Annotated in this window: 51 protein-coding genes and 1 pseudogene (1 of these 52 running past the window's edge); 35 read left to right on the top strand and 17 right to left on the bottom strand. The window is 64.1% G+C overall.

From position 1 onward, the window contains the following. Window positions 1-823, top strand: partial view of a TonB-dependent receptor gene (locus ACODSN_RS11670; RefSeq protein WP_489055570.1) — the 3' end only. Its footprint begins 1,592 nt before the window's first position; only the last 823 of its 2,415 coding nucleotides appear in the window; its start codon lies off the left edge, out of view; it ends in the stop codon at window positions 821-823. Between the two features lie 269 nt (window positions 824-1,092). Here the strand turns inward: ACODSN_RS11670 and ACODSN_RS11665 are convergent, their stop codons facing one another. Then, window positions 1,093-2,430 (bottom strand): MFS transporter, encoded by a 1,338-nt coding sequence (locus tag ACODSN_RS11665; protein WP_489055568.1) that lies wholly within the window; start codon window positions 2,428-2,430, stop codon window positions 1,093-1,095. 187 nt (window positions 2,431-2,617) lie between these two features. On the opposite strand from ACODSN_RS11665, the gene ACODSN_RS11660 reads away from it, so the two are divergent. Beyond that, a complete protein-coding gene (locus ACODSN_RS11660; protein WP_489055566.1) occupies window positions 2,618-3,232 on the top strand; it encodes a nuclear transport factor 2 family protein in 615 nt (204 codons plus the stop codon). A gap of 145 nt (window positions 3,233-3,377) precedes the next feature. Here the strand turns inward: ACODSN_RS11660 and ACODSN_RS11655 are convergent, their stop codons facing one another. The 9 genes from ACODSN_RS11655 to ACODSN_RS11615 form a co-directional block, all read right to left on the bottom strand. After that, a complete protein-coding gene (locus ACODSN_RS11655) occupies window positions 3,378-3,557 on the bottom strand; it encodes a hypothetical protein (RefSeq protein WP_489055564.1) in 180 nt (59 codons plus the stop codon). Next, window positions 3,554-4,723 (bottom strand): glycosyltransferase, encoded by a 1,170-nt coding sequence (locus ACODSN_RS11650; RefSeq protein WP_489055562.1) that lies wholly within the window; start codon window positions 4,721-4,723, stop codon window positions 3,554-3,556. Before ACODSN_RS11650 ends, ACODSN_RS11655 begins: the two co-directional genes overlap by 4 nt. Before the next feature lie 3 nt (window positions 4,724-4,726). Further along, window positions 4,727-5,230, bottom strand: coding sequence for a DUF2141 domain-containing protein (locus ACODSN_RS11645; protein ID WP_489055560.1), 504 nt, complete (start codon window positions 5,228-5,230; stop codon window positions 4,727-4,729). Next, window positions 5,227-6,186 (bottom strand): hypothetical protein, encoded by a 960-nt coding sequence (locus ACODSN_RS11640; protein WP_489055559.1) that lies wholly within the window; start codon window positions 6,184-6,186, stop codon window positions 5,227-5,229. The genes ACODSN_RS11645 and ACODSN_RS11640 overlap by 4 nt, the downstream gene beginning before the upstream one ends. A 47-nt stretch (window positions 6,187-6,233) precedes the next feature. Beyond that, window positions 6,234-7,385: a glycosyltransferase gene (locus ACODSN_RS11635; protein ID WP_489055557.1), complete on the bottom strand. Its 1,152-nt coding sequence runs from the start codon at window positions 7,383-7,385 to the stop codon at window positions 6,234-6,236. Further along, window positions 7,354-8,133, bottom strand: a complete 780-nt coding sequence (locus tag ACODSN_RS11630; RefSeq protein ID WP_489055703.1) for a DUF2334 domain-containing protein — start codon at window positions 8,131-8,133, stop codon at window positions 7,354-7,356. Before ACODSN_RS11630 ends, ACODSN_RS11635 begins: the two co-directional genes overlap by 32 nt. Before the next feature lie 176 nt (window positions 8,134-8,309). Further along, complete coding sequence (locus tag ACODSN_RS11625) at window positions 8,310-10,649, bottom strand: TonB-dependent receptor (protein WP_489055555.1); 2,340 nt, start codon at window positions 10,647-10,649, stop codon at window positions 8,310-8,312. Further along, window positions 10,606-11,559 (bottom strand): FecR family protein, encoded by a 954-nt coding sequence (locus ACODSN_RS11620; RefSeq protein ID WP_489055553.1) that lies wholly within the window; start codon window positions 11,557-11,559, stop codon window positions 10,606-10,608. Before ACODSN_RS11620 ends, ACODSN_RS11625 begins: the two co-directional genes overlap by 44 nt. Window positions 11,560-11,617: 58 nt before the next feature. Further along, entirely contained in the window at window positions 11,618-12,145 is a 528-nt protein-coding gene (locus tag ACODSN_RS11615) for an RNA polymerase sigma factor (protein ID WP_489055552.1), read from the bottom strand. Between the two features lie 133 nt (window positions 12,146-12,278). Here ACODSN_RS11615 and ACODSN_RS11610 point away from each other — a divergent pair, with 133 nt between their 5' ends. The 11 genes from ACODSN_RS11610 to epsC all read left to right on the top strand — a co-directional run bounded on the left by ACODSN_RS11610 (window position 12,279) and on the right by epsC (window position 24,041). Next, window positions 12,279-12,689 (top strand): hypothetical protein, encoded by a 411-nt coding sequence (locus ACODSN_RS11610; RefSeq protein ID WP_489055550.1) that lies wholly within the window; start codon window positions 12,279-12,281, stop codon window positions 12,687-12,689. A 113-nt stretch (window positions 12,690-12,802) separates the two neighbouring features. Further along, on the top strand, window positions 12,803-15,067 hold the full coding sequence (locus tag ACODSN_RS11605) for a TonB-dependent receptor (RefSeq protein WP_489055548.1): 2,265 nt from the start codon (window positions 12,803-12,805) through the stop codon (window positions 15,065-15,067). Window positions 15,068-15,330: 263 nt separating this feature from the next. Continuing rightward, the gene (locus ACODSN_RS11600; RefSeq protein ID WP_489055547.1) at window positions 15,331-15,873 is read left to right on the top strand and encodes a hypothetical protein; all 543 of its coding nucleotides are present in this window, start codon (window positions 15,331-15,333) and stop codon (window positions 15,871-15,873) included. Between the two features lie 287 nt (window positions 15,874-16,160). Beyond that, on the top strand, window positions 16,161-16,601 hold the full coding sequence (locus tag ACODSN_RS11595) for a hypothetical protein (RefSeq protein WP_489055545.1): 441 nt from the start codon (window positions 16,161-16,163) through the stop codon (window positions 16,599-16,601). Further along, window positions 16,598-17,308, top strand: a complete 711-nt coding sequence (locus ACODSN_RS11590) for a response regulator (RefSeq protein WP_489055543.1) — start codon at window positions 16,598-16,600, stop codon at window positions 17,306-17,308. The genes ACODSN_RS11595 and ACODSN_RS11590 overlap by 4 nt, the downstream gene beginning before the upstream one ends. A 112-nt stretch (window positions 17,309-17,420) precedes the next feature. Further along, complete coding sequence (locus tag ACODSN_RS11585; protein ID WP_489055542.1) at window positions 17,421-18,119, top strand: carbonic anhydrase; 699 nt, start codon at window positions 17,421-17,423, stop codon at window positions 18,117-18,119. Between the two features lie 4 nt (window positions 18,120-18,123). Next, window positions 18,124-19,623, top strand: coding sequence for a SulP family inorganic anion transporter (locus tag ACODSN_RS11580; RefSeq protein ID WP_489055540.1), 1,500 nt, complete (start codon window positions 18,124-18,126; stop codon window positions 19,621-19,623). 228 nt (window positions 19,624-19,851) lie between these two features. Then, complete coding sequence (locus ACODSN_RS11575; RefSeq protein WP_489055538.1) at window positions 19,852-20,697, top strand: TorF family putative porin; 846 nt, start codon at window positions 19,852-19,854, stop codon at window positions 20,695-20,697. Between the two features lie 194 nt (window positions 20,698-20,891). Next, window positions 20,892-21,602 (top strand): response regulator transcription factor, encoded by a 711-nt coding sequence (locus tag ACODSN_RS11570; protein WP_489055701.1) that lies wholly within the window; start codon window positions 20,892-20,894, stop codon window positions 21,600-21,602. Then, window positions 21,599-22,930 (top strand): ATP-binding protein, encoded by a 1,332-nt coding sequence (locus tag ACODSN_RS11565; protein WP_489055536.1) that lies wholly within the window; start codon window positions 21,599-21,601, stop codon window positions 22,928-22,930. Before ACODSN_RS11570 ends, ACODSN_RS11565 begins: the two co-directional genes overlap by 4 nt. A 100-nt stretch (window positions 22,931-23,030) precedes the next feature. Beyond that, window positions 23,031-24,041, top strand: a complete 1,011-nt coding sequence (gene epsC, locus ACODSN_RS11560) for a serine O-acetyltransferase EpsC (protein ID WP_489055534.1) — start codon at window positions 23,031-23,033, stop codon at window positions 24,039-24,041. A gap of 4 nt (window positions 24,042-24,045) precedes the next feature. Here the strand turns inward: epsC and ACODSN_RS11555 are convergent, their stop codons facing one another. Next, the gene (locus ACODSN_RS11555; protein ID WP_489055699.1) at window positions 24,046-25,707 is read right to left on the bottom strand and encodes an alkaline phosphatase family protein; all 1,662 of its coding nucleotides are present in this window, start codon (window positions 25,705-25,707) and stop codon (window positions 24,046-24,048) included. 78 nt (window positions 25,708-25,785) lie between these two features. On the opposite strand from ACODSN_RS11555, the gene ACODSN_RS11550 reads away from it, so the two are divergent. The 9 genes from ACODSN_RS11550 to ACODSN_RS11510 all read left to right on the top strand — a co-directional run bounded on the left by ACODSN_RS11550 (window position 25,786) and on the right by ACODSN_RS11510 (window position 35,721). Continuing rightward, window positions 25,786-27,813, top strand: coding sequence for a protein-disulfide reductase DsbD family protein (locus ACODSN_RS11550; RefSeq protein WP_489055532.1), 2,028 nt, complete (start codon window positions 25,786-25,788; stop codon window positions 27,811-27,813). Continuing rightward, on the top strand, window positions 27,813-28,553 hold the full coding sequence (locus ACODSN_RS11545; protein WP_489055530.1) for a TlyA family RNA methyltransferase: 741 nt from the start codon (window positions 27,813-27,815) through the stop codon (window positions 28,551-28,553). The genes ACODSN_RS11550 and ACODSN_RS11545 overlap by 1 nt, the downstream gene beginning before the upstream one ends. Before the next feature lie 85 nt (window positions 28,554-28,638). Continuing rightward, entirely contained in the window at window positions 28,639-29,703 is a 1,065-nt protein-coding gene (locus ACODSN_RS11540; protein ID WP_489055528.1) for an efflux RND transporter periplasmic adaptor subunit, read from the top strand. An 11-nt stretch (window positions 29,704-29,714) separates the two neighbouring features. Then, window positions 29,715-32,819 carry an efflux RND transporter permease subunit gene (locus ACODSN_RS11535; protein WP_489055527.1) on the top strand — a complete coding sequence of 1,035 codons (3,105 nt, stop codon included), beginning with the start codon at window positions 29,715-29,717 and terminating at the stop codon, window positions 32,817-32,819. Between the two features lie 80 nt (window positions 32,820-32,899). Continuing rightward, window positions 32,900-33,448: a TspO/MBR family protein gene (locus ACODSN_RS11530; RefSeq protein WP_489055525.1), complete on the top strand. Its 549-nt coding sequence runs from the start codon at window positions 32,900-32,902 to the stop codon at window positions 33,446-33,448. Window positions 33,449-33,487: 39 nt separating this feature from the next. Continuing rightward, window positions 33,488-33,784: an accessory factor UbiK family protein gene (locus ACODSN_RS11525; protein WP_489055524.1), complete on the top strand. Its 297-nt coding sequence runs from the start codon at window positions 33,488-33,490 to the stop codon at window positions 33,782-33,784. Window positions 33,785-33,847: 63 nt separating this feature from the next. Then, the gene (locus tag ACODSN_RS11520; protein ID WP_489055522.1) at window positions 33,848-34,354 is read left to right on the top strand and encodes a type III secretion system chaperone family protein; all 507 of its coding nucleotides are present in this window, start codon (window positions 33,848-33,850) and stop codon (window positions 34,352-34,354) included. A gap of 10 nt (window positions 34,355-34,364) precedes the next feature. Continuing rightward, entirely contained in the window at window positions 34,365-35,177 is an 813-nt protein-coding gene (proC, locus tag ACODSN_RS11515; protein ID WP_489055520.1) for a pyrroline-5-carboxylate reductase, read from the top strand. 40 nt (window positions 35,178-35,217) lie between these two features. Continuing rightward, the gene (locus ACODSN_RS11510) at window positions 35,218-35,721 is read left to right on the top strand and encodes an asparaginase domain-containing protein (protein ID WP_489055519.1); all 504 of its coding nucleotides are present in this window, start codon (window positions 35,218-35,220) and stop codon (window positions 35,719-35,721) included. Window position 35,722: 1 nt separating this feature from the next. On the opposite strand, the gene ACODSN_RS11505 is transcribed toward ACODSN_RS11510, so the two are convergent. Beyond that, window positions 35,723-37,078 carry a lipopolysaccharide biosynthesis protein gene (locus tag ACODSN_RS11505; protein WP_489055697.1) on the bottom strand — a complete coding sequence of 452 codons (1,356 nt, stop codon included), beginning with the start codon at window positions 37,076-37,078 and terminating at the stop codon, window positions 35,723-35,725. 142 nt (window positions 37,079-37,220) lie between these two features. Here ACODSN_RS11505 and ACODSN_RS11500 point away from each other — a divergent pair, with 142 nt between their 5' ends. Continuing rightward, on the top strand, window positions 37,221-37,988 hold the full coding sequence (locus tag ACODSN_RS11500) for a phosphocholine cytidylyltransferase family protein (RefSeq protein ID WP_489055517.1): 768 nt from the start codon (window positions 37,221-37,223) through the stop codon (window positions 37,986-37,988). Here the strand turns inward: ACODSN_RS11500 and ACODSN_RS11495 are convergent. The 3 genes from ACODSN_RS11495 to ACODSN_RS11485 all read right to left on the bottom strand — a co-directional run bounded on the left by ACODSN_RS11495 (window position 37,976) and on the right by ACODSN_RS11485 (window position 40,708). Further along, window positions 37,976-38,404, bottom strand: coding sequence for an HIT family protein (locus tag ACODSN_RS11495; protein ID WP_489055695.1), 429 nt, complete (start codon window positions 38,402-38,404; stop codon window positions 37,976-37,978). The two genes, ACODSN_RS11500 and ACODSN_RS11495, sit on opposite strands and share 13 nt — an antisense overlap. Beyond that, window positions 38,404-39,504 (bottom strand): CDP-alcohol phosphatidyltransferase family protein, encoded by a 1,101-nt coding sequence (locus ACODSN_RS11490; protein ID WP_489055515.1) that lies wholly within the window; start codon window positions 39,502-39,504, stop codon window positions 38,404-38,406. The genes ACODSN_RS11495 and ACODSN_RS11490 overlap by 1 nt, the downstream gene beginning before the upstream one ends. 85 nt (window positions 39,505-39,589) lie before the next feature. After that, window positions 39,590-40,708, bottom strand: a complete 1,119-nt coding sequence (locus ACODSN_RS11485; RefSeq protein WP_489055513.1) for a glycosyltransferase — start codon at window positions 40,706-40,708, stop codon at window positions 39,590-39,592. A 189-nt stretch (window positions 40,709-40,897) separates the two neighbouring features. Between ACODSN_RS11485 and ACODSN_RS11480 the strand changes: the two genes are divergently transcribed. The 8 genes from ACODSN_RS11480 to lpdA all read left to right on the top strand — a co-directional run bounded on the left by ACODSN_RS11480 (window position 40,898) and on the right by lpdA (window position 51,164). Then, complete coding sequence (locus tag ACODSN_RS11480) at window positions 40,898-41,686, top strand: succinate dehydrogenase iron-sulfur subunit (RefSeq protein ID WP_489055511.1); 789 nt, start codon at window positions 40,898-40,900, stop codon at window positions 41,684-41,686. A gap of 5 nt (window positions 41,687-41,691) precedes the next feature. Next, window positions 41,692-42,150 carry a PaaI family thioesterase gene (locus tag ACODSN_RS11475; RefSeq protein ID WP_489055509.1) on the top strand — a complete coding sequence of 153 codons (459 nt, stop codon included), beginning with the start codon at window positions 41,692-41,694 and terminating at the stop codon, window positions 42,148-42,150. Next, window positions 42,147-43,259 (top strand): cell division protein ZapE, encoded by a 1,113-nt coding sequence (gene zapE, locus ACODSN_RS11470; protein WP_489055507.1) that lies wholly within the window; start codon window positions 42,147-42,149, stop codon window positions 43,257-43,259. Before ACODSN_RS11475 ends, zapE begins: the two co-directional genes overlap by 4 nt. 292 nt (window positions 43,260-43,551) lie before the next feature. Further along, a complete protein-coding gene (mdh, locus tag ACODSN_RS11465) occupies window positions 43,552-44,514 on the top strand; it encodes a malate dehydrogenase (RefSeq protein ID WP_489055505.1) in 963 nt (320 codons plus the stop codon). A 92-nt stretch (window positions 44,515-44,606) separates the two neighbouring features. Then, window positions 44,607-45,491 (top strand): succinate--CoA ligase subunit alpha, encoded by an 885-nt coding sequence (sucD, locus tag ACODSN_RS11460; RefSeq protein ID WP_489055503.1) that lies wholly within the window; start codon window positions 44,607-44,609, stop codon window positions 45,489-45,491. 89 nt (window positions 45,492-45,580) lie between these two features. Beyond that, complete coding sequence (locus tag ACODSN_RS11455; RefSeq protein ID WP_489055502.1) at window positions 45,581-48,391, top strand: 2-oxoglutarate dehydrogenase E1 component; 2,811 nt, start codon at window positions 45,581-45,583, stop codon at window positions 48,389-48,391. 8 nt (window positions 48,392-48,399) lie between these two features. Continuing rightward, window positions 48,400-49,641, top strand: a complete 1,242-nt coding sequence (gene odhB / locus ACODSN_RS11450) for a 2-oxoglutarate dehydrogenase complex dihydrolipoyllysine-residue succinyltransferase (protein WP_489055500.1) — start codon at window positions 48,400-48,402, stop codon at window positions 49,639-49,641. A 116-nt stretch (window positions 49,642-49,757) separates the two neighbouring features. Next, window positions 49,758-51,164, top strand: coding sequence for a dihydrolipoyl dehydrogenase (lpdA, locus tag ACODSN_RS11445; RefSeq protein ID WP_489055498.1), 1,407 nt, complete (start codon window positions 49,758-49,760; stop codon window positions 51,162-51,164). A gap of 26 nt (window positions 51,165-51,190) precedes the next feature. Here lpdA and ACODSN_RS11440 read toward each other — a convergent pair whose 3' ends face one another. Further along, the gene (locus ACODSN_RS11440) at window positions 51,191-51,862 is read right to left on the bottom strand and encodes an HAD family hydrolase (protein ID WP_489055496.1); all 672 of its coding nucleotides are present in this window, start codon (window positions 51,860-51,862) and stop codon (window positions 51,191-51,193) included. Window positions 51,863-52,022: 160 nt separating this feature from the next. Here ACODSN_RS11440 and glmU point away from each other — a divergent pair, with 160 nt between their 5' ends. From glmU to ACODSN_RS11420, 4 genes are all read left to right on the top strand, one after another. Further along, complete coding sequence (glmU, locus tag ACODSN_RS11435; protein WP_489055693.1) at window positions 52,023-53,315, top strand: bifunctional UDP-N-acetylglucosamine diphosphorylase/glucosamine-1-phosphate N-acetyltransferase GlmU; 1,293 nt, start codon at window positions 52,023-52,025, stop codon at window positions 53,313-53,315. Beyond that, the gene (locus ACODSN_RS11430; RefSeq protein WP_489055495.1) at window positions 53,312-54,175 is read left to right on the top strand and encodes a metallophosphoesterase; all 864 of its coding nucleotides are present in this window, start codon (window positions 53,312-53,314) and stop codon (window positions 54,173-54,175) included. Before glmU ends, ACODSN_RS11430 begins: the two co-directional genes overlap by 4 nt. A gap of 131 nt (window positions 54,176-54,306) precedes the next feature. Continuing rightward, window positions 54,307-56,130 (top strand): glutamine--fructose-6-phosphate transaminase (isomerizing), encoded by a 1,824-nt coding sequence (glmS, locus tag ACODSN_RS11425; protein ID WP_489055691.1) that lies wholly within the window; start codon window positions 54,307-54,309, stop codon window positions 56,128-56,130. Window positions 56,131-56,549: 419 nt separating this feature from the next. Then, entirely contained in the window at window positions 56,550-57,107 is a 558-nt protein-coding gene (locus ACODSN_RS11420) for a hypothetical protein (protein ID WP_489055493.1), read from the top strand. 34 nt (window positions 57,108-57,141) lie between these two features. Here ACODSN_RS11420 and ACODSN_RS11415 read toward each other — a convergent pair. Then, window positions 57,142-57,618: pseudogene (locus tag ACODSN_RS11415) on the bottom strand (nitrilase-related carbon-nitrogen hydrolase); the annotation flags it as partial. Window positions 57,619-57,671: the final 53 nt, after the last annotated feature.

The following is a 57,671-nucleotide window of genomic DNA, read 5'->3' as shown; positions in this document are numbered from 1 at the left end:
GTCGGGCGGCTTCAATGGCAGCACGTCAACGCCCGGCGTCGCGCTTGATTATGCCCCGCAGAAGATCAAGGGTTTCGAAGGCGGCGTGAAAGCATCATTGCTCGACGGTGCGCTGCGCACCAATCTGTCGGTCTTCAACTATAAGGTGACCGGCCTGCAAATTACCGCGTTCGAGAATGCAATCGGCACGATCCGCAACGCAGGCGGTGTGCGGACCAAGGGCATCGAGTTCGACATGAACTATCGCACCCCGGTCGAAGGACTGACTCTCAGGGGCGCTCTGAGCTATAATAAGGCCAATTATCTCAGCTATTTCGGGCCGTGCTGGCGGGGGCAGTCGCAGGCGCAGGGCTGCGACTTCCGGGCGATCGGCGGCGGCAATTCCCGCCCGATCCTGCCGGGCGAGACGGGTAACAATCAGAATCTGGCCGGGCGGCAACTCATCAACGCGCCCGAATGGTCGGGGAATGCAGGCGCAAGCTACGAGACCCCGCTTGGCGCGGCGCTCAAGCTTGGCCTTTCCGCCGATGTCACCTTTGCCGGCCGCGCTCCCACTGACGCCGCCCTGACCCCTGGGCTGATCTCGCCCAAACGCGCCCTGCTGGACGCCACAGCGCGCATTGCCGAGTCCAAGGATGCCTGGGAGGTCGCGCTCATCGGTCGCAATCTGAACAATAAATTCTACTGGGCGGGCGGGCAGCAACTGGCCTTTACGGGAGGCGCCTCCGGCACCGTGGCAGGCGGGACGCCGGCTGACACCTACGCTGTCATCAACCGGGGACGGGAAATCATGCTCCGTGTGACGGTCGCTTTCGGACAATAACCCCCCCCACCACCGCACGACAATATGCGTCAGGATCCAGCTACCCCCGGCCGGGGTGGCTGGATTTGGCGTTTGTGCAGCAGGCCCGCTACGCCCTCCCGAGAACTTCCCTCGATGTGCCCGGCCTTAAATAACGATATGATGGCGATGACCAAGGCGCTGCGCTTCCGGCGCGCGCCCTGCGCCAGCGGTACATTCTATAAATCGCGAGCGGCGGATCATCCCACGCTTGGGGGGGGATTCCTGCCGCCGCTCGAGCCGCCTTGCGCTCACGCGCCGCCGACAGCACCCTCCGAAGCGGACGCATTGTCCTTGCGATAGCAAGCGGCGCGATACGGTTTCCAGGCAAGGAAATAGAACAGCCACATGATCGGCCCCGTCACGCAGGTCGTGACGAGGAGGGAGATGCGGATCGAGTCCGGGCCTTTGAAGAAAGTGTCGGACAGGAAGCCGATGAGAAAGACGCCAAAGCCTGCCCCGACAAGATTATTTGCGAGGTTGAATACCGCCGTCAGCCTCCCGCGAAACGCGGGGGGCGCAGTCATGGGCAGGGAAACGATGACCAGTCCGCTCACACACGCAAGCAGGCTGTAGCCCAGCGCGATGAAGATCGATGCGGTAAGCAGGGAGGATTGAGAAAGCGCCAGAATGAAGAACAGCAGCCCCAGCGGGATTTGCAGAAGCGGAATGAAAAGCAGCAGGTCCCTTCGTCCGTTACGCGCGATACGCTGGGCAAAGACGGACGTTGCAAGGAGTGGCGGCACGCCGAGCAGGATCGCCGTGGAAAAAATATAGCCCGCATGCGTCGCGCTCACGCCGAAGGTGCGGATGAGATGGGTGGGATACCAGGACAGGGCGGCATATAATATGAGGCTGGCGAGAGCGTTGCCGATCAGGATGGGAATGAAGAACTGCATCGCCTCGCGTCGGGCGGCGAAAATGCCGAATCTTTCCGGGTCGGACTCCGCCACCGCCTGGGACACTGCGGCCACATGGCTGCGTCGCGGTTCCCGAATGGTGAACAGCACCAATATGGCCAGCAGCAGGCTGGGAAGTCCCACCACGACAAGCGAAAGGCGCCAGGGTGCGAGTGCTGCCAAGCCCAATGTTCTGGCCAGGCTACCGTCACTGGCCCAGCCGAGGATGGCGCCGCCGGCGAGATAGCTCAGCAGGATGCCTACGGTGGCTGACGAGACATATAGCGCGGTCGGCGTCGACCGTTCCTCCTTCGCGAAGAGATCGCCGATCATGGAAATCGCAACCGGGGACAGCACGGCTTCACCGAGCGCCAGCCCCATGCGCAGGGCAAACAGCATTCCGAACGACGTCGCGAAACCGGACAGGATCGTGCAGATGCTCCAGATCGTCACGCCCACGACCAGATATGTCTTGCGATGGCCCCGGTCCACCAGCCACGCGAGCGGCAAGGCGAAGGCCGAAAAGAAAAAGGCGAAGGCCGGTCCCATGAGCAGCCCGATTTGCGTGTCGGTCAGGTGAAAGCCGGACTTGATCGGCTCCACCATCAGCGTGAGGATAAGCCGATCCAGATAGGACATGATATAAAGCGTGCCGAGCAACGAAACGACATACCAGCGACCACGGAACATTTTTATCCTCCCTCGACCCGGCTTTTTACACATATTTGCCGGCTGCTCATTCACAACATCAGCCGCTATAGCGTGAGAAAAACGCAGTCAGAAATGAGCATCCCTCATCGGCCGTGTTAGCATTATTCGATTGAATCCGGTGGGACATCGCATCCATATGCCCCCTATTCATTAAAGGAGAGCGTGAATGTTCGAGCCAAAAGACTCCAGCGCGCTGACAATGGAACAAAAGATACAAATTCTTTTCGATGAACGCGAAATCCGCAACGTCATATATCGCGACTGTCGCGCCAAGTCCCGCGGCGACGGGGATTTGATGCGCACTTGCTTTTTTGACGATGCGCTAGACCATCACGCGCCTTTCTTCGATCTACCCTTCGCCGAGGTGGCCAACAGGACATCGACCGTCATGGAAGAAATCGGGGAGATGATCCAGTATATTGCGCTTCAGGTGCTGATCGACCTTGACGGCGATGTCGCGCATGTCGAAACCTATGTCGATTCCAACAAGATTTTTCATCAGCGCACCGAAAATGGCGATCAGATCGTTCGATTGTCGGGTTTCCGCAACCTGGATCGGTTCGAACGGCGGAATGGCGAATGGCGGATCGCCGAGCGCTGGTTCATACCCGAATGGGGCTTATTCCTCGAGCAAGGGCCGCTGAAGGAGGCGATCTCCAGCTATGGCGCCGGCACCGAAGCCAATAACGTCCTGTCCAATCAGGCGTTCGTGACCAACGACCCCTTGCCGCGCATTCGCCATGCTTTTGGCAAGGCCGACCCCTCGTATAATGTCTGGTAGAGTTTGGCTCTGCTAGGAGGGTAGGGGTGTCTGGTTCAATCCGAGCCAGACGTTCCGGGCGGCTGCCACCGGGCGATGCTGGCGAAAACTCTTGGCGTCGATTTGATCGTCGCTCGCTAAGGCTACCCCCCACCTGGATCGACCTTCAGTCGCGGGTTCGCAAGGCCCACCAGATGATGCGGACCATCATCGGCCAGCAGCCGCAGGAAAAGCGGCGCTGGAACCCCGGCCGATCCCGCGCCATCAGTCGCTCTGGACGGGGAACCGCTGTTTTGCGGCTCTGCGGCTGCACCTCCGGCGCCTTGATCTTGAGCAGCGTGGTCATGCCGCGCGCCGATCGGGTCGTCCGAAGCCGGCATAGGCATCGAACAGGCGGTGAAAATGTTGGTCCATTGTTATGACCGATGACGCGAATAGTGTCGCGCGTGCCCGATAACAGGTTCGGCCGGACGCAAAGCGCGTGATCGCCTGTGCAAGACTGTCCGCCTGACCGGCCCGATAATGGAGTCCGGCATCACCCTGCGCCTGATCGGACGCGCCGCCTTCGTCCGGTACGATGACCGGCAGGCCGCTCGCCCGGGCCTCTGCGGCGACCATGCAGAATGTCTCCGCCTCGCAACCATGGACCAGCGCATCGGCGCTGGCGAGCAGATCGGCGAGCACCGCGCGGTCCTGTGTCGGCGCCAGCAACTGGACATGCGGATTATGCGTGGCGGCGCGGCGCACGCGAGCGCTGTCCCGCCCGTCACCCACCAGCACCAGGCCAACAGGATGATGATAGCCTGCCGAAGTCGCCGCCTCGATCACCTGCGGCCAGCGCTTTTCGGGCGCATGGCGGCCGACGCCGATCAGCAACGCCGCGTCTGGTGACAGGCCGCAGCGTTCGAGCAAGCGGGCGCGCAACGCCTCGTCGCGCCGTTGGGGAGAGAAGATGCCCGGTTCCACCCCCATCGGCAGGGTTTCCACCCGTGACAATCCCCCGGCCGTCAGACGTTTCGACAGGCTGTCGCTGGCGCTGACGATCAGGTCGAATGCCTGATCCATCCGGCGCAGATGGCGCCAGTACCAGCCGAAACCGCGATCGATAAGGTCGCGCGGCGCGAGCGATCGGAACCAGCGATAGGCGTAGGCGGACAGAGGATCGGCATGCATGATGAGCGCGCGCGGCGCATCCCCCGGCCAGCGCGCCACCATCGCGGCGCTCGACCAGGGGGAGGATGCCTCCACGAGATCCGGCTTCAGCCGGTCGAGCATGGCGTGGAGCGAAGCTTCGTCATCGAAATAATGATAGCGCCGGTCGAGCGGAAAGCGCCGCGCGGGCAGGTTGACGATCCGCCCGCCGTCGCGCTCGACGATATCGGCATTGCTACCCGGAGCCAGGATGATGACCTCATGCCCCGCCTCCGCCCCGGCGCGCAACTTGCGCTCCACATAGGTTTTTACGCCCCCGCCCTGCGGCGCGTAGAAAGCGCAGACATCGACGATGCGCATGGCCTATTTCTCCAGCGGGCCGAAGGAGAGCAGCCCCTTGCGGTAGTTCATGACGATGGATATCCGCGCCGGGCCGGTGCCGACCGAGGCGCTCGCCGCAGCGGCTTTGGGCTTGGAAAAGCCAAGTTTCGGATTGCCCGCGAAGCCGATGCCGTCTGTCGACACGGCGAATTTCCGGTCTCCGTCGCGATCGTGCAGCAGGCTGATGGCATAGGTGCCGGGCGCAGGCGCGCGGATGCAGAGGATGACCGGACCGGATGACGGGACACCGATTTCGACCCGGCGGAATATTTTGCCGGCGGACAGCAGGACATTGTCGTCCGCGAGAAAATCATCGTCCGTCGCCGGATAGAGTTCCAGCTTGAGCCGGCCCTTGCGATCCTTCAGCCCCTTCGCCTCCACCAGAAAGGCCGGCCCATGTTCGTCCGGGCGGCATTGCCCTTCCGCTTTGCCAAGCTCTGGCGAGGACGCGATCATGCTGGCAGCGATCAGCAGGAGCGGGGTCATCGGGCGCGGCCTTCGCGCGCCAGTTCCGTCGCGCCCAGCATGATCCCGACCAGCAGATGCGCCGCCAGGATGAGCGAGGCCATCAGCGCCATGGCCGAAGCAATGGTGTTGCCCGGACCGATCAGGAAGGCGGTCATGCCGGCGAACACCACGTCTTTATTGGGTAGGAAGGGCAGGCGGGACACGAGCTGGCGCAGCGTGCCGAGCAACAGCCACCAGCTTAGGTCTACAGAGGGCAGCAGCATGTGCCACATCGCCGCCGCCAGGACGGTGGTGGCCACGATTCGCAAAAGATGGATTGCGGTCACGCGCCACAATTCCGCGCGGGGCAGGGTGAACAACCTCTTGCCCAGCAGCATCGCCACCAGCGACGTGACGAGGACAAACGCCACCGAACCCAATATGTCCCAACGGCCGGTCCCGATGTCGAGCGCGTTGAAGATCGGCAGCGCGAACGCCACCATCAGCAAGGTCACGACATTGCCCGCGAGCGCCGAAAGGATCGTTACATCCTTGAGCGCTCCGAACGGGGCGGTGGTGATCTGCGCGTTCCGGCGCGCCCAGGCGTAAAAATAGATTTCGCCCATATAGCCGAGCAATATTTCATTGCTGACCAGCTTGCGCAGCAGCGCGCCGAACCCCTCCACCGGAATGGACCAGAGCCGACGGAAGATCACCCATTCGGAAATCGGCGCGGCGGTATAATAGAGCAGGAATGCCGCCCAGAAGGCGAGTGAGGATGGCATCAAACTCCAGAGATGGCGGAAGTCCAGCCCCCGGAACTGATCGAGCGCCACCAGCAGGATGAGCAAGGAAACGATCGGCCCGGCCCAGCGCGTCCAGTTGCGGCCCGAACGGATCAACGGCGCGGGGTCGATAATCTGGCCGAACGGCGCATTGTCGACGAGGCTGGAATGGGCGGGAACAAGGGCATCGGAAACGGACATGCCGGTCATAGACTGCTCTTCGCTAGGAACTCGGCGCTCAGACGACGCCATGCCGATCACGCCTCAGTCGGCGTCGCGCATTTTTTGCCATGCCCGTGGGTCGTGCCTGTGACAGCGAATGCGGAAAGATAGATTTCCGCAGCGTCCTCGATGGTGAAGCGGTGGGCCTGACGTCGGCTCGCCGCCGCGTCCTGCCGCAATGCGCCCGCGTGTCGGATCGCGGTGGCGAGCGCAGCTTCATCGCGTGGCGGGACGATATGGGCGAGCGCGCCCCCGTCCATCATCGCCTCGATACTGCGGCTGCATCGTGTCGTGATAATCGGCAGGCCCGCCGCCAGCGCTTCCAGCAGGACCGCCGGCACGCCTTCATAATCGGATGACAGCAGGAACATGTCCAAATCGGGCAAGCGGCTCGCTGGATCGGGAACATGACCCGCCAGGAGGACCCGGTCGTGCTGGCCGAGCGTGTCGATGAGCGATTGCAAGGCGGCGTGTTCCGGTCCCTCGCCAAAGATGACCAGCCTGTCCTGCGCCCCGGCGCCCACTGCAAAGGCCCGGATCATCAGCGCGAAATTCTTTTGCGGCGCCAGTCGGCCGATGGCTGCAAAGCGATATCCCGCCCGATCCGCGACCGGGCGCCGGGCAGCGCGCAATCTGTCGATCTGACCCCGCGAGAGCGCGGGATCGGGGATGATGGTGATGCGCCCGCGCCCCGGCCGAATGGCAGCGGCGATCTCCGCCTCCATCGGCTGTTCCATGCCGACGAAATGGTCGATCATGCGGCCCTGAATCCGCAGCCACAGCCGGTAGGTCATGCGGATGGGCGGGATCATGTCCATCCGATCGAGGTCATTGCTGATCTTCGCCAGGATCGGAGGGCAGGATTTCCCCAGCATCAGCTTCATGGCCACCGCGACGACCGCGTAGCTGTTGCCCGCGCAGAACAGGATGTCGGGCTTAGTGCGCTGGATAAAGCCGGGCAGCGTGACGATCATCCACAGCGTCTCGCACCAGCCTATGGCGATCGGCGGTGTCCATGGCGTATCATAACGCAGGTCGGCGGCCAGTTCCTCGCGCATCGCGCCCGCACTGCGGCCCATGAAAAGCGGCGCATCGACGCCCAGACCGCGCCAGTGGCGTACCAGTCGAAGGGCGATGCGCTCGACCCCGCCGGGTTCAAAGCTGTGCAGGAAGGTGAGGATGCGCAACGCTGGTCTCGATCGCGGGGTTCAGATGGTCGTAGCGCGCGGGAACATGCGTCCGGCAGAGCCGCCGGAGCGCATCGTCGATGCTCGCCAGTAGCGACGATTGGGTGACGTCGCCCGGATGTACCGCCACGCGCACGACCGGCGCGAACCGCAGGAGCGGGGGCAATATTCGCGCGACGAGGAGCGAGGAGGCAATCCGCCCACGGCTTCGGCTGGCCCAGGTGATGGCGGGGCCACGCGCCCGGATGCGGCCGGATGCCGGATGCCACACCTTCATATGATCTTCGGCCAGCGCGAAACCGGATTGCGCGAGCGCGGCCATCGCCCCCGGTCCATAAAGCCAGGCCGGGGCGATAAAGCCGGAGACGGGGCGGCCGGTAATCCCCTGGATCAGATCGCGCGCGGCCTGCATGCGCGCCAGCGCCGTTCGCTCGTCCAGCCCCAGAAATTCGCCTTCGCCCGCCGTCAGGTGCGTAGCCTTGAACCGCGCCAGCGCGCCCTCATGGTTCGCCATGTCCTTGTGAAACCAGCCATGGGCGAACATGCTGATGCCCATGTCCGACCATGTCCGCAGCCGGGTGGCGAACGGGGTGCCCGGCGTCAGCGGATTTTCGCCCCAATGATCGGGCACGACCAGCATCGCCAGACGATCCGGCGCGACATGGCGCGTGACCCGTTCCAGCAGAAGGTCGACCTCCGCCTCAAAGCGCGGACCAACGTCGTGAATGGAAACAAGCAGCCGACGCATCATGTCAATTTCGTTTGGAAGCCGGCCATCGCCCGCTCATCGATATGCAACAAGCCCTCATCTGCGCCCTATTCATGTCCGGGCCGTGACAATGATTGCTCCATGCCCGAAGCCAAGACGCTGTGCCGCAGCACAACCGCAGTTGCACGCTGAAGGAACTTAAGCCTGGTCCGCCGTCACCAGCTTCGGGCGATGGACAGCGTCATTGTTCGTGGCCTGATCGGGGTGAATTGCTGGTCGTCACGGATCGAAAAGGGATTGCCGAAGGCAAAGCTGTCGCCCGTCACATCCAGCGCATTGTCGAGCCTCACTGCGATCGTCCAGGGGCCTCGCGATAATTCTCCATGGACGGAAACCACGGAATATTCGCCCATCTCGCGATCCAGATCGCTGTCGAAACTCAGCCGCGCGCTTCCGATATAATTGATCTGCGCGGTCGCCTGACCGTCCCAGACCCCAATGGTCAGCGTGCGGGATAGGGACAGGCGACCGCTGAGGCCCGGCGTGACCGGCAAGCGTGTGTCAGTGAGTTCCAGGCCATCCTGCGCGTGGGTCAGCCGCGCGTCCTGCGCCGCGCCGCCGATGGTGAGGCTGGTGCGGGCGTCGATATGCCAATTCGCCGATGCCTCAGCGCCGAATATCCGGCCGCGCCCGGCATTGCGGGTCGATATCAGCCCATTGTCCAGCAGATAGTCCGACTGGATATCGTCCCATCGCACCGCATAGGCGCTGGCCGATAGCGATAGCCGCCCATCGGCGGACGCGCGGCGCATGCCGAGATCGAGCATGTCGAGTTCGTCCGAGTCAAAATGGCCCGATATGGTTGCCCCGGCAGGAGCAAGACCGCCCGGCCGCATCGATCGTGTATAGCGCAGATAGAGGATGCCGCGATCGCCCAGCGACCGGGACAGCGAAGCGCTGGGTGACAGGATGGTCTTGTTGTCCCTGAGCGCGCGCGACCCGGATCGCTCGGCCAGTTCATCGACTGACGTGAAATGGGAAAGGCGCGCGCCCAGCGTCGCGTCGATCGCGCCGAACAACCGCCAGCTGGCTTCCCCGAACAGCGCATATTCGCTCGTTCTGCGGTCGAGCTGCTCGACGATCTGCATCGCCTCACCGCTGCCGGTGACGCCGGATGTGCCGTCGGTTGTGGTACGCAGCAAGGACAGTCCCATCAGCCAGTGATCGATCCCTTCGGACGACAGGCGCAACTCCTGATTGAACAGCGTGTAGGCGCGACTGTCGGAAAAGCGGACGGGACCTGTGAGGCCGAAGCTGGACGCGGCGTCGCTGGCGTCGAGCGCATAGGTCAGGCCATGATCGACATAGCTGGTGGCCGACACCAGCCGAAGGCCGCCGATAGCGCCTTCAATTGTGGCATGCGCCATCTTGAAATCATTGTCGGTCGGTTCGGGCAGCATGTTGGCACGTTTCAGGCTGTGCATGCCATCGACGACATATTGGCTGTCGCGAACATTGAGATCCTGTTGCAGGACGCCGATGTCGACCGTCCAGTCCTGCGCGGGTCGCCAGCGCAGGCTGAGGCGTCCGCCCACCGTCTGCGCGGAATTGCTGTTGTTGCGACCATCCGCATTGTCGATCCAGCCGGCGTTGACGATCCGGTAGCCGACCGCGCGCAGGGCCAGCCTGTCCGTGACGATCGGAATGTTGACGAGGCCTTCGACGCCAGACCCGAACCCGCCATGCTGGACATGTTCGGCGTTAAGCCGGACCGCGCCTGTAAACATATCGAGTTCGGGCTGGCGGGTGACGATATGGTAGATGCCGCCCAGCGCGCCCGATCCGTAAAGCGGTCCCTGGGGACCTTTCAATATTTCGACGCGATCGATGTCGATCAGGCGCAAATCGGGATCGGGCGCGTCGAAGGTCACGCGCGCATCATCGAGCTGAACGGCCACGGTCGACTGACTCTGGCCGTTGAACGGGCTGTCGGCGACGCCGCGGATGAACTGCCGGTTCCGGCCCGGCCCGAGATTGGTCATCGCCAGGCCTTCGGTACTGAACAGGATATCGTTGCTGGAAGCGGATGTCGAACCGCGCCCCATATCGCCAAGCGTCGCGACCGCCACCGACAGGGGGAGCGAGGACAAGGTCTGGCGACGTTTCTGTGCGGTGACGATCAGAGTGGTGAACGGCGCATCGGCCGTTAGCGGGGTAGGGGGCGTGACTACCCGAAGCGGAGGGGCGGGCCTGGGGGCGGTTTCGATGCGGTAGATGCTGCCTAAACGCCGGGCGCGCAGCCCGCTGCCGTCGAGCATCCGGCGCAACGCGGCGTCGGCGGACATGCGCCCTGTCGCGGCGCGCGTGCGAATGCGAGGCATGTCGCCGGGCAGGCCGACGGAAATGCCCGTGATCTGCGAAAAGCGCGTCAGGCTCTCGCCAAGCGGGCCTGCAGGTATGTCGATCGGGTAACTTGCCTCGCGCGCCGCGACGGGCGTCGGACCGCCAAGCTCAGCGAGGAACAGCAGCGATGCGAGCGCCACCTGGTTCGGCAATGACCCGAACCCCCATGACCGCAGCCAGGTCCGCCAGCAGCCTGGACCCGTCGCCGATGACCAGCGTCCCCGAAAAATGCGATGCCTCCAACGATGGGTCGATCCTGATGGATTTGCGCGCATAGCGGGAAATATCCGCCGCGACGAGCGAAAGCGGAGCATCGCTGTAGGAAAGACGCCCTGAACGCCAGCTTCCCACGTCACCCTTCGCCACGGGCGAGAGCGTCACAGCGTCACCATTAGCGATCAGCTGGTGCCCGGCCGAAACCTGGATCGCCTGCTGAACGGCGGGCGACGAAACCGCAATATGTCCGCTCGAAACGCCGACGCGAAAGGCGCTGCCGCCGACGGTCACCGCAAAATGGGTGCCTATGTCGGAAATGCTGTAGCCATTGGCCGACACCGTAAGCGATCGGGCCGGATCATGACGGACGTCGAAAAACGCTTCGCCGCGCGTCAGCTCGATATGCTGCGCATCCTTGCCATGAACGACGATCCCGCTCGCCGGCGACAGGGTGACGTTCACGCCGTTCGCCAGGGCGACCGTCCGGCTGGCGCTGGCACCGGCGCTGTAGCTTTGGTCCATCTGCTGCGGGCTGAACATCGGGATCGCCACCATCAGTGCGATGGCGGCGGCAAGGCCCCCGGCGCCATAGCCAAGGATACGCCGCACGCGCGGTCGCGGCATATGTTGTTCCCCGTGGTCGCTCAATAGTGGCGCGATGGCGGTCCTGTGCTCATCCACGGCTGCCGCAACCAGTGCGACGGAATCGAAGGCGATGCGATGACGCGGGTCCGCCTCCAGCCATGCCATATAGCTGTCCCAGTCCGCATCATCCTGTTGCAGCGCCGCCTGCCAGGCCACGGCCTGGTCGAGCATCGCTTCGTCCATGTCCGACCGCGCCGTCATGGCGAGTCCTTTCTGTGGTCCCTGTGCCGATGGATAGACGTCATGCCCATGTCCGACCTCAGCCCGTCAATGCGCGTCTGAGATATTTCATGGCGACCGCCATATGCTTTTCCACGCCGCTTTTGCTGATGCCCAGCCTGTCCGCTACCTCCGCATGGCTCAACCCCTCGATCTTGTGCAGTTCGAACGCGCGGCGCGCGCCTTCGGGCAGGTTGGCGATCGCCGAAACGAGCGTGGCGATTTCCTCGCGGTCCAGCATCTCCTCCTCGGCGGTCTTGCGCCGGTCCGCAGGCTCGACTCCCGCAGGCGCAAAGTCCGTGGTCGTGTCGGACCACCGCCTGTCGCGCTCCATACGGCGCTGACGGGCGCGCAGGCGATCGACGATCAGGTTCTGCGCCATGCGAAAAATATAGGCTTTGCCGCTGATGACCGGACCGGCGGGCTGCTGCCTGACCTTGATCCATAATTCCTGCAACAGGTCTTCCGCTTCGACCGGATCGCCTGTTCTGGCGAGGAGCAGGCGCAGGAGTTCGGCCCGATGCACCCCATAGGCGACTTCCAGCCCATCTTCGTCCGCCGCATCCATATCCTCTGTTTGCAGGCTATGGACCGATTGGGAAGGTCTTATTTGAGAGCGTCGCCGGGCGGGTGGCTGTCTTGAAAGGGAGGGCATCTATCGGCGTGACTCGTACGGGCAAAGCCACTATGGACCCGCGCCAATGCCGTTGATCCGCGCCTTTTTTGCCCGCCACCGCGCGCTTGCCATCTTTTTGGTGACGGTCATGCTGTGCATGAAGGCGGCGATCCCCACCGGCTATATGATCGTTCAGGATGCCAAGGTCCTGACGGTGCAGATTTGCGCCGACGCCACCGGCCAGCTCATGACGACGCAGATCGCCGTGCCGATGGAGGGCAAGTCGGGCGGGCAGCAGAAGGATCATGGCAAGGGAGAGGGCATCTGCCCCTATTCCGCCCTGTCCATGGCATCGACCGCCGGCGTCGACGCGATATTGCTCGCGATCGCGATCGCGCTGATATTGGCGATCGGTTTCGCGCCGCTCCTGCGAAGCCCCGGCTGGCGGATAGCCTATCTTCGGCCCCCGTTGCGCGGGCCACCGGCGCTGATCTGACGCCGCGACCGCACAGGCGGCCGTGGCTCCACTTCATGCTCCATATGCGAGCGGCACGTGCGATCCGACGCGCCCCGTCGGCTCGCCCATATTTACGAACAGGGACATTTCCCATGCGCATATCCATCATCGCGCTCGCGGCCGCCGGGCTGGCCGCGACGCCAGCCCTCGCCGACGACACAGAGAGCGGCAAAGACCCGATCATCGTCAACGGTCAGCGCCCCGGCGCCACCATCGAGCAGGCGCCGTCCACGCATGTCGCCGTAACCCAGGACGGAATCGCCCGCACGATCAACGCCGTCAGCGTCGAGGACACGATCAAATATTTGCCCAGTCTCGTCGTGCGCAAACGGCATATCGGCGATAATTTCGCGCCCATCGCCACCCGCACCTCGGGCCTCGGCGCGTCGGCGCGCAGTCTGATCTATGCCGACGGCGCGCTACTGTCGGCGCTGATCGGCAATAATAATGGCAATGGCAGTCCGCGCTGGTCGCTGGTGACGCCCGAAGAGATTGAGCGGATCGACATTCTCTACGGTCCTTTTTCCGCCGCCTATTCGGGCAACAGCATCGGCACCGTCGTCAACATCACCACTCGCCTGCCCGACAAGCTGGAGGCGCGCGCCACCGCTCTCGTCAACGTGCAGCAATCCAGCCTGTACGGCACGAACCGGACATTGCCGACGCGGCAGTTTTCCGGCTCCATCGGCGATCGCTTCGGCCCGCTTTCGCTGTTCGGCAGCGTGACGCGCACGACCGCGAACAGCCAGCCGGTCAGCATCATCTCGATCGCCGGCAAAGCCAATCCGGCTGGTACGACCGGCGGCTTTGCCGACGTCAACCGGATGGGTTTGCCAATCCGCGTGCTGGGCGCTGGCGGGCTGGAGCATCATGTGCAGGATACATGGAAGCTCAAGGCCGCGCTCGATCTGGGGGCGGGGGTCAGCCTGCGCTATGTGCTCGGGCTTTGGACGGACGACACGCGCGGCACGGTCGACACCTATCTGCGGGACGCTGCCGACGCACCGTCCTATGTCACCGGCACCAATGGCGTGACGACGGGCTTCAACTCCGCCGTCTACCGGCGCGAAGCCCGCCATATGTCCCACGCGCTCTCGCTTCAGGGCGATGCGCCCCGGCTCGACTGGCAGATTATCGGCACGGCCTATGATTATGCGCGGGACCGGCAGGCCAATCCTTCGGCGGCTACCAGCGGCGCGAGCGTGAACCGGCTGCCCGCCGCCTTTGCCGGCGGTCCCGGCACGATCCAGCGACAGGACGGCACCGGCTGGCTGACGCTGGATGCCAAGGCTGCGCTGCACCTGGGATCGGACGATGCGCATATCGTCAGTGTCGGCGGCCATGCCGATCGCTATACGCTCAGGGCCGCGACCTATCTGGCGTCGAACTGGCTGGAGGACGCGACGCAAGGCGCGCTCAGCACGGCGTCGCGGGGGCGCAGCCGCACCCTCGCGCTGTGGGCGCAGGATGTGGTGAAGCTTGGGCCGCAAGTCTCGCTGACTCTGGGCGGGCGGCAGGAATGGTGGCGGGCCTGGGATGGCTTCAATCTCGTCGCGTCGGGGGCGTCCGTTATCCAGCCGGAGCGCCGCTTTTCCGGCTTCTCGCCCAAGGTGTCGCTCGAATGGCGGCCGGACCGCGCGTGGAGCGCGCGCCTGTCGCTGGGGCAGGCATGGCGCTTGCCCACGGTCGGCGAACTCTACCAGGCGACGTCCATTGGCACCTTGCTGACCAATCCTAACCCCGACCTGCGGCCCGAACGCGCCCGATCCGCCGAACTGGCGATCGAACATCGGGTCGATCGCGGATCGGTACGCCTGTCCCTGTTCAACGAGATCGTGGACGACGCGCTCATATCACAGGCCGCCCTCGTCGGCGGCACGGGGGTCAGTACGACCTTCGTCCAGAATGTCGATCGCACCCGGGCGCGGGGCGTGGAACTGGCGATCGACCGGCGCGACATCGTGCCGCGTGTCGATTTGCAGGCGAGCCTTACCTATGCCGATGCGGTCGTCAGCCGCAACAGCGTCTCTCCGAACTCCGAAGGCAAATTATTGCCAAGCGTGCCACACTGGAAGGGGACGGCGGTGCTGACCTGGCGACCAAGCGATCAGGTCGCGCTGACCACTGCCGCTCGCTATGCCAGCCGCAATTATGCGACGCTCGAGAACAACGACGTCGTGGGCAACACCTATCAGGGCTTTTACAAATATCTCGTCATCGACGCGCGAGCGCAGTTCCGCGTGACCGACCAGTTCAGCCTGGCGCTGGGCGTCGATAATCTGGGCAACCAGAAATATTATCTATTCCACCCGTTCCCGCAGCGTTCGTTCACTGCCGAAGTGAACTGGAAACTCTAAGGGCCTGTCTCGAAATGCGCTCTTTCGCGCATTTCGAAATCAGCCTCTAAGGCGGCGGGACAGGCCTTGCATCTGGTCGTGCAGGGCCTGCGCGGCGACTGTCGCACCGTTGATCGTCACTCAAGGGCGCCTCGCGTCATATGCGAAAAACTCCATGGAAAATGACTTCAGCCTGACATAGTTGAGCGCGAAAGAGGGCGGGGACAGCCAAAGTTGCGGACACGGAACGGGGAGCCGGGTACGCGCGAACAACGGAGAGTGACGTGACCATCCTCACGATCGATTTCGAAGCGTCGTGCCTGCCTCGCCATGGACGATCCTTTCCGATCGAGGTCGGCATCGCCGGGCCGGCAATAGTGCGCAGCTGGCTGATCCAGCCGGGCGAGGACTGGGCCGACTGGGACTGGACGGATGAGGCGCAGACTCTCCATGGTCTCAGCCGCGACCGGATCGCGCGCGAAGGCCAGCCGGCGGCAGTAGTGATAGGCGAACTTGCCGCCCTCGTGGCCGGTCATCGCGTCGTCGCCGATAGCGTGCTCGACCAATATTGGCTGGAGACGCTTGCCATGGCCGCCCGCGCGCCCGTGCCCTTCGCGATCGATCATGTCGCCATGTTGCTGGATGAGCGACACATCGGGGAATCCGCCATCATGGCGGCGGTGGCCTTCGCCGATGCGAATCATCCCGCCCGCCATCGTGCCGCCTGCGATGCGCAATGGCTTCAGGCGGTGGTGGCCCATGCGCTGGGGGACGTGATCGGCGAACCGATCATGCCGCGTCTCTACATGGCGGAATCCCTCTGCTAAGAGGCTGTCTGGAAATGCCTTTGGCGCATCTGCACCGGCTTTCACCCCCAACCCGGCCGCCCATTCAGGATACACTCTGTGGGCGGTCGGGTGGGGGTGAGGGCCGGTGCGGCCTTAGAAATGCGCTCTTTCGCGCATTTCGAGACAGCCTCTAGGCGCGGGACGCTTGTTTGCTGCCAGCAATGATTTGTTACGGACGGCAAATAGCAGAGACAATCACGCCGCCTAAATCCTGCGAGACCGACCGGCAGATTGCCGAGCATTTCCGGTCGCAAAGGAGAAACCCCATGTTCCTGAGCCTCGCATCGAGCATTGCGCTCGCGACGCTGTCGAGTCCTGTGCACAGCGCCCAGATCGACCATGCGTCCAACGCCTACACCGCCGACTACCAGACCCGCTCCACGCTTCATCTGGATCAGGTGCATGCCGTCCATCCGATGCGTGAAGTGCAGCCGCGCTGCCGCTGGAAGGCCGACCTCGTCGTTCATCGCGCCGTCGAGGGGCGGGGTGCATCCGTTGCCGCGCTGAGCAAGTCGATCCATCATTTCGCGCCGCTGGCCGACACCTATGCCGGCAGCTGCGCCAGCGCGCGTCCGCAGATCGAGGCCGCCGTCGCTCGCCACACGCGCGCCCACGCAACCGAAGCCGCCGCCGTCGCTCGCCAGGATGGCGCCGTGCTTTCGAGTGAACTGGACAGCATCCATGCGCTGACCGTCAAGGGCGGATGAGTCCACCCCTGATCCTGCTGGCGGAGCGGCAGGGGGATGCCCGCCCGGAGGTGCGGCAATCCCTGGAGCAGAGCGGCTTTCGCGCTCTGCCTGCCGCCTCCGCCTCCGACATCTGGCGCGCCATGGATGAAATGGCCGTGGGCGCGGTCGTGCTCGACACGGATCTGCGCGGGGCCGATGGTCGGAACTTGTGCCGCGACGTGCGCGAGCGCAGCGACGTGCCCCTCATCCTTGTGGGTGCGCATAGCAGCGAAGTCGACCGGGTGGTTGGACTGGAGCTGGGAGCGGACGACTATATCGCCAAACCCTATTCCACGCGCGAACTGGCGGCCCGATTGCGCGCCGTGCTGCGCCGCCGCAGACGCGCGGAAACCATCGCCTCGCCGCGCCAGAATGAAGCGCATTTCGACGGCTGGGTCGTCGATTTCGCCCGTCGCGAACTCCGCGATCCCGCGGGCGCGATCGTCGACCTGACGGCGGCGGAATTTTCCCTGTTGGCAGTCATCATCGATCAACCTCAACGGGTGATCGCCAGAGTGCGTCTTATGGAAATGGCCGGAGTCCGGGCCGCTCCCTCCTCCGATCGAAGCATCGACGTGCTTATCAGCCGCCTGCGTCGCAAGCTGACCCATCAGGGTGCGAATGCCCCGATCGTCACCGTGCGGGGTGCCGGTTACATGTTCAGCGCCGCCGTCATCTGGCGCTGAACAGTCCAGACATGCTTTTTAACAAAAGCGCTGCGTCGCAGCAAAGCCCGATCCCTATTCTTGTCTGACCCCGCCGGTCCGCCCCCGACCGGCTCAGCCCAAGGATGGATTTATGAACGAGCTTATCGGTCGCGTCTTCCATTTCGAGAAGCATGTATTCCCGAACCAGAGCGCGCTTTACAACCGGCTCGCCAGCGACGGGCAAAGCCCCAAGGCGCTGATGATATCCTGCGCCGATTCCCGCATCGTGCCCGAACATATCATGCAGGCCGACCCCGGCGACCTGTTCGTCTGCCGTAACGCCGGCAATATCGTGCCCCCGCATGCCAGCCAGCTGGGCGGCGTGACCGCGACGGTCGAATATGCCGTCATGGTGCTGGGCGTACGCGACATCATCATCTGCGGTCATAGCGATTGCGGCGCGATGAAGGCGCTGGCCACCGACGCCGACCTCAGCGCAATGCCCAATGTCGCCGCCTGGCTGCGCCATTCCCATGCCGCGCAGAAACTGTGCCGCGAAAATTATCCCGCCGACCTTAGCGATGCGGACAAGCTGCGCAACATGGCGCTGGAAAATGTCGTGGTGCAACTGGCGCATCTGCGCACGCATCCCTCGATCGCATCGGGCATCGCGCGCGGCGAGATTGCGCTGCACGGCTGGTATGTCGATATCCATGCGGGTCAGGTTCTGGGCCTGGATGGCGAAAGCGGGCGGTTCATGGCGCTGCGCGAGGATGCGCCGCTGCCCGTCGCGCTTCCCCATGCCCGCAGGCTCGCCGCCGACGTCGATTATTTGCAGGCGGCGGAGTAAGCCCATGGTCAAGGCCCTTTCCGGCGGCACCTTCAGCCGCGACTTCACGGCGTCGATCGTCGTTTTTCTGGTGGCGATGCCGCTGTGCATGGGCATTGCCATCGCGTCGGGCGTGCCCCCGGAAAAGGGCCTGATTACCGGCATCATTGGCGGCCTCGTCGTCGGCCTGCTGGCGGGATCGCCGCTTCAGGTCAGCGGGCCAGCGGCCGGCCTAGCCGTCATCGTGTTCGAAATCGTCCGCGATCACGGCCTGTCCGCGCTCGGCCCGATATTGATCCTGGCCGGCGCGATCCAGGTCGTCGCCGGTATATTGCGCGTCGGCGGATGGTTCCGCGCCATTTCACCGGCGGTCGTACACGGCATGCTCGCCGGGATCGGCGTGCTGATCGTGGTCGGCCAGTTCCATGTCCTGTTCGATCACAAACCCTTGCCGAGCGGCCTTTCCAATCTGGTGGCCATGCCCGGCAAACTGCTGGGGCTGGGCAATCAGGATATGGCGACGGCCTTCGCGGTCGGCATGCTGACCATCGGATCGATGCTGGGGTGGGAGAAGCTCCGTCCGGCTTCGATGAAGCTGGTCCCCGGCGCGCTCGTCGGCGTGCTGGTGGCGACCATCGCCGCCTTTGCGCTCGGCCTGCCGGTGGCGCGCGTAACGGTGCCCGAATCCATCGTCGCCGCGATCAGCCTGCCCGAAGAGGGCCTACTGGCGCAGCTTTTCAACCCGGCGATCCTCGCGACCGCGCTCGCCATCGCTTTCATCGCTAGTGCGGAGACTTTACTGTCCGCCGCCGCCGTCGACCGGATGCATGACGGCCCGCGCACCGACTATAACAAGGAATTGCGCGCGCAGGGCATCGGCAATCTGCTGTGCGGTTTTGCCGGCGCATTGCCGATGACCGGCGTCATCGTGCGCAGTTCCGCCAATGTGCAGGCAGGCGCGGTGACTCGCCTGTCCACCATCCTGCACGGCGCGTGGATACTGGGCTTCGTCGCCCTGCTGCCATGGCTGTTGCGCGAAATCCCGATGGCGGCGCTGGCGGGGATATTGGTCGTGACGGGCGTGCGTCTCGTCAGCTTCGATCATGTCCGTCACCTGATGCACCAATATGGTCCCTTGCCCGCGATCGTATGGGCGGCGACGCTCATCATGGTGGTGGCGACCGACCTTCTGACCGGCGTGCTGGTGGGCCTTGCGCTGTCGCTGGTGGAGTTGATCCCGCACATGCGCAGGCTGGGCCTCCGGCTCGAGGAAGGAAGTCAGGGAGACACGCATGAAATGGCGTTCAGTGGATCGGCGACCTTCCTCACCCTGCCGAAATTGTCGGCACGGCTGGAAGCTGTCCCCAGCCGAGCGCTGGTGATCCTCAATCTCGAACGGCTGGCGCACATCGACCATACGAGCGCGGAGATGTTGCGCGAGTGGGTCGATCGTCGCCGTAGTGCAGGCACCACCGTCGAGCTGTTCGGGGCCACCGACAAAATGCGCAAGCTGGTCACTCAGTAAATGCGACATGTTGTGCATCGATATAGAAATGATTGAGCAACAATCAGAACAGATTGAGACAAGAACAGTGCTCGAAATATCACGACTTAACGCAAAGGAATAACTAAGCGAAAATGCAGCTTGAGCATGCTGCATTGCACAATAATGATGAGGCCGTCGCCCATATTCATGACAATCGATCGTTGGAATGGGCGAACGCAGGAAGGAACATTTCTTTTCCAAAGGGGAATGTTCATGAAGTATAAAATCGCCTGTGCCGCACTGGCGCTTATGTCCAGCGCGCCGGCCTTTGCCCAGGAAGAGCCGACCAAGCCCGTTACCGTCACCGGCAGCGTGGGCCTGGTTTCCGACTATCGTTTTCGCGGCGTTTCGCAGTCCGACAAGGGCATGGCCGTCCAGGGTGGCATCACGCTGACGCATGAAACAGGCCTTTACGCCGGCACCTGGGGTTCGAACCTCGGCGGCTGGGGCCGGTTCGGCGGTTCCAACATGGAGCTGGACCTGTTCGCCGGCTACGCCGTTCCGCTGGGCGGCGCGACGCTCGACGTCGGCCTGACCTGGTATATGTATCCCTCGGGCGCCGACACGACCGACTTCGCCGAACCCTATGTCAAGCTGTCGTCGCAGCTTGGCCCGGTCAAGGGTCTGCTGGGCGTCGCCTATGCACCCAAGCAGAAGGCTCTGGGAACCGTTTGCAGCGATTCGGCCTGCACGATCTTCGATCCGGGCGCCAAGGGCGACAACCTCTACATCTGGGGCGACATCAGCGGCGCGCTCCCCAATACGCCGGTCACGCTGAAGGCGCATCTGGGCTATTCGGACGGTAATCCCGGCCTTGGTCCGCGCGGCACCTCGATCGCGCCGACCGGCAAATATCTCGACTGGATGGTCGGCGCTGATGCCGCCATTCCGGGTACGCCGCTGACGGTTGGTATCGCCTATGTCGACACCGACATCTCCAAGTCCGACCGCGCCCATCTGGTGGGGGCTTTCGAAGTCCTGGAAAACAGCAAGGGCAACGGCAAGTCGATTTCGAGCGGCCAGGTGGTCTTTTCGCTGACCGCCGCTTTCTAAAATAGGCAATGCCGGGCCTGGTTCGCCGGGTCCGGCATGACCCATTCTTGCTGCTCTCGTCCCGCATCTTTTCCTAAGCATGACAAATTGTTGCTGGATCTTCGGCATCCCGTTTCGGCAGGCGGGTCCGGTTGACCCCCGGAGGGGCGGTCCCTATCTCGCAACCTTATGAACCAACCGTGCCGCCAGCCCGCATGACAGCTCCGTCGATCATCCTTGTCGAAGACGATCCGCCGCTTCGTACCCTGACAGCGCGCGCGCTTCAGGAACATGGCTATGAGGTGCGGCCCGCATCCTCCGGCCCCGAAATGTGGATCGCCCTTGACGCCGGTCCGGCCGATCTCGTCGTGCTCGATGTCATGTTGCCGGGCACCAACGGCATCGACCTGTGCCGCCAGTTGCGGCGCAAGAGCGATGTGCCGATCATCTTCATCAGCGCCAAAGGCAGCGAAACCGACCGCATCGTCGGGCTGGAGCTGGGCGCTGACGATTATCTGCCCAAGCCCTTCGGCACCCGCGAACTGATCGCCCGCATCCGTGCGATCCTGCGCCGCGTCGGCGTGGAGCGCGGGCCGGACGATCATCGTGAGACCGAAGCCCGCTTCGACGGTTGGATCGTCAATTTCCCGCGCCGCGAGTTGCGCTCCCCCACTGGAGGAATCGTCGATCTGACCGGCGCGGAGTTCGACCTGCTGGTGAGCTTCCTTGGCCATCCGCAGCGGGTCATCGCGCGCGAGCGGCTGATCGAACTGTCCCGCACCCGCATGGGCGACAGTTCCGATCGCAGCATCGACGTGCTAGTCAGCCGCCTGCGCCGCAAGCTTTCCACGCAGGAACAGGGCGCGCCCATCACCACGGTCCGGGGCGTGGGTTATATGTTCAATGCCGAGGTCAGCCGCGCTTGAGGCGGCATGTCAGCCGATCGCTCGGCCTGGTCGGCCGTTTGTTCGCGATCCTGCTGCTGACTCTGACGCTGGAATTTGCCGTTGGCACGCTGATCTACGAGCGCGCCAGCCATTTGTCGTTGCAGGATGACGATGCCCGGCGGCTGGCCGAACATCTGGTGATCGCCCGCAAATTGATGATCGAGCAGCCGCCGGAGGACCGGCGGGCGCTTGCGATCCAGTTGACCACCGATCGATACGATATCCACTGGGCACCGACCGCACCGCCCGCGCCGCCGCTCGCGCCCGAACTGGAGCGGATGCGGCGGCAGGTCGTCGCGTGGGAGCCTTCGCTGGAAGCAGCGGGCCTGCGCCTGCGCCTGACCTCGCCGGGGCGCATGTCCGAAATCAGCGGCGGCATGGTGCTGGCCGACGGCAGCTGGCTGCAATTCGGGATGCGGCATGCCGGCGGGCGCTGGGAATTTACGATCGGGCGCATGGGTCTGGCGCTCATCCCCGTCATCGCACTGCTGGTCGTTGGCGGCATCATGATCCAGCGAACGCTCGCGCCGCTGCGCGACCTGACCCGCGCGACCGAGCGGATCGGCCTCAGCGACCGGGTCGAGGTGCAGGAAGCAGGCGCCAATGATGTGCGCAACCTCATCCGCGCTTTCAACGCCATGCAGGAGCGTATTCATCGCCTGATCGCGGAACGGACCGAGACGCTGGCGGCGGTCGGCCATGACCTGCGCACGCCGCTGGCGCGGCTGCAATTGCGACTGGACGATGTGCCGGATGCGGAGTCGCGCGGCGCGATGGAGGGCGACCTTGCCGAAATGGGCGAGATGATCGAATCGCTGCTCGCCTTTCTGGGTGGCGAAAAGGACCCGGAGCCGGCCGCCCGCACCGACCTCGCGGTGACACTGGCGACGATCGTCGACGGGTTTCAGGATCAGGATCGCGATGTGCTCTATGACGGCCCCGATCATCTGGAATTGGTCGCGCGCCCGCACGGGCTGCGCCGGGCGATCGTCAACCTGGTGGAAAATGCGCTCCATTATGGCGATTGCGCACGGGTTTCGCTGGTCGCGGAGGACGATATGGCGGTGGTCCGGGTCGATGATGATGGTCCCGGCATCCCCGATGACCGGCTTGCCGATGTGCTCACCCCGTTCACGCGCCTCGACACCGCGCGCAGCCGCAATACGCGCGGGCTGGGCCTTGGTCTCGCCATCGTCGATCGCGCGGTCGCGCGCGAAGGGGGGCTATTGACGCTCATCAACCGGCCCGAAGGCGGGTTGCGCGCCGAAATTCGCCTCGCGCTCAGGCCATCGTCGGCGACGCTGTGATCGAGCCGTACAAACAGAAACTCGTTCCGAACAAGCAAAACTCGTTTACGCTCGCCGCGCCAGCCGGGTAATCGACAAGCCTGTTCAACAAGAGGCGTCCATGACGGCAGGCATCGAAGACGGGGATTCTATCCTCGAAGGCTATTGGGACATCGACCGGCTGGTGGCCGATCTCGGCGCGGCGCGGAGCCGCTGGCGGCAGGAGCAGCAGCATCATGCCGAATATGGGGCGGAAGGATTCCCTTCCCGCGCCAACCTGGCCAAGATCATGGCGTCGCTGTGCGGGGCGCTGTTCCCGCTGCGCCTGGGTCCCAGCTTCGTGCGGCTGCACAATGAGGACGCCTTCGTCGCAGAGACACTCCAGACCGTGCTTAGCCGCCTCTATGGCCAGATCCGGCTGGAACTCATCTATGCATTGAGAGGCGAGGCGGCGCCGGTGGTCGATCGCGAAGCGGCCCGTATCATCACCGGCTTCGCGCAAAGCCTGCCCACCCTGCGCGTGCTGCTCGACAGTGATGTGGAGGCCGCCTTCCTGGGCGATCCGGCGGCGCGCAGTGTGGACGAAGTGCTGATCTGCTATCCGAGCATGCTTGCGATCATCCACCATCGCCTCGCCCATCGCCTGTATGATCTCGGTGCGCCGCTGGTGGCGCGGATCGTCTCCGAAATCGCCCATTCACGCACCGGCATCGATATCCACCCCGGCGCGACGATCGGTCACAGCTTCTTCATCGACCATGGCACGGGCGTCGTCATCGGCGAAACCGCGATCGTGGGTGATCGGGTGCGGCTGTATCAGGGCGTGACGCTCGGCGCGCGCAGCTTTCCGGCGGATGAGAAGGGCGCGCTCGAAAAGGCGATTCCGCGCCATCCGATCATCGAGGATGACGTCGTCATCTATGCCGGCGCGACCATATTGGGCCGCATCATCGTGGGCAGCCGGTCGGTGATCGGCGGCAATGTCTGGCTGACCGAAAGCCTGCCTGCCGACAGCCAGGTCCGGCAGGCGCGCGCCCATTATGAGGTGACGAGCCGGGCCGAAGTCTCCGCCCCCCATCGCGTCCACGCCTTGCTGGAAGAAGGGGACGAGGCAGATCGGCAGGCTGGCTGACGGGCTATCGGGCCGCGCAGCTATCGCCATCGCCCGCAATCAGGTCGAGGCAACGGCCGTCAATTGCCGCTTTGGGCACCGGCAGGCCGATCAGCGCGGCGAGGCTGGGCATGATGTCCACCGTCTCGACGCCGAGCGGCTGTTCGAAATGGCGCATTCCCTTGCGCCAGAACAGGATGGGCACGCGGCGGTCGATATCCCAGGGGCTGCCATGCGTGGCGACGGCGCCCTTCGTGCCATCCGGGATCGGCGTGACGCGGGGCTTCAGCAGTAGAAGCAGGTCGCCCGATCGCTGTGCATCGAAACCGGCGCGCGCTTCCTGCAGCAGGGTCCAGCTTTCGGGCGGTCCCGAAGGCGCTGGCGACGCGGCGATCTGCGCCTTGGTAAAGACGGTCTCCACCTGCGGATGGGCGCGCAACAGGCTCAGCGTCTCCGCCTCCACCCGCTTGCGCTGGGCGCTGATCAGTCCCTTGTCGAAATAGAGGTCGCCTGCCGGGCCGTCGCCCCATATCAGCGTCCGACCGGCAAGGCCCGTCTTTGCGCCGATCGTGGCGTTCAATGCCTTGGGCGTCAGCGCCGGATCGACGCGGCTCTCCATCGGCATGGCGTTTTCGCGATGCCGCTCGGGCAGGTCATGGCCGCCATGATCGGCGGTCAGCACCACGATATAGTCGATGCCGTCCTTGTCGAGCCGGTCAAAGAAAGCGCCCAGTTCGCGATCGAGCCGGTCGATCTGGATGCAGCTTTCGGTCCCTTCGGTGCCATAGGCGTGGCCGATCAGGTCGGTCGCCGACAGGCCGATGGAGATGATGTCGGTCTGCGCCTGTCGGCCAAGGCCCATCGTCTCGATCGCCCCGGCGGCCAGCACCAGCGTCAGCGCATCCTGCTCGGGTGACGCGCGGAATTTGGCAAAATCGCCGGCGTCGCGCACGAAGCGTCCGGTGCCGACCGACTTGCCCGACCCGACGACGACCGGGAAATCCTTCGCCTCGCATTGCGGGGGCAGTTCGAAGCCCGGATTGGCGGTGGCGAGTTGTTTCGCCAGCGCTTCATTGACCTTTGCGACCAGCGGCCGCGTGGGAATGTCCTTGTAACTGACATAGCCCTTGGGGCTGAGCCACCAGACCTGATCGGCGGTCGGGCCGCCCATCATGATCGCGGCGCGATCCTTGCCCGCGACCGAGACGACCCGCGTTGCGGGGTTGGCGATCTTCATGCGCCCCCCGAGCGTCGGCACCTTGAGATGGATCGGCGAAGCGACATAATTATCGCTGCTGCTGCCGGGCTGGCTTTCATCCTCGGCGCAATAGACCGCTTTATCGGCGCGCGCGGTGGATAGGTCGAACCATGTGTTGGCGATGATGCCGGTGCGCGAGGGGCGGCTGCCGGTCAGGATGGTCGAATGGCCGGGGCAGGTTTCGGTCGCGGCATGGCTTTGATAGCCGCGCGGAAACACCGCCCCTTGCGTCAGGCGCTTGAGACCGCCGCTATAATATTGGCGATATTCGCTGAACAGGTCGGCGGAAAACTGATCGACGGCGATGGCGACGATCAGCTTGGGCGGCGTTGCGGGCATGGCCACCGGGGCCGGGGGAGAGACCGGCTGTTGCGCCATCGCCGGGGCGGCGGTCGCGATCAGCAGGGCAGCGGCGACGCTTATCTTCATGGGGCCAGCACCTTCTCTTGCCTTGACGCGCAGCGCCACCGGACCTAGCCCGCTGAGTTGCACGAAACCAGAGGCCCGATGCGGATTTTTCATGTCCTTCTGATGACATTGGCGATGGTCTTTGCAACCACCGCCGATGCGCAGGGCGCGCCCGGAGCATTTGGCGGCGGCGCGCCGCACATCGCCGCGCGGCTGGTAGCCGAAAGCGCAACTCCCGCGCCGGGCCGGGCGACGACCATCGCCTTTGCCATGGTGCCCGAGCCGGGCTGGCACGGCTATTGGGAAAATCCGGGCGATGTGGGTCTTGGCATGACCGTCAAATGGACGTTGCCGCCGGGAGTCACGGTCGGCCCGTTACGCTATCCCGTGCCCGAAACGTTGCTGATCGCGGGCCTGATGAACCACGTCTATGAAGGCCCCTATGCCGTGTTGGCGAGCCTGAACGTGGCGTCCGGGGTCAAGGCGGGAACCCGCCTGCCGGTGCGGGTGCAGGCCGACTGGCTCGCCTGCACCGACAAAATCTGCGTGCCGCAAAGCGGAGAGATGGCGCTCGATCTGATCGCGGGCGATGGAGCGATCGCGTCCCCCGCGCGCGCGCAGTTCGACCGCTGGCGTACCCATCTGCCCCGGCCCCTGGGCGCGCAGGCGACCTTCGCCGTGACCGGCGGCAAGCTGCGTCTTTCCATACCCTTTCCCGCCAGCGCACAGGCGAGCGACGTCCATCTTTTTCCGCTTGCGGAAGGACTGACGCGCTATGCCGCGCCCCAGTCGATCAGCCGCGACGGCGACCGCCTGCTGATCGAGACGGACGCCGCGCAGGGCGGCGCAACGGGCGCGGTACAGGCGGTGTTGCGCACCGGCGATCATGTCGGCTTCCTGCTCACCGCGCGGCCCGGCCATGTCCCGATCTCCGCGCGAGGCTCGATCACGACGATTGTGCTGGCCTTGGGCGGCGCTCTGCTGGGCGGCTTGCTGCTCAACATCATGCCGTGCGTTTTTCCGATCCTTGGCCTTAAGCTGCTCAGCCTCGCGCGGGCCGGGGGGGACGAGCGCGCGGTGCGGCGCGAGGCGCTGGCCTATGGTGCCGGGGTGATCGCGACCTGTCTCGCGCTGGGCGGGTTGCTGCTGGGCTTGCGCGCGGCGGGCAGCGCAGTCGGATGGGCCTTCCAGTTGCAGGACCCGCGCATCATCCTGACGCTGTTGCTGCTGGTGACGGCGATCGCCTTCAATCTCGCGGGGCTGTTCGATCTTCCGGCGTTCGGCGGCGGCGGGAAGCTCGCTGCACGCGGCGGCACGGCGGGCGCATTCTGGACCGGCGCGCTCGTCGCGTTCGTGGCGACGCCCTGCACCGGCCCGTTCATGGGCGCTGCGATGGGTGCCGCACTGGTGCTGCCGCTCGCCGCAGCGCTGGCGGTGTTCGCGGGTCTCGGGCTGGGGCTTGCGCTGCCATTCATGCTGCTCGCCTATGTCCCGTCCTGGCGCAGTCGCTTGCCCAAACCCGGCGCGTGGATGAGCGCGCTTCAAAAAATCCTCGCCATCCCGATGTTCCTGACCGCACTCGGCCTCGCCTGGCTACTGGGTCAGCAGCGCGGCGTGGCCGGGATGACGATCGGTCTGGTCGCGGCGCTGGGTGTGGCGATGTTGCTATGGTGGCTGGGCGACCGGCAACGCAAGGGCAGGGGCGGCTGGGTGGCGGTCGGGATAGCGGCGCTGGTACTGCTGGCGGTCACTATCACGCTTCTTCCTGCCCGCGCGCCGGCCCTTGTGGCGCAATCTGACTCCGTTCGCTTTGATGAAGCCCGGCTTGCCAGCCTGCGCGCGGCGAACAAGCCCGTCTTTCTCTACTTCACCGCCGACTGGTGCCTGACCTGCAAGGCGAACGAAGCCGCCGCCATCGACCGTGCCGAAACACGCGCGGCTTTCCAGAAGGCGGGCGTCACGGTGATGGTCGGCGACTGGACCAATGCCGATCCCGCAATCAGCCGCTTCCTCGAAGCGCAGGGCCGTTCGGGCGTGCCGCTCTATCTATGGTATGCGCCCGGCCAGTCGCCCCAGACGCTGCCGCAACTGCTGACCCCGGCGACACTCACGGCGCTGGTGCGCTGATGGCGAAGGCCCGCGCGGATCAACTGCTCGTCGACCGGGGGCTGGCTGAAAGCCGGGCGCGGGCGCAGGCGCTTATTCTCGCGGGCCTCGTCTATCTGGGCGACCGCAAGATCGACAAGGCCGGGCAGCAGGTCGCCGACGATGCGGTGCTGGACGTACGCGGCCGCGACCATCCTTGGGTCTCGCGCGGTGGCGTCAAGCTGGCGCACGCAATCGCTCATTTCGCACTGGACGTCACCGGCATGGTGGCGATGGATGTCGGCAGTTCGACAGGCGGCTTTACTGACGTGCTGCTGACGAACGGCGCCGCGCGCGTCTATGCCGTGGACAGCGGCACCAACCAGTTGGCGTGGAAATTGCGCTCCGACCCGCGCGTCATCGTGCATGAACAGACGAGCGCGCGCATTCTGACCGCCGACCATGTTCCAGAGCCGGTCGACATCATCGTCTGCGATGCGAGCTTCATCGCGCTATCGAAGGTGCTTGAGCGGCCCATGAGCTTTGCCCGGCCCGGCGCGCTGATGGTCGCCCTCATCAAGCCGCAATTCGAGGCGGGCCGGGACGAGGTCGGCAAGGGCGGGGTCGTGCGCGATGCGGTTGTTCATGATCGGGTCTGCGCCGATGTGCGTGACTGGATAGAAGGGCAAGGATGGCGGGTCGAAGGGATCACGCCCAGTCCGATCACGGGTCCGCAAGGCAATGTCGAATTTCTCATCCACGCGCGTCTTGGCGGAAAATAAGATGCCGTTCGTTCCATGGGTTGCGATACAAATTGCGACATAGGTCGTCATTGCGTCGCTCTGAAAGGCCCGTTAGCGCGTTCCCATGCGATCCTCCTTCTCCCTCGCCACGATCATTCTGTCACTGCCCCTTGCGCTAGGCGCTTGCGGTGGCGGCAAGGCGCAAAAGCCACGCCCGACCGCGCTGGTCGAGGTCGCCCCCATCGGTTCCGCGCCCTTTACGGATGCGCTCGATGCCGTCGGCACGGCGCTTGCCAATGAACAGGTCGTGCTGTCCGCGCCGGTGACGGAACGGATCACCGCGATCCACTTCGCCGATGGCGGCTATGTCGCGCGCGGGCAGGTGATTGCGACGCTGGCGCAGGGGCAGGAAACGGCCGAGCTTGCCGCCGCCAATGCGCAGGCACTTCAGGCGCAGCAGCAGCTGACCCGGATAGAGGCGCTCAAGACGCGCGGCTTCGCCACTACCGCCAGCCTCGACCAGCAGGTCGCAACGGCGAACGCAGCCCGCGCCAACGCGCAACTTGCGCGCGCCTCGATTGGCGACCGGGTCATTCGCGCGCCTTTTTCCGGCTGGGCGAGCCTGCGCACAGTATCGGCCGGGACGGTCGTTACCGCTGGCACGCCGATTGCGACGGTCAGCGACATTTCGCGCATCAAGCTGGATTTCACCATTCCCGAAACCCGCCTGTCCTCGATCCGCGCGGGCCAGCAGATACGGGTCCTCTCGGCTGCGTGGCCCGACCGCCCGTTCAATGGGACCATCGCCACGATCGATCCGGTGATCGATGCGGCGACCCGATCGGTCAGGGTGCGCGCGATCCTGCCCAATCCCGACCGTGCGCTCAAGCCCGGCATGCTGCTGACGGTCAGCATTCTCTCCCGCCAGCGCCAGTCGCTCGCCGCGCCGGAACTCGCCGTGGTGGGCGATGGCGACAACCGCTATCTCTATGTCGTTGAAGATCATAAGGCCAAGCGGGTTCCGGTGCGCACCGGCAGTCGCCAGAACGGGCTGGTCGAGATACTGGACGGGGTAAAGCGGGGACAGCCGGTCGTGACCGAAGGGGTGGTCAAGCTGACGGACGGAGCAACGGTACGCCTGCCGGGCGAAAAGCCCAAGGGCGGCGGCGCATCCGGAAAGGCCGGCTAGGGCGCCTTCCGATGCAGCTTTCCGATCTTTCCGTCCGCCGCCCGGTCTTTTCCGCGGTCATCGCGGTGTTGCTCTGCATCGCCGGGATCGTCGGCTATCGCAGCCTGACAGTGCGCGAATATCCCGACACCGATCCCCCGATCGTATCGGTGGAAACAACCTACACCGGCGCTGCCGCATCGGTTGTGGAAACGCGCATCACCCAGGTTCTGGAAGATTCCGTCGCGGGCATTCAGGGCATTCAGGCGATCACGTCCACATCGCAGGACGGCGCGTCTAACATCAACATCGAGTTCAACCCCTCGCGGGATATCGATTCCGCCGCGAACGATGTGCGTGACCGGGTCGGCGCCGCAATTCAGGATCTGCCCGAGGACGCGCTGGCGCCGGAGATTCGCAAGGTCGATGCCGACGCCCGGCCGATCCTGTTCATTTCCTTCTCGCATCCCCGCTGGACGCCCATTCAGATTACCGACTATCTCGACCGGAATGTGAACGACCGCTTTTCGGCCATCGACGGCGTCGCGCGCGTTTTCATCGCGGGCGAGGCGCGGCCATCGACCCGCGTCTGGTTGGACTCTCGGAAACTCGCCGCGTTCGGACTGACTCCAGCCGACATCGAAAATGCTCTGCGGGCGCAGAATGTCGAACTGCCCGCCGGCCGTTTCGAATCGAAGGACCAGAACCAGACGTTGCGGGTCGAACGATCCTTCTCGACGCCCGAACAGTTTGCGCAACTCGTCGTCGGACGCGGCGCGGACGGCTATCAGGTCAAGCTGGGCGATGTCGCGCGGATCGAGCAGGGCGCGGAAAATCCCTATTCCGCGTTCCGCGTCAACGGCGGGACGGCGGTCGGTCTTGGCATCATCCGCCAGTCCGGCGCCAATACCCTCCAGGTTGCCGATCAGGCAAAGGCGCTGATGAATCAACTCCAGCCGACCATGCCGCCCGGCATGAAAATGCAGGTCGGTACGGACGAATCGCTGTTCATCAGCCGCGCCATCGAAAATGTTTACGACACGCTGGCGGAAGCAGCATTGCTCGTAATCCTCGTCATCTTCCTTTTTCTGGGATCGGTACGGGCGACGCTGGTGCCCGCAGTCACCGTGCCCATCTGCCTGCTTGCGACCTGCGCGGTCATGTGGGTGCTCGGGCTGTCGATCAATCTTCTGACGCTTTTGGCCTTCGTGCTGGCGATCGGACTGGTCGTCGACGACGCCATCGTCGTGCTCGAAAATGTCTATCATCGCGTCGAACAGGGCGATGATCCTCTGGTCGCCGCCTATCTCGGCACGCGCCAGGTCGGCTTTGCGATCATTTCAACGACATTGGTCGTGTGCGCCGTATTCGTGCCGGTCATGTTCCTGGCGGGCCAGACGGGGCTGTTGTTCCGGGAGCTCGCCATCGCGATGATCGCGGCGATCGCCTTTTCGGGCTTCATATCGCTCAGCCTCGCGCCGATGCTGTGTTCCAAATTGCTCAAGACCGCCGAACGCGGACGGCTGGCGCGCTGGGTGGATGATCGCTTCAAAAGTCTCGAAGGGGCCTATGCGCGCGGCCTCGACCGGGTCCTGCGCCGGCCGTTGCTCCCGCTGCTGGGCGTGCTGTTGTTTCTTGGGCTGGCGGCTGCGGCTTTCTCCATCCTGCCGAATGAACTTGCGCCTGCCGAAGATACCGGCGTCGTGGACGGGCAGGTCAACGCCCCCGAAGGTACGGGCTTCGCGCGCATGCTCGTCTATTTGAAACGGATCGAACATGATCTCGAGCCACTGCGCAAGGACGGTACGGTCCGCGTCCTGATCGCCCGCGCGCCGGCTGGCTCCGGCACGACGGATGATTTCAACAGCGGCAACATCATCGCTTTCCTGCGGCCCTGGGAGGATCGGTCGATCACCACGGCGAAGGTCGCCGACGCGATCAACAAGATCATCGCCGATCAGCCCGGCGTGCGCGGCAATGTCGCGCCGCGCTCGGGCCTTGGCCGCGGTCGCGGATTGCCGGTCAACATCGTGCTCGCGGGTTCTACGTACGAAGGGCTGGTGGCCGCGCGTGATCGCATTACGGCGGCCGCCGCCAGCAATCCGGGACTCATCAATCTCGATAGCGATTATAAGGAAACCAAGCCCCAGATGCGGGTGGAGGTGAACCAGCAGCGTGCGGGCGACCTCGGCGTATCGGTGAACGATGTGAGCCAGGCTTTGCAGACCCTGCTCGGATCGCGCCGGGTCACCACCTATGTCGATCGCGGCAAGGAGTATCGGGTCCTCGTTCAGGCGGCTGACAGTGAACGACAGACCCTTGCGGATCTCGAGCGCATCCAGGTGCGCACGCGCAGCGGCGAACTTGTTCCGCTATCGGCTGTCGTGACGATACGCGAGGTCGCCGGGCCGCGCCAGCTTAACCGCTATAACAAACTGCGGGCCATCACGCTGACCGCCGCGCTGGCGCCCGGCTATTCGCTGGGCGAGGCGCTGACCTATCTTGAGGGGCTGGCGCGGCAGTCGCCCGAAGTGCTGGCGATCGGCTATCGTGGCGAAAGCCAGTCGCTGCGTGAAACCGGCGGATCGATCTGGCTGATTTTCGGCCTGACCATCCTGCTCGTCTATCTGCTGCTGGCGGCCCAGTTCGAAAGCTTCATCCATCCCGGCATCATCATCGCGACGGTGCCGCTGGCGGTCGCGGGCGGCGTGCTGGGGCTGGCGGTCACGGCGGGGACCATCAACCTCTATAGCCAGATCGGCATCGTCATGCTGGTGGGCCTGGCCGCCAAGAACGGCATATTGATCGTTGAATTCGCCAACCAGTTGCGGGACGAGGGACTGGATGTCGCGCAGGCCGTGCGGCAGGCGGCGCAGCGCCGCCTGCGCCCCATCCTGATGACTTCGATCGCGACGGTGATCGGGGCCGTGCCGCTCGTCGTGCGCGGCGGCGCGGGGGCAGCCTCGCGGCATAGTATCGGGGTAGTGATCGTGTTCGGCGTTTCGCTGGCGACGCTCATCACGCTGTTCCTGATCCCGATCTTCTATTCGCGGGTTGCGGGGCGCACGGTTTCCCCGCAAACCGTGGGCCGGCGGCTGGATTCGGCGCTTGGGGATTCGCCCGAAGCCGCCGAATAGGAACGTCGGAGTGCAGCGCTTTTGGATTGGCGTGCAGACCATATGTCCAGAAAGCGCGTGAGCGGGGAGCAGCGTTACGGATGAACGAGATCGCGTCACCGGGGCAATTACGCCTGGCCTATCTGCGCTGGGCGCTGTTCACCATTCCCGTGATCGTCTTTCTTGGCTATCTCTCTGGCCGCCTCGCCAATAGCGGCTATGATAATCGCTGGTTCGCGGCGCTCGCCAAGCCCGCGCTCATGCCGCCCGGCTGGCTGTTCGGCGTCGCCTGGACGATCCTGTATATTTTGATGGCGCTGGCCTTTGCGATGGTGCTGCATGCGCGCGGCGCGCGGGGGCGGGGATTGGCGATCGCACTGTTTCTGGGCCAGTTCCTGCTCAACCTGCTCTGGTCGCCCCTTTTCTTCCGCGCGCATCAGGTCGGTAGCGCGCTTGTCCTGATCCTCCTGTTGCTGGTCGCCGTCGCCGCCACGACGATTTTGTTCGGGCGGGTGCGGCGCGCGGCGGGTCTGTTGCTGCTGCCCTATCTCGCCTGGCTCGTTTTCGCGGCCTATCTCAACTATGAGATCGGCCGGCTCAATCCCGATGCCGCGACCCTTGTCGCACCCGCCTTGCGGACCCAGATATAGGTTACAGCGCCGCCCCGGCGCGCAGATAGGAACAGACCCATGCAGAGCGAGAACCGCATTTTCGATGATCTGGCGAAGCTGGTGAACGGCGCGGCCGGCACCGTCGCCGGCATGACCCGCGAGTTTGAAAGCACCGCCCGCGAAAAGGCGAAGGAATGGATCGGCGGCGCGGATTTCGTGTCGCGCGAGGAGTTTGACTCGGTCAAGGCGCTGGCGGCGTCGGCGCGCGAGGAGGTGGAGTTGCTCAAGGCGCGGATCGACGCGCTCGAAGGACGGACCACCGAGGTCGTGACCAAGTCGGTGCGTGGCAAGGGCAAGGATGCCGGCGCGGCATAGGCCGATGCGGCTTGCTGATGTTCCTGCCTGTCCTTTCCGATTTCGCGATGCTAAGGCGCGCGGATGATGGACAGCGACGAATTTGAACATTCGGGGCAGGAAGCCGCGCCGATCGACATGCTGGCGGCCTATTTCGAAGCGCATGACTGGACTTTCGAACAGGTGGGCGAAGACGAGATCGTCGCCAACACCCAGGGATCATGGGCGCAATATGAATTGCGCGGCATCTGGCGCGACGAAGATCAGGTGCTGCAATTGCTGGCGCTGCCCGACATACGGGTCGGCGACGACAAGCGCGGGGTCGTCTACGAGACGCTGGGCCTTATCAACGAGCAGCTTTGGCTCGGTCATTTTGAATTATGGTCGTCGAGCGGCATCATTCTGTTCCGGCATGGCGCGCTGCTGGGACCGGGCGGCACGCTGACGCTCGATCAGGCGCAACTGCTGGTGGAAACCGCGATCGACGAATGCGAGCGCTTCTATCCGGTGTTCCAGTTCGTTCTGTGGGGCGGCAAAAGTCCGTCCGAAGCGATTTCCGCAAGCCTTATCGAAACCCGCGGCGAAGCCTGAGCGGCCCTGGATGACGATCGACTGGCCCCCCCATCTGTTTCTCGTCGGCTGCGGGAATATGGCCGGGCAGATATTGTCGCGCTGGCTTGCCTGCGGGCTTGATCCGGCGCGGGTGACGGTGTTGCGCCCGAGCGGACGGGCGGTGGCCGACGGAGTTGCTGTCGTCACCGATTATCCGCCCGCGCTTCCAGCCGGCACGCTCGTCCTGTTGGGGATGAAGCCCCACCAGATTGGCGCGGTGGCCGATGCGCTCGCTCCGCACTGCCGGGCGGATACACCCATGGTTTCGATCCTCGCCGGGACGACGCTCGCGGAACTGCGCGCCCGCTTTCCGATGGTGCATGATATCGTGCGCGCAATGCCGAACCTGCCTGTCGGGATCGGGCAGGGCGTGACCGCGCTTTATGCTGATGTACGGACATCGACGGATGTAACGGCACAAGTCGAAACGCTGATCGCGCCGCTCGGCCAGGCCGAATGGATCGCCGACGAGGCGCAGTTCAATGCGGTCACGGCGCTGTCGGGATGTGGGCCGGCCTTTCTGTTCCGCTTTGTCGATGCGCTGGCGCGGGCGGCGGAGGCGATCGGCATTCCGGCCGAACAAGCGGCGCGTATGGCGCTGGGCACCGTGCAGGGAGCGGCCAGCATGGCGGCCAGCGCTTCCGATAGTCCGGCGGCCCTTGCCGATCAGGTCGCCAGCCCCGGCGGTATGACGCGCAAAGGGCTGGACATGCTTGACGCCGACGACCGTCTGCTCCGCCTGCTTGTCGACACCCTGGTCGCGGCAAGGGACCGGGGCGATGCGATGGCGCGGGGCGAATGAAGCCTTAAACTTTCCCATTCAAGATCGCCGGAGGATATCCATGTCCGATGCTACTGCGCCCATGCTGATCCTCACCACCGGCGGCACGATCGACAAGGTCTATTTCGACGCGCTGTCGGACTATCAGGTAGGCGAGACCGTGGTAACGAAGATATTGGAGGTCGCGCGCGTCAAGCGCGCCTTCCGGATCGAGGAAGTCGTGCGCAAGGATAGTCTGGAACTGGACGATGCGGATCGCGCGATGCTGCGGGATCGGGTGCTGGCCGCGCCAGAGCAGCATATCGTCATTACCCACGGCACCGACACGATGACGGAAACGGCCAAAATCCTGGCCGATGTCGAAGGCAAGACGATCGTGCTGGTGGGGGCCTTAGCGCCTGCACGCTTTGGCGAAAGCGATGCCAGCTTCAACCTCGGCATGGCCTTCGCCACCGCGCAGATCGCGTCGCCCGGCGTCTATATCACGATGAGCGGATCGGTATTCCGTGCCGACCGGGTGGTGAAGGATCGCGACAAGGGTGCGTTCGTCCCCATCGGGGATTGAATCAGCCGAGATCCTGCATATCGGGCATGTCAGCCGGCACAGCATGACCGCGCAGCGCCCGGCGGCTGGCCAGACCCATCATGGCGAAAGCAGCGATCGACGCGATGATGTTCGCGATCGCCGCGCCGATCGTGCCGTAGATCGGCAACAATATCGCCTGCATGCCCAGCAGGAGAGCGGTCGAAACGAAGGTCAGGCGCAGCGAAAGGCCCGATCTGTCCGTCGCCATCAGCAGCGGACGATAGCTGACCCCGACCAGATCGATGCAGGCGGAAACCCCCAGCAGCAGCAACAGGGGATAGGCGGGCAGAAACGCTTTGCCCGCGATCAGGCCAAGTAGCGGGTGGCCGATCGACAGGATCAGGGCGATGATGACCGCGCCCGCGATCATCGCCAGCCGGTTTGTGCGCCGGAACAGCGACCGCAGCGCTTCCGCGCCGTGGCTCGAATGAGTGCGGGTCAGTTCGACGAAGATGCTGCGCGAGAGCAGGGTTGAAATTTTCGTCAGTGATTGGGCCAACTGGTTGGCAAGGCGATAGAGACCCGCGCCCACGGGTCCCACGAACAGCCCGACAACCAGCACCGCGACCTGCTGGCCGACGGATGCCAGGGTGGTCTGGAGGTTGGTGGCGGTCAAAAAGCCGACGATGCCCGGATTTTCCTTCACGGCGTCGAGCGTCCGGCCAGCCCGCCAATGCCCGATCCGTCCCCGCCCGATGCGCAGCGCCAGCCCCCAATAGGTGGCGGCGCAAAGCAATTCCGCCGCTGCCCAGCTCAGGAGGAAGCCGGTGATGTTGGGCATTAACAGCAGCGCCAGCGCCGCGCCGATCATGCGCCCGACGGGGATCATGGTTTCTGCGATCGCGCCGGAATCGAAACGGTCGAACAAGCGCAATATGCCGGTGGGGCTAGAGCGGATGGTGATCATCATCACCATGCAGAACAGCCAAGCCTGCAAGCCCATGGCGGGCGAAAGGTCCAGCAGGCCGCCGAACAGCAGGACGATCGCCCCTGCCACGATACCGCCGACGATCGCCGACGCGAGGTCGATGAGGATGCAGAAGCGCAATACGCGATTGAGCGCGTCGCCGCCCGCAGCCTTGTCCATCGCCGCCAGATGCGGCTGGCCATAGCGCACGACTATCTGCCAGCTATCGAAGCTGACGAGCGTCCTGATGACCTGCGCGGCGCTCAACACCAGCGCAAACCGGCCATAATCGGCAACGCCCAGCGTCCGCGTGACGATCGCCAGATAGGCGAGGCTCAGCACCGCGCCCACGCCCTTGCCGCCCAGCAGCCAGCCGGTATTGGCGAGGATGCGGGCGAACCCTTCCTGCGCTCCACCCGATCCGCGCATTGTCTTCACTGCTTCTGCCGGCCTTTCCATCGCGCCCGTGCGGCGCGGGTCCATCTAGGACGGACGGTGGCGCAGGGCAAACGGCCAATCGGGTTCGCAGCAGCCGCTTCCAAAGCGGACGAAAGCGCGATAGGGCGGCGCGATGAGCATCACCAAAGCCATCATCCTGTCTGCGGGGCAGGGATCGCGCCTTCTCCCCCTGACGCGCGACGTGCCCAAATGCATGATCGACTTCAACGGCCGCACCCTCATCAGCTGGCAGGTCGCGGCGCTCGCGGCCAATGGTGTGACCGACATCGTCGTCGTCACGGGCTTCCGCACCGAGCGGGTGGAGGATCACGCGCTTCAGCTCTATCGCGACACCGGAGTGCGGATCAGGACGCTGTTCAATCCCTTCTTTCAGGTGGCCGACAATCTGGGCACCTGCTGGATCGCGCGCGAGGAGATGGATCGCGACTTCATCATCCTTAATGGTGACACCATCGTGTCCGAAGAGATCGTGACGCGGCTGATCGCCGGAGCGCAGGACGCGATCACCGTCACGGTGGACGTCAAGAGCGGCGATTATGACGATGACGACATGAAGGTCAGCCGCGACGAGAGCGGACGGCTGCACGCCATCGGCAAACGGCTGCTGCCCCCCGATACCAACGCCGAATCGATCGGCATGCTGGCCTTCACCGGCGAAGGTCCGGCGATTTTCCGCAGCCAGATCGACCAGATGATGCGCACGCCAGAAGGGGTCGAGCGCTGGTATCTCCGCGCCATCGACCTGATCGCAAAGGGCAATCGCGTGGGCACCGTCTCGATCGAAGGTCTGGATTGGCAGGAGGTCGACTTCCCGCAGGATGTCGAGGCTGCAACCGCCCTTACCGGGCGCTGGGTCGCCGAAGGACGTTATGCGAAATAGGATTTGAGCCATTCGGTCAGCGCTGCGACCTGCGTATCGTCCAGCCTGACCGCCTTGCCAAGCTCGGGCTGTCCAGGCCAGCCGGCATCGCCGACGGTCACGCCATGGGCCCTGCGTTCCCCTTCGTAGCGAGGGAGCACGTGAAAATGGACATGGGGATCGACCATCATCAGCATCAGATAGTTGATCCGGGCATAGCCGACGGCACGCGAGAGCGCAGCCTCGATCGCGCCCGTCACTATCTTCAATTCCGCATGTGCCTCTGCCGGCAGATCGCCGAATGCTCCCGCATCGGATGTGGCGGCCAGCACCAGCGATCCCAGCGTCGGCTGCGCGGGGCGCAACAGGACGACCCAATGATCGAACGCGGCCACCAGCGTTGCGGGATAGCCGAATTTGACGATCGTATCGTTCATCATGCGGTTTCCAGCCAGCTGCGGATCGTGTCGCCGCGCGCGCGGGCGGCGTAGGCTTGCATCAATTGCACCCCATGAACCAAGAGCGAGATCGCGGTCCACCATGCCACGGCTATCAGGCCGATATCGGGCCGGCCGCACAGCAGCGCCGCGAACAGGATCACCATATTGGGATTGCGCCGCGCGGTGATCAGGCGAAAGCGGGTGTCGAACCGCCGCCACACATGGATATGCATGCCAAAGGCACGCATGAAAATGCCCTCGATCACGCGTTGCAGCACATAGCCGGCGAGAATCACCGCCATCGTCAGCCAGAAACTCTCGGGATCAAGAGCCAGCCCCCATGTCGGCAGGCCGATGCCCCAGGCATACCACCAGAAGGGCGGATGGATCAGGTCGATCCCATGGTCGAATATGTCGCCCCATTTCGACGAGGTGATGGTACAGCGCGCCAGCTTCCCGTCGACCGTGTCGAGCACCATGAAGACGAAGCCGACCAGAATGCCGGTCCAGTAGAGTCCTTGCGCGAACAACAAGGTTGCGGCCACGCAGCAGAGTGCGCCGATGGCCGTCACCATATTGGGCGTCATACCGATCCGCGCCGCGCCGCGCGTCAGCCAGAAGGCAAGTTCCGGCCACAGATATTTGGTCAGCAGATCGGTCACGCCCTTGTAGGCGCCGAAATAGCTGCGGCGCTCGATCGCGGGGCGGCTTTGCGGCGTCAGTTTTTGGGCGAACGGGGTCTCCAGCTTGCGCAGCTGGGAATTGTAGATGAGGGGGCTGTGCGACAGCTCTATGGCATCGGCGGGGCGATCCCCCTGACCGGAGGGCAGCTGAGCTACGATCAGTTCGCCGTCCAGCGTAAAGGCGGTGCCCGGCGTCCTGAGCACCTCGCGCAGCAGCAGCGGGTCGAACACATGGTTCAGGCTGATCGTGAGGACATGGCCGTCCGCCAGCCTGTCGCCCCGGCCGGCCGACTCCCGCACCATGCGGCGACACCGTTCCGCCGTCGACATGCCCCATATGCGGGTGTCGCACGCGCCGATCAGCGTCACGGGACCGATCGGTGAAGAAAGCTGCTGGGTGGGAAGACTGGTCATCCTGCGTCCGTAAGCGGCGCGCGGAACAAAAGAAAGACATGGCGATATTTTGGCCGGTCCCGATGATGGCCCGATCCCCGGCGTTTCAGGCGAGATCATGTTCCCGCTGCAACAGGGCAACCCACTGCGCGAGACAATGGTCGATCGCCCAGTGCCGCGCGCCCGCCGCCTGGCCGGTTCGCGAGCGTCCTACCGCCAGTTCGGCAGCGATGGCGTCGGCGAGGCTCGGCGGATCATCGATTCGCGCCAGCGAGCCATAGGGCCCGCGCTGCACGACCTCCCGATTCCCGGTGGGGCAATCGGTCACGGCGAGCGGCAGGCCGCAGGCGAGCGCTTCAATGAGGGCATTGCTCGCGCCCTCCCAGCGCGATCCGCTGACGAACAGGTCGCACTTTGCCAAAAACGCGAATGGATTTTCGCGATATCCGGCGAAGCTGACCCGGTCGGCAACACCCAGTCGTGAGGCCTGTGCGTGCAAATTTCTCACATCCCTGTGGCCGCCCGCGCCGATGATGATGAGTCGCGCGCCGAGATCGGCAGGCAGCAACGCCAGCGAATCGATGATCGAATCGAACCCCTTTTGATGGGTGAGGCGTCCCATGGCGACGAGCACCGGCCCGCCGGGCTGGTGAAGAAAGCGATGGTCGCAGGGGGCGGCCTTCAGCCGATCGATTCGATCGAGATCGACGCCATTGGGGATCGCCGCCAGGCGGCACGGCAATTGCGCCTCCCGCAATTCATCGGCCAGTTCTTCGGAAACGGCGACGACAAAATCCTGCCCGCCGAATTTGAGGCGGATGTCCCGGAGCGTGCTGCGGCGGGATCGGCCGGCCCGCTGGCTCGAATTGCTGGCGCGCGCGCCGCATCGCATCGCCTTGCGGCGACCGCTCAGCCAGATGCTTACCCGACTGGGGAGCAGCATATGATTGCCGCCACACAGGAAGAGGGCGGGCCGGAGCCGGCGGATCGCCAAGGCGAGGCCGATAATATTGGCAAGGAGATCAAGTGGACGCCATTTGAACGTCAGGCCGGCGCCGGTCTCGACGATCGGCAGGTCGGCGGGCACGCGCTCGCGCAGCGGCCCCTGGTCGCGCACAACCCATAATTGCACCGCGATACCCGCTTCCCGCAAGGCGAGCGCGATTTCGATCGATTTCGCCACCGTGCCGCTGGCGCGGAAGTCATAATTGGCAATGGCGATCATGGCCCACTTTTAGATAAGGGAGCAGACAAAAGGAGCGGGTGCCGTGGTGCTCTCTAACGAAGCCGGACGCCGCCCGCAAAGCCCTTTAACAGGCGTGAACACGATGAATCATTAAAAAGGTGACATATTGGTCTTTTCGCGGGCGCTTCCTTTGGCTATCGCGCGCCTAACAGACGAGGGAAGCGATAGATGGCCGAATTTTCTCTGCCCAAGAACAGCAAGATCACCGGCAAGGGCGTCAATCACCCCGCGCCGTCGGGCGCGACGCGCGTGCGCAGCTTCAAGGTCTATCGCTACGATCCCGACTCCGGCGAAAACCCACGCTATGATTCGTACGAGATCGATCTCGACAATTGCGGCCCGATGGTTTTGGACGCGCTTATCAAGATCAAGAATGAATATGATCCGACGCTGACCTTCCGCCGGTCCTGCCGCGAAGGGATTTGCGGCTCCTGCTCGATGAACATGAACGGCCGCAATGGTCTCGCCTGCACCACCGCGATTGATGAATGCGCGGGCAAGGATGTGCGGATCACGCCGCTGCCGCATATGGACGTGATCAAGGATCTGGTGCCCGATTTTACGCACTTCTATGCGCAATATAATTCGATCCAGCCCTGGCTGAAGACCGTGTCGCCGCCGCCCTCGGGCAAGGAGCGGTTGCAGTCGCCCGCCGAGCGCGAGAAGCTCGACGGTCTGTACGAGTGCATCCTGTGCGCCTGCTGCTCGACCAGCTGCCCGTCCTACTGGTGGAATTCGGACAAGTTTCTGGGGCCGGCGATCCTGCTTCAGGCCTATCGCTGGCTGGCCGACAGCCGCGACGAATATACCGGCGAGCGTCTTGATGAGCTGGAAGATCCTTTCCGCCTTTATCGCTGCCATACCATCATGAACTGCGCCAATGTCTGTCCGAAGGGGCTTTCACCTGCAAAGGCGATCGCCGAGACCAAGAAAATGATGGTCGAGCGGCAACTCTGACGCCTGTGGCGCGCGAGACGGGCAGGGCGCAGCGCGTCACCGAAGGACCGCGCGCCGGGTGGCTGCAATGGATCGAGCCGGTGGCGGACACCTTCCTCTCTTTGCTGGGGCCGATCTATTTGCGTCCCGATGGCGAAGGGCGGGCTATCGTTGAGTTGGAGCCGCGCTCCGAACATTGCAATCGCGTGGGCACGCTGCATGGCGGCTTCATCGCGGGCTTCGCCGATCACGCCCTTTTTTCCGGGCTGGTGGCGATGGGCCATGAAGCGATGACGGCTTCGGTGACGATCGATCTTTCGGTTCAATATATGGCGGCTGGCAGGTTCGGCGAACCCCTGCGCGCGGAGGTCGAACTGCTCGGCGAGACCGGGCGACTGCTGTTCATGCGTATGATCCTGGTGCAAGGCGATGGGCCGGTGGCGGCGGCGGCCGGGACTTTGCGCAAGCCTTCCGTCGCGCGATGAGTCATGTGGTCGACCGTTATCGCGCGCTGGTGGCGGCGGGCGAGCTGAGGGCGGATCCCGATCAGGAAGCGGCGGCGGCACGGCTGGACTCGTTGCAACGCGAGATGGAGGCGGTCCCGGCACGCGGATCGACGCTGTGGAAGCTGTTGCGCAAGGCGCCGGACGCCCCGCGTGGCCTTTATATGTGGGGGGGCGTCGGACGGGGCAAATCCATGCTGATGGACCTGTTCTTTGACTCGGTGCAGGTCGCGCGCAAGAAGCGCGCCCATTTCCACGAATTCATGCTCGACGTGCATGCCCGGCTGGCCGATGCGCGCAAGTCGGAAACGGGGGATCCGATCCCGCCGGTGGTCGATTCGCTCGCCGATGAGGCGCGGCTTTTCTGTTTTGACGAGATGGTCGTCAATAATATGGCCGACGCCGCGATCATGTCCCGCCTGTTCACCGGGCTGCTCGAACGGCGCGTGACGATCGTCACCACATCGAACCGCGAGCCGGACGAATTGTACAAGAATGGCCTCAATCGCCAGCTGTTCTTGCCCTTCATCGAACTCATCAAGGTCAAGCTCGACGTCCTGTCGCTGAACGGGCCGACCGACTATCGGCGCGACCGTCTGGGCGACGCCGCTTTGTGGCATTCCCCCAACGGAGCGGAGGCCACGGCGGCGCTCAGCGCGGCCTTTTTCCGCCTGACCGATCATGCGGTTGAGGATCGCGCCAAAGTGCCGGCGGAAGATATTCCGGTGCAGGGCGGACGCAGTCTGCATGTCCCCAAAAGCCTCAAGGGCGTCGCGGTATTCTCCTTCAAGCGACTGTGCGCCGAAGCGCGCGGTGCGCCCGATTATCTGGCGATCGCGCGGCGGTTTCACACCATCATCCTGGTTGGCATACCGTTGCTGGGGCCCGAAAAACGCAACGAGGCGGCGCGGTTCGTCACGCTGATCGACGCGCTTTACGAATATAAGGTCAAATTGCTCGTCTCGGCCGATGCCGATCCGGCGCATCTCTACCCTACCGGCGATGGCGCGTTCGAGTTTGAACGCACGGTCTCTCGCCTGATGGAGATGCAGTCCGACGCCTATCTAGCCTTGGGACATGGCCCCAAATAGCGGCCGATATGGTGGTGGGCGGGGTATGACCCGCTTGCCATTTCACCAAATTATGCGCGAAATAGCCCGGATGCTTTCACCTAAAATGGTGAAAGCATCCGGCAGTGTGCCGCTGCGGGAAGCGATGCGTCAGGGTAAGGGCGCATGGCGACAGGGCTGATTCGCCTGTTAATGCAATTGCGAATGATTTGCAAAGATAATTGACAGCGAGGCGCTTTGGGCGGTTGAAACCTTTTTCATATCGGCCTAAGCGGTCGGGCAATTCCAAAATCCGCCTGGAGGATGACTGCATATGGCCCGTAAGAAGATCGCGCTCATCGGCGCTGGTAATATCGGCGGCACGCTCGCGCATCTCGCCGCCCTCAAGGGTCTGGGCGACATCGTTCTGTTCGACGTCGTTGAGGGCGTTCCCCAGGGCAAGGCGCTCGACCTGTCGCAGTGCGGTCCGGTCGAAGGGTTCGACAGCAAGATCACCGGCAGCAATGATTATGCCGATATCGCGGGTGCGGACGTCATCATCGTGACCGCTGGCATCGCCCGCAAACCCGGCATGAGCCGCGACGATCTGCTGGGCATCAACCTCAAGGTCATGAAGGCCGTGGGTGAGGGCATCAAGGCCAACGCCCCTGACGCATTCGTCATCTGCATCACCAACCCGCTCGACGCGATGGTGTGGGCGCTCCGCGAGTTCTCGGGCCTGCCGCATAACAAGGTCGTCGGCATGGCCGGCGTGCTCGATTCGGCGCGTTTCAGCCACTTCATCGCCGACGAATTTGACGTGTCGGTCAAGGATGTGAACACCTTCGTGCTGGGCGGTCATGGCGACACGATGGTTCCGGTCGTGCAATATTCGACCGTCTCGGGCATCCCGGTTCCCGACCTGATCGAACAGGGCCGTTCCACCAAGGAGCGCATCGACGCCATCGTCGCGCGGACCCGTTCGGGCGGCGGCGAGATCGTTGGCCTGCTCAAGACCGGCTCGGCCTATTATGCGCCCGCTACCAGCGGCATCGCGATGGCCGAAGCCTATCTTTACGACAAGAAGCGCCTGCTGCCCTGCGCCGCCTATGTCGATGGCCAATATGGTCTCGATGGCCTGTATGTCGGCGTGCCTGTCATCATCGGCAAGGGCGGCGTCGAGCAGATCGTCGAGATCAAGCTGGACGAGGAAGCCAAGGCGAACCTCACCGTTTCGGTCGATGCGGTCAAAGAACTGCTGGACGCCTGTAAGGGCATCGACAGCTCGCTCGCCTGAACCATTTCACCGATCGGTTCAGGTAAGTGCGCAGCCTGAACCGCTTCGGACAGATCTAAAAGTGCCACGTCACAGCAGATAAAGGGACTAGTATGTCCATTCTGGTGAACAAGAACACCAAGGTCATCACCCAGGGTATGACCGGCGCTACCGGCACCTTCCATACCGAACAGGCGCTGGCCTATGGCACGCAGATGGTCGGCGGCGTGACGCCGGGCAAGGGTGGATCGACCCATATCGGCCTGCCCAATTTCGACACCGTTGCCGAAGCCAAGCACGCGACCGGCGCGACCGCTTCGGTCATCTATGTGCCGCCGCCATTCGCCGCGGATTCGATCCTCGAAGCGATCGATGCCGAGATCGAACTGATCGTCGCGATCACCGAAGGTATTCCGGTGCTCGACATGGTGCGCGTGAAGCGCGCGCTTTCGGGCAGCAAGTCGCGCCTGATCGGCCCGAACTGCCCCGGCGTCCTGACCCCCAATGAATGCAAGATCGGCATCATGCCCGGCAGCATCTTCAAGCAGGGCAGCGTCGGTGTCGTCTCGCGTTCGGGCACGCTGACCTATGAAGCGGTGTTCCAGACCTCCAACGCGGGCCTGGGCCAGACCACGGCCGTCGGCATCGGCGGCGATCCGGTCAACGGCACCAACTTCATCGACGTGCTGGAACTGTTCCTGGCCGACGACGCGACCAAGTCGATCATCATGATCGGCGAAATCGGCGGCGACGCCGAAGAGCAGGCCGCGCAGTTCCTGATCGACGAGGCCAAGAAGGGTCGCAAGAAGCCGATGGCTGGCTTCATCGCCGGTCGCACGGCGCCTCCGGGCCGTCGCATGGGCCATGCCGGCGCGATCGTGTCGGGCGGCAAGGGCGACGCGGAAAGCAAGATCGCGGCGATGGAAGCGGCCGGCATCAAGGTCGCCGCCAGCCCGTCCGAACTCGGCACGACCCTGCTGGAAGTGCTCAAGGGCTAAAAGGCTCCGATAAGGCGGCCGGGCTGCACCCTGGCCGCCTCTTTTCCCGCCCCGGTAATGCGCGGGGCACGGATGGGATGCGAAAAGACATGGGTTACGAGAATCAGGATTTCCCCCTGGCGTCCGACGAGGCCGAACAAGGTCCGAGCTGGGCGAAGTCCAACTGGCCGCCGATCGACACCGACGACCTGACCGGCGCGCTCGATCCCATGCAGATGCAGGTAGCGGTGAAGGCCGCCGCCAAGGCGCAGGGCAAGCCTGCCTCCGACGCCGATATCGCGCAGGCCGCCGAAGACGCGATCCGTGCGCAGCTGCTAATCCGCACCTATCGGGTGCGCGGGCATCTGGCCGCCAATCTCGATCCGCTCGGCCTGTCCGCGCGCAAGCTGCCAGCCGATCTGACGCCGGAATATCACGGCCTCACCAACCTCGACAAGAAAGTGTTCCTGGGCGGCACACTGGGCCTCGACTATGCGACGGTGCGCGAGATCGTCGCGATCTTGCAGGCCAATTATTGCGGCAATGTCGGCCTTGAATATATGCATATCGCCGATGTCGAGGAGCGCGTGTTCCTGCAAGACCGGCTGGAGGGCAAGGACAAGGAAATCCAGTTCACGCCCGAAGGCAAGAAGGCGATCCTGTCCAAGGTGATCCAGGCCGAGCAGTATGAGAAGTTCCTGGGCCGCAAATATGTCGGCACCAAGCGCTTCGGCCTCGACGGCGGCGAGTCCATGATCCCCGCGCTCGAAGCGATCATCAAATATGGCGGCGCGCAGGGCGTGCGCGAAATCGTCTATGGCATGGCCCATCGCGGCCGGCTGAACGTGCTCGCCAATGTGATGGCCAAGGGCTTCCGCGTCATCTTCCACGAATTTTCGGGCGGCACCGCCAATCCTGAAGATGTCGGCGGTTCGGGCGACGTCAAATATCATCTCGGTACTTCGACCGACCGCGAGTTCGACGGCGTCAAGGTGCATATGAGCCTGGTGCCCAACCCGTCTCATCTCGAAACCGTCGATCCGGTGGTGCTCGGCAAGGTGCGCGCGCAGCAGGTGTTCCGTGACGATCTGACCAAGCATGAGCAGGTGGTGCCCGTGCTGATCCATGGCGACGCGGCATTCGCGGGTCAGGGCATCGTATGGGAATGCCTCGGTTTCTCGGGCATCCGTGGCTATAATACCGGCGGGTGCATCCACTTCATCGTCAACAATCAGGTCGGCTTTACCACCAGCCCGCAATTCTCGCGCGGCTCGCCTTATCCGTCCGATGTGGCCAAGGGCGTTCAGGCCCCGATCCTGCACGTCAATGGCGACGATCCCGAAGCCGTGACCTTCGCGTGCAAGCTGGCGGTGGAATATCGCCAGACCTTCCACCGCGACATCGTGATCGACATGTGGTGCTATCGCCGCTTCGGCCATAATGAGGGTGACGAGCCGAGCTTCACCCAGCCGCTGATGTACGCCAAAATCCGCCAGCACCCCCCGGTCAGCGACGTGTATTCGGCGCGGCTGAAGGCGGAAGGTGTGGTGGACGATGATTTCGTCACCAAGGCGACGGGTGACTTCGTCAATCATCTGGAGGACGAGTTCGAGGCGGCGAAAAGCTACAAGGCCAACAAGGCCGACTGGTTCGCCGGTCGCTGGTCGGGCCTGCACAAGCCGGCAGACGCCGAAACCACGCGCCAGAGCGTTGAATCGGCGATCAGCGTCAAGCTGTTCGACAGCCTGGGCAAGACGCTGACGACGGTCCCCGAAGGCGTCAATATCCACAAGACGCTGCGCCGCGTGCTCGACGCCAAGGCGGAGATGTTCAAGACCGGACAGAATTTCGACTGGGCGACCGGCGAGGCCTTGGCCTTCGGCTCGCTGCTGTCGGAAGGCTATGGCGTGCGGCTGTCGGGTCAGGATTCGGGGCGCGGCACCTTCAGCCAGCGGCACTCGGTCTGGGTCGATCAGGATACCGAAGCGAAATATGTCCCGCTTTCCACCGTGCCGCATGGCCGGTTCGAGGTGCTGGACAGCCCGTTGAGCGAATATGGCGTGCTCGGTTTCGAATATGGCTATGCGCTGGCGGACCCCAAGAGTCTCGTGCTGTGGGAGGCGCAGTTCGGCGACTTTGCCAACGGCGCGCAGATCATCTTCGACCAGTATATCGCGTCGTCGGAAAGCAAGTGGCTGCGCGCCAACGGCCTCGTGTGCCTGTTGCCGCACGGCTATGAAGGGCAGGGACCGGAACATAGTTCGGCGCGGCTGGAGCGATTCCTCCAGCTTTGCGCGGAAGGCAATATCCAGGTCGCCAACTGCACGACCCCGGCGAACTATTTCCACATCCTGCGCCGCCAGATGCTGCGGCCGTTCCGCAAGCCGCTCATCATGATGACGCCCAAGTCGCTGCTGCGGCACAAGCTGGCCGTCAGCAAGACCGAGGACTTCCTGGGCGACAGCCATTTCATGCGCATCCTGTCGGACACCAATCCGGCGCCTGACGCAGAGACGAAGCGGCTGGTGCTGTGTTCGGGCAAGGTCGCCTATGATCTGATCGAAGCGCGCGACGCTTCGGGCGATCAGGGCACCCAGATCGTCCGGATCGAACAGCTTTATCCGTTCCCGACCGAGGCGCTCGCCGTTCGTCTGCGGCGGATGCCGAACCTTGAGGAAGTGGTGTGGTGTCAGGAAGAGCCGCGCAATAATGGCGCGTGGTTCCATGTCGAACCCTATATCGAAGAGGCCCTTGGGCTTGCCGACAAGGCGCCGATGCGTGCCCGCTATGCGGGCCGCAAAGCGTCGGCATCGCCCGCTACCGGCCTTGCCAAGCGCCACGTCGCCGAACAGGGCGCGCTCGTCGCCGATGCGCTGGGTCACAGCGTCCGTGAAGAAATCCGTCGCCAGAAGAAAGGCTGAACCAGCTCATGGCTACCGAAGTCAAAGTCCCGACACTGGGCGAATCCGTTACCGAAGCAACCGTCGGCCAGTGGCTGAAAAAGCCGGGCGAGGCGGTGAAGGCCGATGAAGCGATCGTGTCGCTCGAAACCGACAAGGTCGCGGTCGATGTGCCCGCGCCGGTTGCCGGAACGCTTGGCGACATCATCGCCAAGGAAGGCGAAACCGTGAATGTCGGCGCGTTGCTCGCGATGATCAACGAAGGCGCGTCCGCCGGGACCGCCGCACCGGCCCCTGCCGCGAAGGCTGAAGCTGCCGCGCCCGCGCCTACAACATCCGCCCCCGCGCCTTCCGCTGACGAAGAGGATGGCGGCAGCCTGACACTTTCGCCCGCCGTGCGCCGTATGGTGCTGGAGCATGGGCTTGACCCCAGCAAGATCAAAGGCACCGGCAAGGATGGCCGCCTGACCAAGGACGATGTGCAGGCCGCCGTCGCCGCCGGCACCGCCAAGGTGGCCGCCGCGACTCCGGCCGTCGCAGCACCCGCCGCGGCGCCCGCCGCCGGACCGGGCCGCTCGCAGGAACGGGTGAAGATGACCCGCCTGCGGCAGACGGTTGCCAAGCGATTGAAGAGCGCGCAGGAAACGGCCGCGCTGCTCACCACCTTCAATGACGTCGATATGAGCGCCGTTATCGAAGCGCGGGCAAAATATAAGGACCTGTTCGAAAAGAAGCATGGCGTGCGCCTTGGCTTCATGGGCTTCTTCACCAAGGCGGTGACGATGGCGCTCAAGGACATTCCGGCGGTCAATGCGCAGATCGAGGGCGACGAGATCGTCTATAATAATTTCGCCGATATTTCGGTCGCGGTGTCCGCGCCGAACGGTCTGGTCGTGCCGGTCATCCGCAATGCGGAGAGCATGAGCGTCGCCGAGATCGAAAAGACCATCGGCATGTATGGCAAGAAGGCCAAGGATGGCCAGCTGACCATGGAAGATATGAAGGGCGGCACCTTCACCATTTCCAATGGCGGCGTGTTCGGATCGCTGATGTCGACCCCGATCATCAACCCGCCCCAGTCGGCGGTGCTGGGCCTCCACCGGATCGAGGACCGCCCGGTCGTCGTGAACGGTCAGATCGTCATCCGCCCGATGATGTATCTGGCGCTCAGCTACGATCATCGCATGATCGACGGACGCGAAGCGGTGACGTTCCTCGTCGCGGTGAAGAATGCGATCGAGGATCCGACCCGCCTGCTGATCGACCTGTAAAAGTCGGACGAAAGCACCACATCCGTTCGGGCTGAGCCTGTCGAAGCCCCGTCCTTCCTGTTAAGGGCAAAGAAAAGCGCAGCCCTTCGACAGGCTCAGGGCGAACGGAGATTGGTATGGCTGAACAGCAATTCGACTATGACGTTCTGGTGATCGGTTCCGGCCCCGGCGGTTATGTCGCGGCGATCCGCGCGGCGCAGCTGGGCCTCAAGACCGCCTGTGCGGAAAGCCGGGCGACGCTGGGCGGCACCTGCCTCAATGTCGGCTGCATTCCTTCCAAGGCGCTGCTGCATGCGTCGGAGCTGTATGAAGCGGCTGCCGGCGGCGCGCTTGCCAAGCTGGGCGTCAAGATCGACAAGATGAGCCTCGACCTCGGCACCATGCAGGCGCAGCGGATCGAAGCGGTGACCGGCCTGACCGGCGGCATCGAATATCTGTTCAAAAAGAACAAGGTGGACTGGCTCAAGGGCCGCGCCAGCTTCACCGGGCCGAACGGGGTCGTGGTGGACGGCAAGGCTGTGACGGCGAAGAACATCATCATCGCCACCGGATCGTCGGTCACGCCGCTGCCCGGCGTCGAGGTGAACAATGACGGCGGGCGGATCGTCGATTCGACCGGCGCGCTTGAACTGACCAAGGTGCCCGAGCATCTGGTGGTCATCGGCGGTGGCGTCATCGGTCTGGAACTGGGTTCGGTGTGGCGTCGTGTCGGCGCGAAAGTTACCTGCGTCGAGTTTCTCGACCAGATCCTGCCCGGCATGGACGGCGACGTCCGCAAGGAAGCGAACAAGATCTTCCGCAAGCAGGGTGTCGAGTTCAAGCTCGGCACCAAGGTGACGAAGGCGGAAAGCCACAAGAAGGGCGTGACCCTGACGGTCGAGCCGGCCGCCGGCGGCGCTGCGGAGACGATCGAGGCGGATGTCGTGCTGGTGTCGATCGGCCGTCGCCCCAACACCGAAGGCCTGGGCCTCGACAAGATCGGCCTGGAGCTGAACCAGCGCGGCCAGATCGAGACCGATCATGACTTCGCCACCAAGGTCCCCGGCGTCTGGGCGATCGGCGACGTCATCCCCGGTCCGATGCTCGCGCACAAGGCCGAGGATGAAGGCATTGCGGTTGCGGAAAATATCGCTGGTCTGACCGGCATCGTCAATCATGCCGTGATCCCGAGTGTCGTCTACACCGCGCCCGAAATCGCGGGCGTCGGCCTGACGGAAGAAGCCGCGAAAGAAAAGGGCGCGATAAAGGTCGGCAAGTTCCCGATGCTGGGCAACAGCCGCGCCAAGACCAACCATGAGCCGGACGGCTTTGTGAAGGTGATAGCCGACGCCGATACCGACAAGGTGCTGGGCGTGTGGATCATCGCCTCCGTGGCAGGCACGATGATCGCGCAGGCGGCGCAGGCGATGGAATTCGGCGCGTCGAGCGAGGATATCGCCTATACCTGCCACGCCCATCCGACGCACAGCGAAGCGATCAAGGAAGCGGCGATGGCGGTGACGGGCAAGCCCATCCATATCTGATTGAGCGCCGGCGGGCCGGCCATCGGTCAGCCTGCCGGCCAGCTTTCGAGCAGCGGCACCAGTTCGTCGAAATGCTGGATCACGGCATCGGCGTTCAAGTCCTCGACCGGGCCGTCGAGAAAGCCGAAGCCGACCGCGATCGAGGGGATGCCCGCGTTGCGCGCGCCCGCAATGTCGTTGATCGTATCGCCTACGAAAATAGCGCGGCCACCGCCCGCACGCGCGATCATCTCGTGGATCGGCGTGGGATCGGGCTTCGCGACGCCGACCGTGTCGCCGCCGACGATGCTGGCGAAGCGATCGGACAGGCCAATCTGGTGCATCAGCGGGATGGTGAAGCGTTCCGCCTTGTTGGTGCAGATGGCGAGCTTCACGCCCGCGGCCGCCAGCCTGTCCATCGCCGCGATCAGGCCGGGATAGGGGCGCGAATGGATCGCCAGATTCTGCGCATAATAATCGAGCAGAACCGGCAGCAGCCGTTCGAGCAGCGCCGGATCGCCCCCGCCCGAAGCGGCAAGCGCCCGTTCGAGCATCACGCGCGCGCCCTTGCCGACGAACGGTTTGATCGCGCTCGCCGGAAAATGAGGGCGGCCGATCGTGCCGATCGCATGATTCACCGCTGCGGCGAGATCGCCGCTCGTGTCGATCAGCGTGCCGTCGAGGTCGAAGCCGACAATGTCGAAATTCCTAGTGTTCATCGCTCGCCCATGCCGTCTGCGCAGTGGCAAAGGCAAGCCAAACATGGCAGAGCGGGCTAAAGATCGCAGCCCCCGCCCAAGGACATTCCGACCCGTGACCAGCCCCGCTTCCGGCCGCCCGCTTGCTGTCATCATCCTCGCCGCCGGGCAGGGGACGCGAATGAGGTCGTCGGTGCATAAGGTGCTGCACCCGGTTGCCGGACGCCCGATGCTGTTGCATCTGCTCGCGAGCGTCGCTGCGCTGGGACCCGAGCGGCAGGTGGTCGTCGTCGGCGCGGGCCGCGATCAGGTGGAGGCGGCGGTCGCCGGGACCGGGGCGGTGATCGCGGTGCAGGACAAGCAGCTTGGCACCGGCCATGCGGTCGCGCAGGCGCATGACGCTCTGGCCGGTTTTGCGGGCGATGTGCTGATCCTTTACGGCGACGTGCCGTTGGTCACGAGCGCGACGATGCAGGCGATGCTGGATCGCCTCGCACGCGGCGACGAACCGCGCGCGGTCGTGCTGGGCTTTCGCCCGGACGATACCGCCGCCTATGGCCGCATCATCGCCGATGGGCAGGGCGTCATCGCGAAGATGGTCGAATATAAGGATGCGAGCGAAGCGGAGCGCGCGGTGACGCTGTGCAATTCCGGCCTGATGGCGGTGCGATCGACCGACCTGTTCGTGCTGCTCGACCGGATCGGCAATGATAATGCGGCCGGCGAATATTATCTGCCCGACATCGTGATGCTGCCCGGCGCGCCAAGCGCCGTGATCGAAGCGTCGGCGTGGGAAGTCGCGGGCGTCAACAGCCGGGTCGAGCTGGCGGGCGTGGAAGCGGCCTGGCAGGCGCGGCGACGGCTGGCGGCGATGCAGGACGGCGCGACTCTGATCGCGCCGGAAACCGTGTTTTTCAGCCATGACACCGCGCTGGGCCGCGATGTCGTTATCGAACCCCATGTCGTGTTCGCGCCGGGCGTCACGGTGGCCGATCATGTCACCATCCACGCTTTCTCGCATCTGGAAGGCGCGACGATCGGCGAGGGCGCGGAAATCGGTCCCTACGCCCGGCTTCGCCCCGGCGCGCAGATCGGGGTGAAGGCCAAGGTCGGCAACTTCGTCGAGATCAAGAAATCGGTGCTGGGTGAGGGCGCCAAGGCCAATCACCTCTCCTATATCGGCGACGCCAGCGTGGGCGCGGGCGCGAATATCGGCGCGGGCACCATCACCTGCAATTATGACGGCTTCTTCAAATATGGCACGCAGATCGGGGAAGGCGCCTTCATCGGTTCCAACAGCGCCCTGGTCGCTCCGGTCAGTATCGGCGCGGGAGCGATCATCGGCGCGGGCAGTGTGGTGACAAAGGATGTGGAGGCCGACGCCCTGTGTCTCGTCAGGCCGCAGCAGGATAGCAAGCCGGGCTGGGCCGCCGCTTTTCGAGCGAAGATGAAGGCGCGCAAAGCCGCCAAATGAGCTTTGTCCGGCGTCATAGCTGGTTGACCGCGGTGCTCATCTTGCTCGTGGCAATGGGCGGGTTTGCGCTGTGGCTGCTGTCCAACGCGCGCGCCATGCCGGTGGTGCGGCGGGTGGATATCGCCATGCCCTTTCCCGCGGGCGCGCCCCGCCATCCGGTTACGGTCGCGCTGCTCACCGATTCACACCTGTCCGGCCCGGACAACAGCCCCGATCGCATGGCGCGGATCGTGGCGTTGATGAACAGCTTGAAGCCCGATCTCATCCTGCTGGGCGGTGATTATATCGGCGATGCGAAAGGCGGCGCGACCTATGACGCGGCGCAGAGCATCGCGCCCTTCGCCAGCCTGCGCGCGCCGCTTGGCGTCGTGGCGGTGCTGGGCAATCATGACAGCCGCAGCCAGAAGAACCGCGTCGCGCTGTCTCGGCCCGATTGGCGCACCGCCTTTGCCCGGATGGGTATCATCCTGCTCGATGATGAGGCGGCGCGGCGCGGGCCGCTGGCAATCGGTGGTTTGCGCGACATCTATACCGCGCGCCCGGATATTCCGGCCACGCTGGCGGCGATGCGGCGGATAGGCGGCGTTCCGCTGATCCTTACCCATGGACCCGATCCCTTTCCGCTCTTGCCTGACGGGCCTTCGCTGACGCTGGCCGGGCACACCCATTGCGGTCAGATCGCGCTGCCGGTCCTCGGCATCGTCTATGTGCCGTCGCGCTATGGCGTCCGCTATGCCTGTGGCGTCTATCGGCAGGGGGCCAAGACCATGATCGTATCTGGCGGCGTCGGCACCAGCGGCTATCCGTTCCGCATGCTCGCGCCGTCCGACATATGGCTGGTGACGATCCGGCCCCGATAATTGATTGCGATGAATTCTTCGTCATGCGCCAGCCATGCCCCTGTTGCGTGGGCGGCATTAATGGCATGGCCACACCTGCACGCTATGGCGGCGTGCATATCGTCAACCGGCTGCGACGGGGCTTGTCCAGAATGTGCGGAATCATCGGAATCATTGGCAAAGACGACGTTGCCGAGCGGCTGGTCGATGGCCTCAAGCGGCTCGAATATCGCGGCTATGACAGCGCGGGCGTCGCCACCGTCCATGACGGCGCGATCGAGCGGCGCCGGGCGGAAGGCAAGCTCGCCAATCTGGTGAACGTCCTGCGCGACCAGCCGCTCCCCGGCACGACCGGCATCGCCCATACCCGCTGGGCGACGCATGGCGCGCCGACGACGACCAACGCCCACCCCCACGCGACGCGCGAAGTCGCGCTGGTCCACAATGGCATTATCGAGAATTTCAAGGCGCTGCGGGACGAGCTGATCGCGCGCGGCCGCACTTTCGACAGCCAGACCGACACCGAAGTGGTCGCTCATCTGGTGAGCGAACTAGTAGAGCAGGGGGCCTCGCCCAAGGAGGCGGTGGCCGCCGTTCTCCCGCGCCTGCACGGCGCGTTCGCGCTCGCCATCCTGTTCCGCAGCCACCCCGACCTGCTGATCGGCGCGCGGCTCGGGTCGCCGCTGGTGGTTGGCTATGGCGACGGCGAGACATATATTGGGTCCGACGCGCTCGCCCTCGCGCCGCTGACCCAGCGCATCGCTTATCTGGAAGAAGGCGACTGGGTCGTCATCACCAAAGGCGGCGCGGAGATTTTCGACAAGGATAACAACCCCGTCGAGCGCCCCGTCACCATTTCCGGCGTGTCCGGCGCGATGATCGACAAGGGCAATCACCGCCATTTCATGCAGAAAGAGATTTACGAGCAGCCGGTCGTCGTCGCCCAGACGCTCAAAGCCTATCTGCAACGGATGGAGGATCGCGTCTCGCTGCCCATCCCCGATTTCGATCTGTCGGCGATCCGCCGCGTCACCATCGTCGCGTGCGGCACCAGCTTCTATGCGGGTATGGTGGCGCGCTACTGGTTCGAACAGTTCGCCCGCGTGCCCGTCGACCTCGATTTCGCGTCGGAATTTCGTTACCGCGAGCCGGTGATGGAGGAGGGCGGCCTCGCCCTGTTCATCAGCCAGTCGGGCGAGACCGCCGACACGCTCGCCGCGCTGCGCTATGCCAAGGCGCAGGGGCAGAAGATCGCGGTCGTCGTCAATGTGCCGACCAGTTCGATGGCGCGGGAGGCGGACCTGCTGCTGCCCACCCATGCCGGGCCGGAAATCGGCGTCGCATCGACCAAGGCCTTCACCTGCCAGCTTGCGGTGCTGGCCGCGCTCGCCGCAAATCTTGCCCGCGCCAAGGGCCAGCTCGACGCGAAGGCCGAGCGCGAGATCGTCCGCCACCTCGCCGAAGCCCCCGCCGCGATCAACGGCGCGCTCGCCTATGACGAGGCGATCGAGGCGATGGCGCATCATATCGCGCCCGCGCGCGACGTGCTGTATCTGGGGCGCGGCACGGACTATCCGCTGGCGCTGGAAGGGGCGCTCAAGCTCAAGGAAATCAGCTATATCCATGCGGAAGGCTATGCCGCCGGCGAGATGAAGCACGGCCCGATCGCGCTGATCGACGAACTGGTGCCGGTGATCGTCATCGCGCCGAGCGGGCCGCTGTTCGAAAAGACCGTCAGCAATATGCAGGAAGTGCAGGCGCGCGGCGGCCAGGTGGTGCTGATATCTGACTATGACGGGGTACAGGCGGCGGGCGAGGGATGCCTCGCCACCATCACCATGCCCAAGGTTCACCCCTTGATCGCACCGATGGTCTATGCCGTGCCGGTGCAGCTGCTGGCGTACCATGTCGCGGTGCTGAAGGGGACGGATGTGGATCAGCCGAGGAATTTGGCGAAGAGCGTGACGGTGGAATAGAATAACATCGTGCCGGGCGTCGCAAACCGTCCCGATGGCGAAGTTCACAGTGTCGTGGGGCCGATTTAGGCCAATAGTCGCGGTAAAGCGCCCGTGAAGCGACACCGATGCGCCACACAGATCACGCCTGCGGGATAGGGATGCTTTGGCTGGATCACGCGGGCGCGACGGGAATGCGGCCTTGAGGTGGCACCTGTTCGCCGGTCGGACGTTCGCGTCGGGACAGTGCGGCGAAACGGCGCGGCTGCCGGTGGAAGGAGGATGCTGTTTCACCGGACAGGATAGATCAGATGAAATCCTATTTTGGAAGTTGCCCAGGTTGGGCGGAATGAGGACTGCTGACGACCAATTTTTGCCATTTCGCCGCTAAATGATGGTCACCAATTGCGGACATTCGGGTGAGGCATTAGCGTCAACGCGTGGCCCCCGCTTTTCAGACCGTTCTCGATCTCACCGGCCAACCCGATATTATCCGCCCGGCATATTGGTTCATTGCCATTTTTGTAACAGCGGGCATTGGTCTTGCTGGCCTTGCGTGGTTGGCGTTTAGAAAACGCTGGCGCTGGCGTCGCTCACTTCCGATTTTCGCGGCTGTATGGATCGGTATCTGCGGATATGTGATTGCGACAGACGTTCGCGACACAGCCGACATTCGCGCAGCTGTTAAATTAGGACACGTCGAAAAGACAGAAGGGTGCTTAACCTATTTTCGTCCCGGCCATCCGACCGGAACTAAAACCACCGCAGGGAATGAAGAGTGGAGCCTCAACGGTCTAGTGTTTAGCTATGGGGCAGGAGAGGTGCGTCCGGCTTTTCATTCAGTTTCAACAGATAAAGGTCCGGTGCGAGGGGACTCGCGCGTGCGTGTCTCTTTTGTTGTAAGCCCTGCATATGGCCGACGCGAGATTGTTAAGCTCGAACTTGCCTCTCACGCATGTCCAATGGCACGTCTTGTTGATACGTTCGATCAACCGTAACCTGTCGTTCCGCAATCCACCCCGTCTTTGCCTCTCACCCGCCCCCCGGCGAATTATGCCCGCCCGCCGGCACCGGCCCGCCGCTCGGCGCATGGGCGTGGTCGGGGTGGCTGTCCCATTCGATGTGATAGAGGTCGAAGCGGCGGTCGCGCAGGTTGCGGACGGTGCCTTCCGCGCGCGCCCAACTGAGGTCGGCGAGGTTCACGTCCGCCATCGTCAGCGTCTCGACATTCTCGGTCGATTCCGCCGCGATGCCGTCGCGGGCGAAGGGCAGGTCGCAGGGGGTCAGGATCGCGCTTTGCGCATATTGAATGTCCATATTGTCGACATTGGGCAGGTTGCCGACATTGCCCGACATGACGACATAGCATTGGTTCTCGATCGCGCGGGCCTGTGCGCAATAGCGCACGCGCATATAGCCGAGGCGTGAATCGGTGCAGAAGGGCACGAAGATGATGCGCGCGCCCTGATCCACCAGCCGCCGCGCCAGCTCCGGAAACTCGCTGTCGTAGGGTCAGGACTCACTGATCAGAGCCAGAAGATGACGGTGGCTGCCAGTGCGAT

Source organism: Sphingobium sp. FG11, assembly GCF_057809915.1.
The sequence above is the reverse complement of the archived record's forward strand: the minus strand, read 5'-3'. Positions and strand labels throughout refer to the sequence as shown.

Coding starts and splice junctions, on each gene's coding strand:
- glmU (WP_489055693.1), top strand. CDS start 52,023: ATGAGGTCGTCGGTGCATAAGGTGCTGCACCCGGTTGCCGGACGCCCG.
- ACODSN_RS11645 (WP_489055560.1), bottom strand. CDS start 5,230: ATGACCCCGCTCCTGCTGATCGCTGCCAGCATGATCGCGTCCTCGCCA.
- ACODSN_RS11540 (WP_489055528.1), top strand. CDS start 28,639: ATGCGATCCTCCTTCTCCCTCGCCACGATCATTCTGTCACTGCCCCTT.
- odhB (WP_489055500.1), top strand. CDS start 48,400: ATGGCTACCGAAGTCAAAGTCCCGACACTGGGCGAATCCGTTACCGAA.
- ACODSN_RS11535 (WP_489055527.1), top strand. CDS start 29,715: ATGCAGCTTTCCGATCTTTCCGTCCGCCGCCCGGTCTTTTCCGCGGTC.
- ACODSN_RS11585 (WP_489055542.1), top strand. CDS start 17,421: ATGAACGAGCTTATCGGTCGCGTCTTCCATTTCGAGAAGCATGTATTC.
- ACODSN_RS11655 (WP_489055564.1), bottom strand. CDS start 3,557: ATGACCACGCTGCTCAAGATCAAGGCGCCGGAGGTGCAGCCGCAGAGC.
- ACODSN_RS11650 (WP_489055562.1), bottom strand. CDS start 4,723: ATGCGCATCGTCGATGTCTGCGCTTTCTACGCGCCGCAGGGCGGGGGC.
- lpdA (WP_489055498.1), top strand. CDS start 49,758: ATGGCTGAACAGCAATTCGACTATGACGTTCTGGTGATCGGTTCCGGC.
- ACODSN_RS11595 (WP_489055545.1), top strand. CDS start 16,161: ATGTTCCTGAGCCTCGCATCGAGCATTGCGCTCGCGACGCTGTCGAGT.
- ACODSN_RS11490 (WP_489055515.1), bottom strand. CDS start 39,504: ATGACCAGTCTTCCCACCCAGCAGCTTTCTTCACCGATCGGTCCCGTG.
- ACODSN_RS11630 (WP_489055703.1), bottom strand. CDS start 8,133: ATGCGTCGGCTGCTTGTTTCCATTCACGACGTTGGTCCGCGCTTTGAG.
- ACODSN_RS11665 (WP_489055568.1), bottom strand. CDS start 2,430: ATGTTCCGTGGTCGCTGGTATGTCGTTTCGTTGCTCGGCACGCTTTAT.
- sucD (WP_489055503.1), top strand. CDS start 44,607: ATGTCCATTCTGGTGAACAAGAACACCAAGGTCATCACCCAGGGTATG.
- ACODSN_RS11545 (WP_489055530.1), top strand. CDS start 27,813: ATGGCGAAGGCCCGCGCGGATCAACTGCTCGTCGACCGGGGGCTGGCT.
- ACODSN_RS11640 (WP_489055559.1), bottom strand. CDS start 6,186: ATGACCGGCATGTCCGTTTCCGATGCCCTTGTTCCCGCCCATTCCAGC.
- zapE (WP_489055507.1), top strand. CDS start 42,147: ATGAGTCATGTGGTCGACCGTTATCGCGCGCTGGTGGCGGCGGGCGAG.
- ACODSN_RS11615 (WP_489055552.1), bottom strand. CDS start 12,145: ATGGATGCGGCGGACGAAGATGGGCTGGAAGTCGCCTATGGGGTGCAT.
- ACODSN_RS11430 (WP_489055495.1), top strand. CDS start 53,312: ATGAGCTTTGTCCGGCGTCATAGCTGGTTGACCGCGGTGCTCATCTTG.
- ACODSN_RS11620 (WP_489055553.1), bottom strand. CDS start 11,559: ATGACGGCGCGGTCGGACATGGACGAAGCGATGCTCGACCAGGCCGTG.
- ACODSN_RS11605 (WP_489055548.1), top strand. CDS start 12,803: ATGCGCATATCCATCATCGCGCTCGCGGCCGCCGGGCTGGCCGCGACG.
- ACODSN_RS11555 (WP_489055699.1), bottom strand. CDS start 25,707: ATGAAGATAAGCGTCGCCGCTGCCCTGCTGATCGCGACCGCCGCCCCG.
- ACODSN_RS11455 (WP_489055502.1), top strand. CDS start 45,581: ATGGGTTACGAGAATCAGGATTTCCCCCTGGCGTCCGACGAGGCCGAA.
- epsC (WP_489055534.1), top strand. CDS start 23,031: ATGACGGCAGGCATCGAAGACGGGGATTCTATCCTCGAAGGCTATTGG.
- ACODSN_RS11495 (WP_489055695.1), bottom strand. CDS start 38,404: ATGAACGATACGATCGTCAAATTCGGCTATCCCGCAACGCTGGTGGCC.
- ACODSN_RS11660 (WP_489055566.1), top strand. CDS start 2,618: ATGTTCGAGCCAAAAGACTCCAGCGCGCTGACAATGGAACAAAAGATA.
- ACODSN_RS11525 (WP_489055524.1), top strand. CDS start 33,488: ATGCAGAGCGAGAACCGCATTTTCGATGATCTGGCGAAGCTGGTGAAC.
- ACODSN_RS11590 (WP_489055543.1), top strand. CDS start 16,598: ATGAGTCCACCCCTGATCCTGCTGGCGGAGCGGCAGGGGGATGCCCGC.
- ACODSN_RS11530 (WP_489055525.1), top strand. CDS start 32,900: ATGAACGAGATCGCGTCACCGGGGCAATTACGCCTGGCCTATCTGCGC.
- proC (WP_489055520.1), top strand. CDS start 34,365: ATGACGATCGACTGGCCCCCCCATCTGTTTCTCGTCGGCTGCGGGAAT.
- ACODSN_RS11500 (WP_489055517.1), top strand. CDS start 37,221: ATGAGCATCACCAAAGCCATCATCCTGTCTGCGGGGCAGGGATCGCGC.
- ACODSN_RS11480 (WP_489055511.1), top strand. CDS start 40,898: ATGGCCGAATTTTCTCTGCCCAAGAACAGCAAGATCACCGGCAAGGGC.
- ACODSN_RS11610 (WP_489055550.1), top strand. CDS start 12,279: ATGCCGTTGATCCGCGCCTTTTTTGCCCGCCACCGCGCGCTTGCCATC.
- ACODSN_RS11510 (WP_489055519.1), top strand. CDS start 35,218: ATGTCCGATGCTACTGCGCCCATGCTGATCCTCACCACCGGCGGCACG.
- ACODSN_RS11575 (WP_489055538.1), top strand. CDS start 19,852: ATGTTCATGAAGTATAAAATCGCCTGTGCCGCACTGGCGCTTATGTCC.
- glmS (WP_489055691.1), top strand. CDS start 54,307: ATGTGCGGAATCATCGGAATCATTGGCAAAGACGACGTTGCCGAGCGG.
- ACODSN_RS11440 (WP_489055496.1), bottom strand. CDS start 51,862: ATGAACACTAGGAATTTCGACATTGTCGGCTTCGACCTCGACGGCACG.
- ACODSN_RS11570 (WP_489055701.1), top strand. CDS start 20,892: ATGACAGCTCCGTCGATCATCCTTGTCGAAGACGATCCGCCGCTTCGT.
- ACODSN_RS11505 (WP_489055697.1), bottom strand. CDS start 37,078: ATGCGCGGATCGGGTGGAGCGCAGGAAGGGTTCGCCCGCATCCTCGCC.
- mdh (WP_489055505.1), top strand. CDS start 43,552: ATGGCCCGTAAGAAGATCGCGCTCATCGGCGCTGGTAATATCGGCGGC.
- ACODSN_RS11550 (WP_489055532.1), top strand. CDS start 25,786: ATGCGGATTTTTCATGTCCTTCTGATGACATTGGCGATGGTCTTTGCA.
- ACODSN_RS11580 (WP_489055540.1), top strand. CDS start 18,124: ATGGTCAAGGCCCTTTCCGGCGGCACCTTCAGCCGCGACTTCACGGCG.
- ACODSN_RS11520 (WP_489055522.1), top strand. CDS start 33,848: ATGATGGACAGCGACGAATTTGAACATTCGGGGCAGGAAGCCGCGCCG.
- ACODSN_RS11485 (WP_489055513.1), bottom strand. CDS start 40,708: ATGATCGCCATTGCCAATTATGACTTCCGCGCCAGCGGCACGGTGGCG.